Annotated in this window: 58 protein-coding genes, 4 pseudogenes and 1 riboswitch (1 of these 63 only partly in view); of the genes and pseudogenes, 33 read left to right on the top strand and 29 right to left on the bottom strand. The window is 32.4% G+C overall.

All coding sequences use genetic code 11. The annotated features are described in order from the left end of the window. Nucleotides 1–31 precede the first annotated feature (31 nt). Together LAV82_RS25845 and LAV82_RS25840 are read right to left on the bottom strand one after the other, a co-directional pair. On the bottom strand, nt 32–643 hold the full coding sequence (locus LAV82_RS25845; protein ID WP_499717223.1) for a hypothetical protein: 612 nt from the start codon (nt 641–643) through the stop codon (nt 32–34). Between the two features lie 156 nt (nt 644–799). After that, nucleotides 800–1,786 (bottom strand): ketoacyl-ACP synthase III, encoded by a 987-nt coding sequence (locus LAV82_RS25840; protein ID WP_499717222.1) that lies wholly within the window; start codon nt 1,784–1,786, stop codon nt 800–802. A gap of 262 nt (nt 1,787–2,048) precedes the next feature. Beyond that, nucleotides 2,049–2,127, top strand: a riboswitch (ZMP/ZTP riboswitch). Between the two features lie 49 nt (nt 2,128–2,176). Between LAV82_RS25840 and LAV82_RS25835 the strand changes: the two genes are divergently transcribed. Beyond that, nucleotides 2,177–3,343, top strand: a complete 1,167-nt coding sequence (locus LAV82_RS25835) for a phosphoribosylaminoimidazolecarboxamide formyltransferase (protein WP_499717221.1) — start codon at nt 2,177–2,179, stop codon at nt 3,341–3,343. A 279-nt stretch (nt 3,344–3,622) separates the two neighbouring features. On the opposite strand, the gene LAV82_RS25830 is transcribed toward LAV82_RS25835, so the two are convergent. Further along, nucleotides 3,623–3,904, bottom strand: a complete 282-nt coding sequence (locus LAV82_RS25830; protein WP_499717220.1) for a hypothetical protein — start codon at nt 3,902–3,904, stop codon at nt 3,623–3,625. Nucleotides 3,905–4,908: 1,004 nt separating this feature from the next. Further along, nucleotides 4,909–5,139, bottom strand: a complete 231-nt coding sequence (locus LAV82_RS25825; RefSeq protein WP_499717219.1) for a cold-shock protein — start codon at nt 5,137–5,139, stop codon at nt 4,909–4,911. Between the two features lie 347 nt (nt 5,140–5,486). Between LAV82_RS25825 and corA the strand changes: the two genes are divergently transcribed. The 3 genes from corA (at nt 5,487) to LAV82_RS25810 (ending at nt 8,311) form a co-directional block, all read left to right on the top strand. Then, nucleotides 5,487–6,446 (top strand): magnesium/cobalt transporter CorA, encoded by a 960-nt coding sequence (gene corA / locus LAV82_RS25820; RefSeq protein ID WP_176583633.1) that lies wholly within the window; start codon nt 5,487–5,489, stop codon nt 6,444–6,446. 279 nt (nt 6,447–6,725) lie between these two features. Then, complete coding sequence (locus tag LAV82_RS25815) at nt 6,726–7,130, top strand: DUF4430 domain-containing protein (RefSeq protein WP_176583634.1); 405 nt, start codon at nt 6,726–6,728, stop codon at nt 7,128–7,130. A 707-nt stretch (nt 7,131–7,837) separates the two neighbouring features. Next, nucleotides 7,838–8,311, top strand: coding sequence for a DUF3574 domain-containing protein (locus LAV82_RS25810; RefSeq protein WP_499717218.1), 474 nt, complete (start codon nt 7,838–7,840; stop codon nt 8,309–8,311). 100 nt (nt 8,312–8,411) lie between these two features. On the opposite strand, the gene LAV82_RS25805 is transcribed toward LAV82_RS25810, so the two are convergent. Next, nucleotides 8,412–9,332, bottom strand: coding sequence for a DMT family transporter (locus LAV82_RS25805; RefSeq protein ID WP_499717217.1), 921 nt, complete (start codon nt 9,330–9,332; stop codon nt 8,412–8,414). Nucleotides 9,333–9,452: 120 nt separating this feature from the next. Between LAV82_RS25805 and LAV82_RS25800 the strand changes: the two genes are divergently transcribed. After that, on the top strand, nt 9,453–10,793 hold the full coding sequence (locus LAV82_RS25800; RefSeq protein WP_499717216.1) for an aminotransferase-like domain-containing protein: 1,341 nt from the start codon (nt 9,453–9,455) through the stop codon (nt 10,791–10,793). 206 nt (nt 10,794–10,999) lie between these two features. Here LAV82_RS25800 and LAV82_RS25795 read toward each other — a convergent pair whose 3' ends face one another. Next, on the bottom strand, nt 11,000–11,506 hold the full coding sequence (locus LAV82_RS25795; RefSeq protein WP_176585792.1) for an RrF2 family transcriptional regulator: 507 nt from the start codon (nt 11,504–11,506) through the stop codon (nt 11,000–11,002). A gap of 210 nt (nt 11,507–11,716) precedes the next feature. On the opposite strand from LAV82_RS25795, the gene LAV82_RS25790 reads away from it, so the two are divergent. From LAV82_RS25790 to LAV82_RS25770, 5 genes are all read left to right on the top strand, one after another. Then, nucleotides 11,717–12,358 (top strand): FMN-dependent NADH-azoreductase, encoded by a 642-nt coding sequence (locus LAV82_RS25790; RefSeq protein ID WP_211079983.1) that lies wholly within the window; start codon nt 11,717–11,719, stop codon nt 12,356–12,358. A gap of 30 nt (nt 12,359–12,388) precedes the next feature. Continuing rightward, on the top strand, nt 12,389–13,249 hold the full coding sequence (locus tag LAV82_RS25785; protein WP_499717215.1) for an NAD-dependent epimerase/dehydratase family protein: 861 nt from the start codon (nt 12,389–12,391) through the stop codon (nt 13,247–13,249). Nucleotides 13,250–13,335: 86 nt separating this feature from the next. After that, nucleotides 13,336–13,974 carry an FMN-dependent NADH-azoreductase gene (locus LAV82_RS25780; RefSeq protein ID WP_211079981.1) on the top strand — a complete coding sequence of 213 codons (639 nt, stop codon included), beginning with the start codon at nt 13,336–13,338 and terminating at the stop codon, nt 13,972–13,974. A 359-nt stretch (nt 13,975–14,333) separates the two neighbouring features. Continuing rightward, complete coding sequence (locus tag LAV82_RS25775; RefSeq protein WP_499717214.1) at nt 14,334–14,885, top strand: sugar O-acetyltransferase; 552 nt, start codon at nt 14,334–14,336, stop codon at nt 14,883–14,885. 320 nt (nt 14,886–15,205) lie between these two features. Further along, nucleotides 15,206–15,499, top strand: a complete 294-nt coding sequence (locus LAV82_RS25770) for a hypothetical protein (protein WP_499717213.1) — start codon at nt 15,206–15,208, stop codon at nt 15,497–15,499. Nucleotides 15,500–16,075: 576 nt separating this feature from the next. On the opposite strand, the gene LAV82_RS25765 is transcribed toward LAV82_RS25770, so the two are convergent. Next, complete coding sequence (locus LAV82_RS25765; protein ID WP_043979275.1) at nt 16,076–16,291, bottom strand: hypothetical protein; 216 nt, start codon at nt 16,289–16,291, stop codon at nt 16,076–16,078. Between the two features lie 192 nt (nt 16,292–16,483). Here LAV82_RS25765 and LAV82_RS25760 point away from each other — a divergent pair, with 192 nt between their 5' ends. Together LAV82_RS25760 and LAV82_RS25755 are read left to right on the top strand one after the other, a co-directional pair. Further along, entirely contained in the window at nt 16,484–17,035 is a 552-nt protein-coding gene (locus LAV82_RS25760) for a YhcN/YlaJ family sporulation lipoprotein (RefSeq protein WP_052500317.1), read from the top strand. 217 nt (nt 17,036–17,252) lie between these two features. Beyond that, nucleotides 17,253–17,798 (top strand): annotated as a pseudogene (locus tag LAV82_RS25755) (phosphatase PAP2 family protein). Nucleotides 17,799–18,030: 232 nt separating this feature from the next. Here the strand turns inward: LAV82_RS25755 and LAV82_RS25750 are convergent. Then, nucleotides 18,031–18,831, bottom strand: coding sequence for an alpha/beta fold hydrolase (locus LAV82_RS25750; protein WP_499717212.1), 801 nt, complete (start codon nt 18,829–18,831; stop codon nt 18,031–18,033). A gap of 455 nt (nt 18,832–19,286) precedes the next feature. Between LAV82_RS25750 and LAV82_RS25745 the strand changes: the two genes are divergently transcribed. From LAV82_RS25745 to LAV82_RS25735, 3 genes are all read left to right on the top strand, one after another. Continuing rightward, complete coding sequence (locus LAV82_RS25745; RefSeq protein ID WP_499717211.1) at nt 19,287–19,871, top strand: YitT family protein; 585 nt, start codon at nt 19,287–19,289, stop codon at nt 19,869–19,871. Between the two features lie 283 nt (nt 19,872–20,154). Next, complete coding sequence (locus LAV82_RS25740; protein WP_499717210.1) at nt 20,155–20,448, top strand: hypothetical protein; 294 nt, start codon at nt 20,155–20,157, stop codon at nt 20,446–20,448. A gap of 591 nt (nt 20,449–21,039) precedes the next feature. After that, on the top strand, nt 21,040–21,474 hold the full coding sequence (locus LAV82_RS25735; protein ID WP_499717209.1) for a CBO0543 family protein: 435 nt from the start codon (nt 21,040–21,042) through the stop codon (nt 21,472–21,474). Between the two features lie 399 nt (nt 21,475–21,873). Here the strand turns inward: LAV82_RS25735 and LAV82_RS25730 are convergent, their stop codons facing one another. From LAV82_RS25730 to LAV82_RS25720, 3 genes are all read right to left on the bottom strand, one after another. Then, nucleotides 21,874–23,229, bottom strand: a complete 1,356-nt coding sequence (locus LAV82_RS25730; RefSeq protein WP_499717208.1) for a TrkH family potassium uptake protein — start codon at nt 23,227–23,229, stop codon at nt 21,874–21,876. Nucleotides 23,230–23,508: 279 nt separating this feature from the next. After that, entirely contained in the window at nt 23,509–24,933 is a 1,425-nt protein-coding gene (locus tag LAV82_RS25725) for a spore germination protein (protein ID WP_499717207.1), read from the bottom strand. 202 nt (nt 24,934–25,135) lie between these two features. Then, on the bottom strand, nt 25,136–26,029 hold the full coding sequence (locus tag LAV82_RS25720) for an EamA family transporter (RefSeq protein WP_211079791.1): 894 nt from the start codon (nt 26,027–26,029) through the stop codon (nt 25,136–25,138). A gap of 315 nt (nt 26,030–26,344) precedes the next feature. Here LAV82_RS25720 and LAV82_RS25715 point away from each other — a divergent pair, with 315 nt between their 5' ends. Together LAV82_RS25715 and LAV82_RS25710 are read left to right on the top strand one after the other, a co-directional pair. After that, nucleotides 26,345–26,761, top strand: coding sequence for a hypothetical protein (locus tag LAV82_RS25715; RefSeq protein ID WP_499717206.1), 417 nt, complete (start codon nt 26,345–26,347; stop codon nt 26,759–26,761). A 107-nt stretch (nt 26,762–26,868) separates the two neighbouring features. Next, nucleotides 26,869–27,315: pseudogene (locus LAV82_RS25710) on the top strand (GrpB family protein); the annotation flags it as partial. A 174-nt stretch (nt 27,316–27,489) separates the two neighbouring features. Here the strand turns inward: LAV82_RS25710 and LAV82_RS25705 are convergent. Then, nucleotides 27,490–27,960 carry a hypothetical protein gene (locus LAV82_RS25705; RefSeq protein WP_192998819.1) on the bottom strand — a complete coding sequence of 157 codons (471 nt, stop codon included), beginning with the start codon at nt 27,958–27,960 and terminating at the stop codon, nt 27,490–27,492. Nucleotides 27,961–28,066: 106 nt separating this feature from the next. Next, nucleotides 28,067–28,450, bottom strand: a pseudogene (locus LAV82_RS25700) (STAS domain-containing protein); the annotation flags it as partial. A 47-nt stretch (nt 28,451–28,497) separates the two neighbouring features. Between LAV82_RS25700 and LAV82_RS25695 the strand changes: the two are divergent. From LAV82_RS25695 to LAV82_RS25685, 3 genes are all read left to right on the top strand, one after another. Next, complete coding sequence (locus tag LAV82_RS25695; protein ID WP_499717256.1) at nt 28,498–28,815, top strand: phosphatase PAP2 family protein; 318 nt, start codon at nt 28,498–28,500, stop codon at nt 28,813–28,815. A 304-nt stretch (nt 28,816–29,119) separates the two neighbouring features. Continuing rightward, nucleotides 29,120–29,572, top strand: coding sequence for a YsnF/AvaK domain-containing protein (locus LAV82_RS25690; protein ID WP_499717205.1), 453 nt, complete (start codon nt 29,120–29,122; stop codon nt 29,570–29,572). 165 nt (nt 29,573–29,737) lie between these two features. Further along, nucleotides 29,738–30,205: a YsnF/AvaK domain-containing protein gene (locus tag LAV82_RS25685; RefSeq protein WP_499717204.1), complete on the top strand. Its 468-nt coding sequence runs from the start codon at nt 29,738–29,740 to the stop codon at nt 30,203–30,205. Nucleotides 30,206–30,545: 340 nt separating this feature from the next. Here LAV82_RS25685 and LAV82_RS25680 read toward each other — a convergent pair whose 3' ends face one another. After that, nucleotides 30,546–31,052 carry a DUF3189 family protein gene (locus LAV82_RS25680; RefSeq protein ID WP_499717255.1) on the bottom strand — a complete coding sequence of 169 codons (507 nt, stop codon included), beginning with the start codon at nt 31,050–31,052 and terminating at the stop codon, nt 30,546–30,548. A 417-nt stretch (nt 31,053–31,469) separates the two neighbouring features. On the opposite strand from LAV82_RS25680, the gene LAV82_RS25675 reads away from it, so the two are divergent. The 3 genes from LAV82_RS25675 (at nt 31,470) to LAV82_RS25665 (ending at nt 34,540) form a co-directional block, all read left to right on the top strand. Continuing rightward, nucleotides 31,470–32,456, top strand: coding sequence for a DUF3231 family protein (locus tag LAV82_RS25675; RefSeq protein WP_499717203.1), 987 nt, complete (start codon nt 31,470–31,472; stop codon nt 32,454–32,456). Nucleotides 32,457–32,943: 487 nt separating this feature from the next. Continuing rightward, nucleotides 32,944–33,804: an amidohydrolase family protein gene (locus tag LAV82_RS25670; protein WP_427670712.1), complete on the top strand. Its 861-nt coding sequence runs from the start codon at nt 32,944–32,946 to the stop codon at nt 33,802–33,804. Nucleotides 33,805–34,324: 520 nt separating this feature from the next. Further along, nucleotides 34,325–34,540: a hypothetical protein gene (locus LAV82_RS25665; protein WP_499717202.1), complete on the top strand. Its 216-nt coding sequence runs from the start codon at nt 34,325–34,327 to the stop codon at nt 34,538–34,540. Nucleotides 34,541–34,778: 238 nt separating this feature from the next. Here LAV82_RS25665 and LAV82_RS25660 read toward each other — a convergent pair whose 3' ends face one another. Beyond that, a complete protein-coding gene (locus LAV82_RS25660) occupies nt 34,779–35,273 on the bottom strand; it encodes a DinB family protein (protein ID WP_499717201.1) in 495 nt (164 codons plus the stop codon). Nucleotides 35,274–35,621: 348 nt separating this feature from the next. On the opposite strand from LAV82_RS25660, the gene LAV82_RS25655 reads away from it, so the two are divergent. After that, on the top strand, nt 35,622–36,218 hold the full coding sequence (locus LAV82_RS25655) for a hypothetical protein (protein WP_499717200.1): 597 nt from the start codon (nt 35,622–35,624) through the stop codon (nt 36,216–36,218). Nucleotides 36,219–36,490: 272 nt separating this feature from the next. After that, nucleotides 36,491–36,826 (top strand): YjdF family protein, encoded by a 336-nt coding sequence (locus LAV82_RS25650; protein WP_499717199.1) that lies wholly within the window; start codon nt 36,491–36,493, stop codon nt 36,824–36,826. Between the two features lie 111 nt (nt 36,827–36,937). Here the strand turns inward: LAV82_RS25650 and LAV82_RS25645 are convergent, their stop codons facing one another. After that, complete coding sequence (locus tag LAV82_RS25645) at nt 36,938–37,546, bottom strand: dienelactone hydrolase family protein (protein ID WP_499717198.1); 609 nt, start codon at nt 37,544–37,546, stop codon at nt 36,938–36,940. 253 nt (nt 37,547–37,799) lie between these two features. Here LAV82_RS25645 and LAV82_RS25640 point away from each other — a divergent pair, with 253 nt between their 5' ends. Beyond that, nucleotides 37,800–38,327 carry an NAD(P)H-dependent oxidoreductase gene (locus LAV82_RS25640; protein WP_499717197.1) on the top strand — a complete coding sequence of 176 codons (528 nt, stop codon included), beginning with the start codon at nt 37,800–37,802 and terminating at the stop codon, nt 38,325–38,327. Between the two features lie 37 nt (nt 38,328–38,364). On the opposite strand, the gene LAV82_RS25635 is transcribed toward LAV82_RS25640, so the two are convergent. Together LAV82_RS25635 and LAV82_RS25630 are read right to left on the bottom strand one after the other, a co-directional pair. Continuing rightward, nucleotides 38,365–38,700 carry a winged helix-turn-helix transcriptional regulator gene (locus LAV82_RS25635; RefSeq protein ID WP_499717196.1) on the bottom strand — a complete coding sequence of 112 codons (336 nt, stop codon included), beginning with the start codon at nt 38,698–38,700 and terminating at the stop codon, nt 38,365–38,367. Nucleotides 38,701–39,198: 498 nt separating this feature from the next. Then, complete coding sequence (locus LAV82_RS25630; RefSeq protein WP_499717194.1) at nt 39,199–39,483, bottom strand: AbrB/MazE/SpoVT family DNA-binding domain-containing protein; 285 nt, start codon at nt 39,481–39,483, stop codon at nt 39,199–39,201. 604 nt (nt 39,484–40,087) lie between these two features. On the opposite strand from LAV82_RS25630, the gene aimA reads away from it, so the two are divergent. From aimA to hbs, 4 genes are all read left to right on the top strand, one after another. After that, nucleotides 40,088–41,722, top strand: coding sequence for a glutamate/serine transporter AimA (gene aimA, locus LAV82_RS25625; RefSeq protein WP_499717193.1), 1,635 nt, complete (start codon nt 40,088–40,090; stop codon nt 41,720–41,722). A 49-nt stretch (nt 41,723–41,771) separates the two neighbouring features. Then, nucleotides 41,772–41,999: a hypothetical protein gene (locus LAV82_RS25620; protein ID WP_074683997.1), complete on the top strand. Its 228-nt coding sequence runs from the start codon at nt 41,772–41,774 to the stop codon at nt 41,997–41,999. A gap of 283 nt (nt 42,000–42,282) precedes the next feature. Next, on the top strand, nt 42,283–43,629 hold the full coding sequence (gene brnQ / locus LAV82_RS25615) for a branched-chain amino acid transport system II carrier protein (protein WP_499717192.1): 1,347 nt from the start codon (nt 42,283–42,285) through the stop codon (nt 43,627–43,629). A gap of 272 nt (nt 43,630–43,901) precedes the next feature. Further along, a complete protein-coding gene (gene hbs / locus LAV82_RS25610; protein WP_013083575.1) occupies nt 43,902–44,174 on the top strand; it encodes a non-specific DNA-binding protein Hbs in 273 nt (90 codons plus the stop codon). Nucleotides 44,175–44,269: 95 nt separating this feature from the next. Here the strand turns inward: hbs and LAV82_RS25605 are convergent, their stop codons facing one another. The 5 genes from LAV82_RS25605 to LAV82_RS25585 all read right to left on the bottom strand — a co-directional run bounded on the left by LAV82_RS25605 (nt 44,270) and on the right by LAV82_RS25585 (nt 49,494). Continuing rightward, complete coding sequence (locus LAV82_RS25605; RefSeq protein WP_499717191.1) at nt 44,270–45,481, bottom strand: Ger(x)C family spore germination protein; 1,212 nt, start codon at nt 45,479–45,481, stop codon at nt 44,270–44,272. Then, nucleotides 45,465–46,592: a spore germination protein gene (locus LAV82_RS25600; RefSeq protein ID WP_499717190.1), complete on the bottom strand. Its 1,128-nt coding sequence runs from the start codon at nt 46,590–46,592 to the stop codon at nt 45,465–45,467. Before LAV82_RS25600 ends, LAV82_RS25605 begins: the two co-directional genes overlap by 17 nt. 644 nt (nt 46,593–47,236) lie before the next feature. Continuing rightward, on the bottom strand, nt 47,237–47,434 hold the full coding sequence (locus LAV82_RS25595; protein WP_029325294.1) for an IDEAL domain-containing protein: 198 nt from the start codon (nt 47,432–47,434) through the stop codon (nt 47,237–47,239). A gap of 713 nt (nt 47,435–48,147) precedes the next feature. Then, on the bottom strand, nt 48,148–48,570 hold the full coding sequence (locus tag LAV82_RS25590; RefSeq protein ID WP_098580555.1) for a MerR family transcriptional regulator: 423 nt from the start codon (nt 48,568–48,570) through the stop codon (nt 48,148–48,150). Nucleotides 48,571–48,750: 180 nt separating this feature from the next. Beyond that, complete coding sequence (locus tag LAV82_RS25585; RefSeq protein WP_164798564.1) at nt 48,751–49,494, bottom strand: SDR family oxidoreductase; 744 nt, start codon at nt 49,492–49,494, stop codon at nt 48,751–48,753. Between the two features lie 299 nt (nt 49,495–49,793). Between LAV82_RS25585 and LAV82_RS25580 the strand changes: the two genes are divergently transcribed. After that, a complete protein-coding gene (locus tag LAV82_RS25580) occupies nt 49,794–50,282 on the top strand; it encodes a DinB family protein (RefSeq protein WP_274158112.1) in 489 nt (162 codons plus the stop codon). A gap of 596 nt (nt 50,283–50,878) precedes the next feature. On the opposite strand, the gene LAV82_RS25575 is transcribed toward LAV82_RS25580, so the two are convergent. The 6 genes from LAV82_RS25575 to LAV82_RS25550 all read right to left on the bottom strand — a co-directional run bounded on the left by LAV82_RS25575 (nt 50,879) and on the right by LAV82_RS25550 (nt 57,159). Further along, a complete protein-coding gene (locus LAV82_RS25575) occupies nt 50,879–51,751 on the bottom strand; it encodes an AbaSI family restriction endonuclease (protein ID WP_164798562.1) in 873 nt (290 codons plus the stop codon). Nucleotides 51,752–51,860: 109 nt separating this feature from the next. Beyond that, nucleotides 51,861–52,238, bottom strand: coding sequence for a hypothetical protein (locus tag LAV82_RS25570; RefSeq protein WP_164798561.1), 378 nt, complete (start codon nt 52,236–52,238; stop codon nt 51,861–51,863). A gap of 1,081 nt (nt 52,239–53,319) precedes the next feature. Beyond that, nucleotides 53,320–53,928 carry a response regulator transcription factor gene (locus LAV82_RS25565; protein ID WP_013060083.1) on the bottom strand — a complete coding sequence of 203 codons (609 nt, stop codon included), beginning with the start codon at nt 53,926–53,928 and terminating at the stop codon, nt 53,320–53,322. After that, nucleotides 53,900–56,050: a sensor histidine kinase gene (locus LAV82_RS25560; protein WP_013060082.1), complete on the bottom strand. Its 2,151-nt coding sequence runs from the start codon at nt 56,048–56,050 to the stop codon at nt 53,900–53,902. The genes LAV82_RS25565 and LAV82_RS25560 overlap by 29 nt, the downstream gene beginning before the upstream one ends. Then, complete coding sequence (locus tag LAV82_RS25555; protein ID WP_499717189.1) at nt 56,037–56,999, bottom strand: polyprenyl synthetase family protein; 963 nt, start codon at nt 56,997–56,999, stop codon at nt 56,037–56,039. Before LAV82_RS25555 ends, LAV82_RS25560 begins: the two co-directional genes overlap by 14 nt. Continuing rightward, nucleotides 56,986–57,159, bottom strand: coding sequence for a hypothetical protein (locus LAV82_RS25550; RefSeq protein ID WP_013060080.1), 174 nt, complete (start codon nt 57,157–57,159; stop codon nt 56,986–56,988). Before LAV82_RS25550 ends, LAV82_RS25555 begins: the two co-directional genes overlap by 14 nt. Nucleotides 57,160–57,382: 223 nt before the next feature. Here LAV82_RS25550 and LAV82_RS25545 point away from each other — a divergent pair, with 223 nt between their 5' ends. Next, nucleotides 57,383–57,523, top strand: coding sequence for a gallidermin family lantibiotic (locus tag LAV82_RS25545; protein ID WP_013060079.1), 141 nt, complete (start codon nt 57,383–57,385; stop codon nt 57,521–57,523). A 74-nt stretch (nt 57,524–57,597) separates the two neighbouring features. Then, nucleotides 57,598–57,671, top strand: a pseudogene (locus tag LAV82_RS25540) (gallidermin family lantibiotic) (it continues 154 nt past the right edge of the window).

The raw sequence follows: 57,671 nt of genomic DNA, 5'->3' as shown, positions 1-57,671 counted from the left end.
CTAGATTTGTAAAGCATATAAAATATAAGGATCACTCTTCATATTCAACCTCAGCCCCTTTAATATTTTTGGGAAAAGAATTAATAATTGAATTAGTTGAAGAAAATAAATCGTCATTAGATAGGGAAACAACAGATGCACCATCGTAAAAAATCCAAAACATTGTGCAATCTTTTCGTAATGTAACAATAGGCATTTGAACTTTTCTTCTTCCAAATAAGGTTTTCATATCCCGTTTTTCAAAGCTAAATAAATCTTCTGACAGAGACCAAGCAGCAAAGCAATTCATACTTCCTTGGCTATATAAAAAAGGCATAACGACTTTAAATTGTGTATAATTTTCAATTTTAGCTTTAATAAAAGTCTCTCTGTCTATTTTTAGTTTTACATATTCAATATTAGCAGATGAAAATACATCATCTATTTCTTCTGCATCATAGCTTATATATGTAAAAAGGGTATATACCGGAAACCTGTTTAACTCTTTCATCCAGTTATTGATAAAGGTTTCTATGTCTACATCATGACCTTCATACTCTACAATGTAAGGTGCATCCCCATCTATTCCGAAGGGAAACAAACCACCCCATGAGGGAATATCACTTATGTAGCTTTTGGAAAGAAACCCTACTTCAATATCCATTATATATTCTCCTCCAATACCTAAAGTGTATTTTAAGTATAATTATAATCGATATGTAAATAAGTTCCTATAAGCCGTTTTATGTTAACTTATAATGAATGCATATAAGAATGAAAAGCTCTTAATTGGTAAAAAAGAGCTTTTCATCAATTCTTACTACTTTGTTAAATCCCATTTAATAATATGTCCTGCATGTGTAAGACCTCCTCCAAATCCATAAAGTAAGAGGATATCTCCGTTTTTTAACTTACCTTCGCTTATACCTATTTGTAACGCTAATGGAATGGAAACAGATGAGGTATTTCCCATATACTCCACACTAGTTAACGTTTTGTCTAGTGAAAAGTCTGATCTTTCACATATCGACTCAATCATTCTTAAGTTGGCACTGTGTGGAACAAACCAATCCACTTCGTCCTTTTGTAGATTTGCTTGTTCTAATAACTCTGATATGCCTAAGGGGATTGTTCGAGATGCCCACTTATACACTTCTCTTCCGTTTTGAACCATCTTGCCACTAGAACTTAAAGATTGTCCATGCATAGTGGTAGATAAATTCGTACGATATACATGTTTACCTCCTTTTCCGTTTGTCCCAATGTGAGTAGCTATAAAGCTTGGATTCTCTGCGTCTCTTTCCACTAAAACAGCCGCAGCTCCATCCCCAAATAAGACGCAAGTAGTACGATCTGTATAATCTGTAACCTTTGATAAAGTTTCTGCTGTAACGACTAAAATTTTCTGATGAAGTCCAGATGAAATAAACCCGTTTGCCATATGTAATCCATAGGTAAAGCCAGCACAAGTGGCGTTGAAGTCTAGAGCACCTGTTTGAGGAATGTCGAAGTAGTCCTGTATCTGAGTGGCTACACTTGGAAACGCATAGTCAGGTGTTGTTGTTGAAACAACAATACAATCTACATCAATCAACTCTTTTTGATATTGCTCGACCAAGTTTTCAATTGCTTTAATAGCTAAGTTAGAAGAATATTCGTTTTCACCTGCAATTCTTCTTTCTCTCATGCCCGTTCGCTGTACAATCCATTCATCATTTGTATCAACAATTCTTTCTAAATCATCATTCGTAAGTCTTTTTTTAGGTACGTATGTACCTATTGCTGTAATACGTGCAGTTGATTTCATTAAAGTCACCTTTCTTCAATACCAAGATATATAAATTGATGTTAGTACTTGGTACCAATAAAGTCAATAATTTCATATGAAAAAAATGTAAAATGACATTTGAAGTTTTTTAGAGAACACATATGTATTGCTATTCTGACTACGGCTTATTTAATATTTATTTATAGAAACTAGCTCTGTATATGATATATTATAAAAAAAGAAAAATTTGGCTGAATGTATTGTTAAAATTGATATTATTATGTAAAATTTTCTTATAAAACAGACTATGTGTTACTGGCGTAAACATGGAGAACCATGAGGAAGCACATAGATAACGGCCGTACGCCTGGGCAAAGTATTTGAACATGAGTTCAAATACTTTTTTTATTTAGAAAGGGGATTTTTTAAGTGAAAGAGATTGGTTTACGGTACGGAATGAATCCAAATCAAGGTAAAGCTAAAGTTTATAAGGCAGAAAACACACCTATTAAAATCTTAAACGGAGAAGCAAGTTATATTAACTTTCTAGATGCATTAAATGCTTTTCAATTGGTTCGAGAGCTTCGACAAGCCACTAGTCAACCTGCAGCAGCATCTTTTAAACATGTAAGTCCAGCAGGTGCAGCAGTATATTCTCCACTAAATGAAACACTTGCTGAATCTTATTTTATTGAAGGTGCAGACCTTTCTCCTTTAGCTATTGCTTATGCAAGAGCGCGTGGAACAGATAGGATGTCTTCGTTTGGAGATTGTGCTGCTTTTAGTGATGAAGTGGATATAACTGCAGCTAATCTCCTCAAAACAGAGGTTTCTGATATGATTGTTGCACCAAGCTACACTCAAGAAGCACTAGAGATTCTAAAGCATAAAAAGAAAGGAAAATATTTAATCTTAGAGATTGATCCAAACTATGTGCCTGATCCGATTGAAAAAAGAACGGTATTTGGAATTACTTTAGAACAAGAAAGAAATGAGGTACAGATTGGGAAAGAAGTTTTTAATCATATTGTTACGACTCATTGTGATATTCCAGATCATGCAAAGAGGGACCTTCTTGTTGCTCTTATTACATTGAAATATACACAATCAAACTCTATTTGCTTTGCCTTAGATGGCCAAACGATTGGAATTGGTGCTGGACAACAGTCCCGTATTCATTGTACAAGGTTGGCAGCTGAAAAAGCTGATAAATGGTGGTTAAGACAACATCCAAGAGCCCTTAACATGAAGTTCAGAAAAGGCATTTCTCGTGTAGAAGTTAATAATGCAATTGATGGATGGCTGAATGATGATATTACTGAGGTAGAAAATGAACAATGGAAACGGTGTTTTGAAGAGATCCCTGCTAGGCTAAGTATGAGTGAAAAAGAAGAATGGCTAAAAAGATTAAAAGACGTTTCTTATGCATCCGATGCTTTTTTACCGTTCCGTGATAATATAGATCGTGCGGCCCAGAGTGGAGTTAAATATGTGGTTCAAACAGGAAATTCTTTACGAGATGAACAGGTTACACAGGCGGCAAATGAATATGGAATGATCATGGCACATTCAGGTATACGTGTATTCCATCATTGAGCTATGAGTTAAATATAATTAAACCAAAAGAGCCAAGACTTATAAAGGATTGGCTCTTTTATACTTTTTCCGATAAGTTACATTATGGTAACTAAGAATGGATACCTTATACAATCTAAAATCTGAAAAAGACCACCTCTTCCCAGTTAAAAGAGATGGTCTTCTTCTATTCGTTGAATCGTAGTCGTAAACGACCCTTTCACGGCGTCTTGATTAGTTTACTTATAATATGAAATTTTATTCGTTGCAGAAAACTCAGATAAAAATGTTGGGATTTATTTATAATATAATTTCCCCTGTGACAAGACCAATAAATATAGTCGCCAAAATGACAGCTATTATAGACAACAACGTTTTATATAACATACGAATAGGAAGTAAAGAATTATGTAACTTACTATTTAGATTGACAATAAGGATAACGCTAATAGCAAGTGCTCCTATTGCTATTAAGTCTATAGAAGTAAAGGGTTTGCTGATATATTTGTCAGAGAAAAAGCCAATAACAATTATTATGCTGAATAATATAAATTGGGAAATAAAATATTTAAGTTGGTTCACAAATGAATGCTCCATTCTATAGATGCTGTTATATAAAATTATAGGTCCTCAAGAGACAAAATAATATATCCAAATATCTCCTTTTTAAATTAATCTTACAGGATATATAAGTAAACTATTTGGAATAATTGAGTTTGTGTTAACCTAAACTATGTAGTTTAATAAATTAAAAAGATTTCATCAAAAAGGGGCATATTATGGGGGGTTACATCTAAGGGTTTTTTGCTGTTTATTTTATGGGGAGGAGTAAGTGCTTTTATCTTTCAATTAATCTCACCTTCAAACCTTGTTATTCAGTTTGTACTTATATTTTTCATTGGAGCTATTGGGGCATACCTTGGAAGTTATTTAAGAAAACCAGGTAAAAAATAAATGAAATGAAGATACTTAATTTAGAAGGAAAGCTCTTTGAATAAAAGAGCTTTTTATATTACCACAAATAAAATCCATTATGTTAATTAAAATTGATGAGTTATAATTTTATCCTAAAAAAGTTACGTAAAAGAGTGGTGATGTATCGTTGAGAGTAAAGGAAATAATCCCACTTGCAGTTGCAATTTTATTGATTCTGTTAGGAGTGTATCTATGGAGTAAGGGAAACTCAAAAGAATCATTTTGGGAGTCCGTATTTAACGTAATAGGAGATATATTAGTATGGAATCTACCCGTTTTTTTTACTTTCCGTGCTTGGTCTTTATTTTTATGGTTAATTGGAGTTGGCATGTTCATAATATTTATATGGGCAAAAATTAGCAATTGGTTTTGATAAATTCATAATCCTAAAACCTTGAACTAGATGCTGCTTAATTAATATTTGAAAAATAAGAAGGTGAAAGAATAGGTTAATTCTTTAATTATCTTAGGTTAATCAATAAAAGTCACCCTACTCCGAACCCTTGTCCTGCATGGGTTCATTTTTTTGCTTGGTTCCTTTAAGAGTGATTATGTTAACTAATTTTGCATATGATATACATTTTTTACTGTGTAATAATTCCCTTAGAATATTAGCCTAGGACCGGTACCATTTCTGCTTGCATACCTCTTTGGCCATTCACTACTACAAAAGTAACCTTTTGCCCTTCTTTTAAGCTTTTAATAACAACCCCTTCAGTCCCTTTAGTCCGTTCAATAGCTGTAAAATGGACAAAAAGATCAGGTCCACTTTCTGGTGTAATAAAGCCAAATCCTTTCTCATCATTGAACCACTTAACTGTTCCAACCTGTCTTTCTGCCATATAAATCTTCCCCCTAAAGTATCAGTATTTTTTTGTTTCAATAATGGTGATTATGTTTATTGAATTTCTATATTATATACATGCTTTATTGGTGAATATTCTTATTACCTTTTCCCTTTAAAGCTTCCACTACAGATCCTTTCTTTCATTTCTTAATACTGGATATCTTCCTTAGCTTCCTCCTCATCTGTTTTATTATTTTTATAGATAAATATTTTAGGAAAAATAAAGATACAAGTGAAGAAAATATCAGAAAGATTTTATTACCTTGTTAGCAGTCGGATTAATCGTTTATTTTATGTAACATACTATAAAATAAACGATTAATCACATGGAGGAGCAGCATTATGATTCGAACAATCGCTATTACACAAAACTTACACGTCAAAGAAGATGTACCCCTTGATCACTTATCTGACCCTTCCATTAAGTGGTTCTGGGTAGATCTTGCCTCTCCATCTGAAGAGGAAGCAAAAGTGTTAGAGACGTTTTTCCACTTTCACCCTTTAGCTATCGAAGATTGTCTTCATTTATTACAACGTCCTAAACTTGATTATTATGAAGGTTACAGCTTTTTAGTTCTCCATTATTTAAATAGCAACACGTTAGATGTTGAAGAAGTAGACTTATTTATTGGAGAGAATTATTTAGTGACCTTTCACTTTAAACCAGTACTCAGTATTGAAACAGTACGACAACGCCTTTTACAACATCCTAGTGGATTTAATAAAGGAGTGTCCTATATTGCTTATGCGGTTCTGGACCAATTAGTGGATGATTACTTCCCAATTGTGTATGAAATTGAAGATAAATTAAATGAAATTGAAAGCAGAGATGCAAAAAAATCAATTGCTTTACTGATGAATGATGTTTTTGATATCCGAAGTGATTTATTAAAGCTTAGAAAAACCATTCTTCCTATGCGTGATCTGCTATATCGAATTATTAATTCTGAACGTTTACATATACCTGCGGAGCAGAAAGCCTATTTCAATGACATCTATGACCACTTGATAAAATTAACAAGCATGGTGGAAGCCAATCGAGATATGACATCAGATATGAGAGATAATTACCTTTCACTTAACGCCAATCGGATGAACTCTATTATGATGACATTAACAATTATCTCCTCTATTTTCATCCCCCTTACATTTGTCGTAGGGTTATATGGGATGAACTTTGATCATATGCCCGAACTTCACTGGCACTACGGGTATTATATTGTTTTAGGAATTATGGCTTTAATGACCATCGGTATGATTCTATGGTTTAAACGAAAAGGCTGGTTTAATGTAAATAAATAATATCAGCAATATGCTGACTTATCTTCTAAAAAATGTGGCTGCTTTTTTAAGTAGTTGTTATGTCTTTTTGTTCATGTAATATGAGTTATTAGGAACCTTAAAAAAAAGCCCTTATTCTTTAAGATTTCCGATAATTTACATTGTGGTAACTAAGTTCGTATATGAGATTCATTAGAAAAACAGAAAAAACTCCCCTAACACAACAGGGAGTTTTTTCTGTTGCGTATCAAACACTGAACTATATTTAAAAATTATAATTATCACTAAAGTGCTCATAATATGAAAAATACGTTAAAAGGAGATTCAAAAATGCTTATTAAAAAGATACTAATATCTTTACCACTATTCCTTTTTGTTGTTTATTCCCCTACACACGCATTAGAGATGACGAGTACTTTTAGGATTGTAAATGATAAAAACGAGACGATTGCTTCGAAAGAAGTTTCATTTCAAGAAGGTGAGACATTATACGAAGTAACAAAAAGGGCCTTCAACATAGAAGAATCCCACGGGAATATTATATCTATAAATGGTATCCATTCAATTCCAAAGAAAAATATACATTGGGCTGTTTTTGTAAACAAAAATTTTATAGAGTTAGGTTTAGATGAAGTCACGCTCAATGAAAATGATGATGTAGTATGGGCTTTGAAAAATTGGGATAACCAAGAAATTTTAAAGTGAATAACATAGAAAATTAAAACATCCTACAAAAAGAAGTTAGTTATTATTCCAACTTCTTTTTTGTAAGTTATAATTTCCGATAATTCACATTATGTTAACTAAAGATGTATACGATATACAGCTTAAAAACAGAAAAAACTACCTCATGCGAGTAAGATAGTTTTTCTGGTGAATGTTCTAAATAGATGTATTTGACACCTTACAGTGTCTTGGATAGTTTGCCCAAATTTCAAATATAAATCCTTTGTTTCATATATTAAATTTAAGAAGGGGGAGGGATTTGAAATTTTTTATTATGAAGTAATTTGTATAAGTTGCAGAAAAAAATTCAAAGTATATGAAGGCACATTGAAATATAAACTGGTTAAAGAGAATATGAAAGGGAAATACACTTGTGAAGATTGTGGGCATAGGATACGTCTAGAAGCTATAAAAAATTTTTTTAATAGGTAAATAGATTTTTTTGAGAATCTCTGATAAACCTACATTCTTTAAGCTTAACTAAACAATTTTTTCAAAGGCCTTTGTAAATTATAATGGCCTTTTTATTTCCGATAATTGTGATTATGTTAACTATAAATGAATATTGTATAAAGATTAAAAATCGACAAAAAAAGTATATATGCGCTCATATATATTTTTGATATTATAAAGATAAATTTCCTATATTTGTTATTTTCGGTTAGGGATTAATTAAATAAGGGGAAGTGATAAAACTGAAGAATAAATTAGTAATTAAGTTATTAGCATTCCTTATGTTAATTGGGTTATTTGGCTATATAGTATATGCTGAACACCCATCTAAGCCAACATCAACAACTCAAGAACAACAATCAAATGTTTTGATAGGAAAATCTTACCTTGACGATGTTGTAAAAATTTACGTTCCATCTACTTACAATATTGATCAACCTATTGATAATAGCAAATATGTTGATCAATCTTTAGAGAAATTCTCTGATATGTTTGGGGGTGCCACTTCTGATGATGGAACAGGAGCTTGGATAGGAGACAATAAAAAATTAGTTAAGGAAAAGGTAACCATTGTTTATAGCTTCACTGAAAAATTAGATAAGAATAAAATTAATGAAGTTGTAGCGTATGCAAAAGATCTAAAAAAAGAAATGAAGCAATCTTCGATATCTATTGAAGTAAATGGAAGGATGTATTTCATTGAATAAAATGTCTCTTATCGGAAAGGCTCTTAGAATAAATTATTCTAAGAGCCTTTCCGATAAGAGACATTATGGTAATTAGACTTGTATATCTTATAAAAAGAAACTAGGCTTTTTCACTGTGTTTACCTTTTGTACCAAAGTAATTTGTCCCAATAACTCCTGCAATAATAATAATGGCCCCGACTAGATGATAAAGGTGAAATTGTTCTTTCAAAAAAATTACTCCTGTCAAGATTGTAATCAGTGTAGCAAAGTTACTGAAGACACTCATTTTAGATGCTTCTATTTTTGATAAGGCGTAATTAGAAAGATAGGAAGTAACTAAAGATGATAATAAACCTAGATAGGCAATTGCAATTACAAAATCTAGATGAACAAAAGGGGCCATAAATTGATGGATAGTGTTATTTATTAGATGATTTGTCAATGCCAAACCATTAAATGTAATAAAACCAAATAAAGTCATTATATATGTGATAGTGAATAAGGAATATCGTTGAGTTAAATTTCTAGCACATACATTGTATAGGGACGATACAAGTGCGGAAATTAAAATCAAACCACTTCCTAGTAGACTAGTATTTTTATTTTCTATATCGTTCATATACATAATATATATCACACCTACTACCGAGAAAATAATCGCTATCTTTTGACCAGGTGTAGATGTTTCTTTTAAAAATATGCTCGCAAAGATTAAGGTAAAAATCGGGATTGTTGCTTGAATAATTCCGGCTTCAGATGATGATACATTTACTAGTCCAAATACCTGAAAAGCAAAAAAGAGAGTAGGGTATAAAATAGCTAACAAAGCAATAATAGCTATATCCTTTTTAGTTACGTTTAACGATTTTTTCGTTAATACTTTTAAGGTTATAACCCCTATAAAAGCAATAGTAAATCGATGTGCCAATGCATCAAAAGGTGTAGCAATAGTTAATGCAACTTTGACAAACATAAATGACAATCCGATAATAATGGCATAAGTAAGTGCAGCTATATATGCTCTTTTCTTTTCAATCATGTGAATGACCTCCTTCAGATTTATCCGGCCGGTTATCACTATAGTAAGAGAAACTAACAATATCTACGATATGAAAAATACACATCTGTATCGGTACAGATGTGTATTTGGAGGAATACTATGCTTAAATATGAAACAATTTATCATTCTCTACTTCAAAAGATACAGTCTGGGGACTTTCAAGCAGGGGCAAAATTACCCTCAATTAGAGGCTTATCGCAACAATATATTTGTAGTAAAAGTACAATAATATCTGCCTTAAAACGTTTGGAAGAGCAACATATTATTTATTCTATTCCAAAAAGTGGTTATTACGTTGTGGAACATCAGGTTTTCGAAGAACCTACATCTACTGAAGGCGTTGATTTTGCAACATCATCTCCAACATGGCATGCATTTCCTTATAAAGACTTTCAACATTGTATTAATAAAGCGATTGATACATATCAAGAAGAATTGTTTCGTTATGGAACACCAAAAGGTTTATCTTTATTAATTGCAGAAGCTAAGAAGCTCTTAGAATCTTATCAAGTATTTACGAAATCTGAACATATCTTCATCACCTCAGGGGTTCAACAGGCACTCGCTTTACTGAGCATGATACCTTTTCCAAATAACGGATCTACTATTTTAGTCGAACAACCTAGTTACCATTTGTATATGGATATGCTGAAAACATATGGAATTCGTGCAATAGGCATCCAACGTACAGCGCAAGGCATTGATCTAAAGAAACTAGAAAAAATATTCAATGAAGAAGAGATTAAATTTTTTTATACAATGCCACGCTTCCAGAATCCTTTAGGAACGTCATATAGCAAAAAAGACAAAGAAGCTATTTTACAGTTAGCTTATAAATACAATGTGTATATTATAGAAGATGACTATCTAGCAGATTTTGAGTATAACACAAAGAATGATCCTATTTTTGCAGAGGATATTAAAGAACAGGTTATCTACTTAAAGAGCTTTTCAAAAATCATGTTTCCAGGTTTAAGAATAGGTCTAGCCGTTCTTCCTCCCTCTATTCTTAGCACCTTTCAAAAATTTAGAACGACCATAGATATAGATAGCGCTATGATTTCACAAGCTGCACTATATCTTTATATAAAAAGTGGTATGTTTGAACATAATAAATTAAAAGTAAGTAGTATTTACAATAAACGTGCACAAATTCTTCATCAATCGCTGCAAAATCATCTGGCTAATTACGAATCATCGTCAGAAATAGTTATGCATGGTCATATTTTGCTACCTAGACAAGTAAATATGAAGTCATTTATTCGTTATTTATATGAACAGGGTGTATATCTGGATTCAGTTGAAAGTAATTATCTAGCCAACTTTCACAAAGAACGGGTTTTAAAGTTAAATGTTTCAAATGTTGAAAATCACCGAGTTGAAGAAGGAGTCAGAAAAATTGCAGATGCTTTAAAAAAAAGAGGTAACTATTTTTCTTAATTACCTAATGTAATTAAGGTCTTTATCACTGTTTAAGACGAAGAGACTTAAAAGTATTATTCTTGTAATGATATATGTTTCTCTCGCATGTCTTCTATAATTTCTTCCTACCGGTAATACGTTTTATGTTAACTAAACCTATATAGCGTAACAGTTAATTTGTAGTCGAAATAATAAAAAGGCACTAACTAATTCGTCAAGGCGATTTAGTTAGTGCTTTTTTTTGCGAAGTATTCCCTTGTATCAGTTCTTTGCTTCTCAGGTAAAACATGGTTAAGTTCCTTATCTAACCATGCAAGAGTTTTATGACGAAGAAATTCACGCATCTGTTCTTCTGCCTCAAGCATGACCAAATTAATTGAACAAGTAGAATTGCTGGATTCACAGGAACTACAGTCCTTGTCTCGATATAATATACCGTTTTGTACAATATTTTTACATTGGAAAATAGGTTTGGGTCCTTCGACAGCTTGTATTACATCCCAAAAAGAAATCTCTTCTGGGGACTTAGCTAATCTATATCCTCCCTTTACACCAGGAACGGAACTTACAATACCAGCTTTAGATAATTTACCGAAAACTTTCGAAAGAAAGGTCTCCGAAAGTCCTTGGAATTCTGCTAAATCTTTTATTCCAACACTTTCTTTTGAAGGCGTATCAATTAAATAAACAAGACAATGTAATGCATATTCAACCCCGACGCTATACTGCATATAAACTCACCTGCTTTTGGTTTTAAGGGTTATCAAATTGTATCTTAGGAGTATTTTGAGTGTTTGTCAAATAGAAGAAATCTGTTTCAGTATATTATTTTTTTCATTTGACAAAAATAATCATAGGGTTTATATTAAAGACCGGATTAATCGACGATTAAATTAGTCCTTAATTAGAAATTAAAATGGCAGATTAAAGGAGAAAGACAAATGAATAAAACACTTATTATTAACGCACATCCAAAAGTAGACGATACTTCTTCATATAGCTTGAAGGTTTTTCATCACTTTTTGAAAGTTTATAAAGAATCAATACCTAATAGCGAAACAATTGAACAGATTGACCTGTACAGTGACGTAGTGCCAATGGTAGATAAAACAGTTTTAAGTGCATGGGAAAAACAACGAAATGGACAAGAGCTAACGAGCCAAGAAAAAGAAGTAACGGATCGTATGTCTGAGGTTTTACACCAATTTAAAAGTGCAGATACGTATGTCATGGTTTTACCTTTGCATAATTTTAATATTCCATCGAAGTTAAAAGATTATATGGATAATATTATGATCGCACGTGAGACGTTTAAATATACGGAAACTGGATCAGTGGGATTACTTAAAGACGGACGAAGATTGCTAGTTATCCAAGCAAGTGGCGGAATCTATACAAATAATGATTGGTATACAGAAGTTGAATACTCTCACAAATACCTGAAATCAATGTTTAATTTCCTTGGGATTGAAGATTATCAAATCGTTCGTGCACAAGGAACGAATGTATTAGATCCAAATGAGGTAGTAGAAAAAGCGTATAAAGAAGTGGAAGAAGCTGCTTCAAGATTAGCTACTAAATAAAGAAGATTCTACTAAGGGAGAGGAAAAGATATGAAAATTATTGTTGCAGGTGGAACAGGTGTAATTGGACGTTCTATGTTACCTAGATTAGTAAGAGAAGGTCATGAAGTATTTGCTATGACGAAGGATAGCAAATCCGATAAGTTTCTTAAAGGATTAGGAGTAACCCCTGTACAAGCAGATGCGTTAGATAATAACGCTGTGCTTGCTGCTTTTCAACAGGTTCAGCCTGAGGTTGTGATTCACCAGCTTACTTCATTAGGAAGTGTCAACCTAGAAGATAATGCTAAAATTAGAGTTGTTGGAACGAGAAACTTAGTAGATGCTAGTAAAGCTGTAGGCGTTAAAAAAATAATTGCGCAAAGCCTTGCCTTTACGTATGAACCAGGAGAAACTCCTGCGACGGAAGATGTTTCTTTAGATTTTGAAGCTCCAAACCCTCGAAAAATAAATGTCGATGGAGTAGCATCTCTCGAGTCAGCTGCTGCTGAATTACCCGAATACGTTATTCTTCGGTATGGACTGCTCTATGGACCAGGTACGTGGTATGAAAAAGATGGGATGATTGGTCAACAGGTATTAAAAGGTCAAGTAAAAGCAACTGATAGTGTAACCTCATTTTTACATGTAGAGGATGCAGCGCAAGCTGCAGTTGAGGCTTTAAAATGGCCAAGTGGTCCAATTAATGTTGTAGATGACGAACCGGCTTCAGGAAAAGAATGGCTTCCTGTCTTTGCTTCTGTGATTGGTGCACCTGAACCCGAAACAGAAGATGGAAGTGAACGAGGAGAGCGTGGAGCTTCCAACAAAAAAGCTAAAACAGAATATGGTTGGAAACCTTTCTATCCAACTTGGCGAACTGGCTTCAAACAATCCGTAAAAACTTCATAAGGTTAGAGTGAGTAAAAAAACTGTATCGTATATTCATTAGCCAATTAGTCTATATATTATTTACTAAAAGGAGCGTTTGATTTAACATGGCGAAAGTTCTGTATATCACTGCTAATCCAAAATCAGTTAACGAGTCTGTAGGTCTTAGAGTGGGGCAAGCTTTTATTAAGTCTTACCAAGAGTCTCACCCTAATGATGAGATTAAGGAACTTCATCTTTATCAAGAGGAGTTTCCAACAGTTGATCATGACATTATTAATGGTTGGGATAGAATGCGTAGAGAAGGAATTACATTTTCAGAACTGAGTGAAACAGAACAGAAAAAAATTAATGCCTTAAATGAATTTACAGACATGTTAATAGCTGCAGATAAATATGTATTTGTATCTCCCATGTGGAATTGGGGAACTCCTCCACCATTAAAAGCATTTATTGATTCCTTTGTGGTAGTAGGAAAAACCTTTCATTACGAGGAAGATGGACCAGTAGGTCATTTAAAAAATAAAAAAGCAATCCATATTCAAATCAGTGGGGGCATTTACTCTGAAGGGCCCTTTGCAAAAATGGATCATAGCCATCTTTACTTGAAACAGGTCTTAAATATTATTGGGATAAGTGATGTAGATGCGCTTTATGTAGAAGGGCATGAATTTGATCGAGAAAGAGCAGATGAAATTATCCATACAGGTATATCAGAAGCTAAGAAACGTGCAAAGACTTTTTAATTACTATCGTTCAAAAAAGAAGATTAATTAGAAATAGAAAAAGCCTTACATAGTAAGGCTTTTTCTACTTTCAATTAAAAGTCAGTAATCGTACATAATGAATAAAATACATCAGTTAAATAAAAATTTAGACTCTATATAGCTTTAAAAAAGAAAAAAACTGCTGGCCTAAAGGAGTTTCGAAAAGAATGTTCTACTAATAATGTATGCCATACGCAATAAGACTATTGTTTCCACAATTTATTCACGAACATTATAAATTTTACTATTATATAAACTTATATAAGTGATATCGTTCTATGTAAGATCTTTAAATTAAATTTTATCAACAACAAAAAATTGTGATGGAGGTAAAAGGTATGAATTTAAAAGAAAAGATGAGGTCAGGTAAAATATATTGCGATTTTGAACCTGAATTATTAAAGGAACGAGAAGCTGCAAAGAAATTAACAAGACTATATAATTTAAGCACCGATGATGATAAAGAGCTTAGGGATAAATTATTGGATGAATTATTGGAATCGCGAGGGGAAAATACATCTATTGAACCGAATTTTCGAGTTGAATATGGATTTAATATTAATATAGGAGACAATTTCTTTGCAAATTATGATGCAATCATCTTAGATTGTGCAAAAGTTATAATTGGTAATGATGTTTTATTTGGTCCACGAGTAGGAATCTATACAGCTAATCATGTTACAGACCCTGAAGCTAGAGCAGAAGGTGATACTTATGCTTTACCAGTAACAATTGGAGATAAAGTTTGGTTAGGAGCAAATGTAATTGTTAATCCTGGTGTGACTATTGGCGAAAATAGTATTATTGGGTCGGGAAGCGTAGTTACAAAGGACATTCCTCCTAATGCTATTGCTGTAGGAAATCCATGTAAAGTAATTAAGAAAATCTAGTTTTGTAAAAATAACATCTGTATGTTTAAACCCTTTTACTTTTTTACAAGGGTTTTTATATTTTTGTAGAACTAACAATCATATGAGTTTTTAAGTGAATAGCAAAGTATTTCATAAAAATAACCATTTACTCTTAGGTAAGATAAATGGTTCGTTTCACTCCTTATCATATACCACTCTATCTTCTACTTCTTTTTTAAGAAATTGTTTTTTTATTATAAACAAACATAAAATTTAAAAGTATTTAACTTTAGTATGATTTTAATAAAATGTATTCAATCAAAAAATATAAAAGTAACATCTTTTATATAAAGGAGTAAATGAATAAACTCTATTCTAAAAATAAAAGTTTTATTTTTTACACAGCAGTCGAAGAGAACTGCACAGTTTTCAAAACTTGCAGTCAGAAAAATAGCCTTGCTTACCTCGTTGCTACCCAGCCTCATACAGCTAAGATTGTATTAGCAGGATCGAAATATTCAATAAATAAAGTGTATCAAGCCATTCCTTGGCCTACTTATGAAATAGCACATGATGATCATCAGTTTAATTACAAAGGATCACCTTCATTACAAGCTTTAGAAGAGTATTTTAGTCAGCTTAAAGAACAGTAATTTATTTTATGGATAATATTATGCAAAAGACCTTCTAACTGAATAGAAGGTCTTTTACATAATATTGAATCTTACATTTTTAACCTATAGGTGCAATGCCTATTATTAATGAAAAATCATTGTAATGATTTGAATTCAATATGTGGTGGGTAACTAGACCAATATGAAATTGGTCCAAGTGCTTTAGAAATTTTCATCATATCCTTTTGGTCCCCCTACTTTTGAATTTACTGCAAGCATACTATTTATTCTATTAAAACCGTTCGTAAAAGTGTATATATTTAAGAGAACGTTCGTATTTTCCTTCGAAACTTAAACGGACGATAAAAATGATAGATTTCATATCCAAAAGAAAAGTCCGTAAAAGTATACTTTTACGGACGAGATATTTAAATCTATTAGAAAATTTTAGAATAATTATTATCGATAACAAAATAAAAAACCTTTATTTCCAATAATATTCGGTGTTTATTTTTTTGATTATTAAAAGCTTTATGCAGTTTTTACTGCATAAAGCTTTTAATAATCAACGATAACCCAATTGCTATACAAAACATACTATTGTAAATACAGTTTTTATTGCTTGGATAAACCGTTTTTCATCTGGTTTCTACTGCTCATTGTTTGCATAGTTGGTGCCCCTGTTTTATTTCCATTTCCTCTTATTATCCAAATCACTAAAGTCCCAATTCCTATGCTTAAAAGTGACAGTAGCATGCCTCTGTTATTATTTTTCTTTGCAAATAGGCCATTAACATTAAATAAAGAAGTTAGCTGCTGTACATTATTCATTATGCAAATCCCTCTTTGATAAGTGTTTGAAAGAAATCTCTCTTCCAACATCTTTATTTTTTACCGACGCTACATATATATACTGGGAAAATGATCTATCGTTACTTGGGTTTTCAAATTATTTCCTGTAATTATTTAAAAACCAATGTAAACCTTAATACATATATGACTATTAGAAGGAGTGGAAAAAGAATGAAGACAAAAAAATATGTACTGGGACTCTTATCAGCTATTTTATCAGTAGGATTTCTTTTTGGTTGTAATGATAAAAAAGATGAAGCTGAGCCTGATCCAACTGAAGAACCGTCCGAACAAAAAGCTCAAAATAATCGTGATAACAATGATCTACGAGACGTGGGATTTCAACCCGACGGTGTTCAAAATAACAATGTAGATAATAATAATCAGACACGATTAGAGGTAGCTGATAAAGCTGCGGATCGTATTGCTAAATTAAATGAAGTAGATACTGCGAATGTGATTGTTACAAACCGAAATGCATACGTGGCTGTTGTTTTAAAGAATGAAGCAAACGGGGAGGTAACCGACCGTTTAAAAAAGAAGATTTCAGATCAAGTAAAAGTTACAGATAAAGATATTCGAAATGTGTATGTGTCATCCGATCCTGATTTTGTGAATCGTATGGAAGGGTACGGAAATCGAATTAATGAAGGTTCGACAAGAAATGGCCTATTTGAAGATTTTACTGAAACCGTTAAAAGAGTATTCCCTAACAATCGTTAAACAGAAATGATGAGATATAAAAAAGTAATTTTTTATGTTTTAGAAAGAGAGGCCTCCTTATAGATTAAGGAGGTTTCATATATGCTTCTCTCTCTATTATACGAAATGACTTAATAGTTATTTTTGGTTCCTTTTTGCTATCATAGGAGCATTGATTATGTAATGGATGCTTCATTAGGAGAGAAGAGTCTATCTAAAATTGAAGGAGAAAATCAGGATGGATTATAAACTATTCAAGATAATTAATCAACTGGCTGGTCGTTATTCTATATTGGATATGCTGATGATATTGGTTTCAAATAAGATACGTTATCTATTCGCTTTTGTGTTAATGTCGATGTGATTTCGAGGCCATTCGTACAGAAAAGTGATCAGATATGCCTTAATATCTGCGGCCTTTACGTTGTTGATTGACATGTTAATTCAATGTTTTTATTTTAAGCCTCGTCCTTTTATAAAGCACCGTGTCGGCATCCTTATTCCTTCAAAGATGAACTCCGCATTCTTAAGTAAACATACGTTGCTTACAACTGCTGTAGCCACTTCTATTTTTCTGCGTGAACGTGTTCTTGGGTCAGTTATGTGGGGAATGTCCTTGTTAACAGGATTCTCAAGGATTTGGGTAGGGCATCATTATCCCTCTGATATTGTCCGAAGCCTCTTTATTGGTAGCTTGACAAGTATTATCGTTGAGAAAGTTTTTGGTTCTCTAAAAATAATGAATCCAAAATCAAAAAAGTATTATGCCCAAATACGTAAATGAAGCATTTTCACTAGCTAATAATGTCTCGATTCTGTACTTGCTTTAATAATTAGTTAAAGCAGTTACTATAGCGAAGGCTTCTACTAATAACGACAAGATAAAGCTCTTAAGGGGAAAAATCCCTAAGCGCCTCATTTTCAGTTGTAAAATTTGTATTTAGGCTGATGAGCTAAACAATCTTACCGATCTCCTGTAGTTTATCATCGAGTTTTATACATATGAGATTTTAAAATTATTTATTGCTTAAGTCTCTTTTTGTTTTATCACTGGATTTATTTAAGACAAATCCTGTAATTAGCTCATTAAATTGAACCCACTTTTTTGTAGGCAGTTGGTGACCCTGTTGTGGTAAAACAAAGAATTCAGCATGCTTACATTTATTTTTATACTCTTTCATATAGTGGGTAGTCCAATCCTTTTTCCCACCATATATAAACAACAAAGGCATAGTTAAGTGATGAAGTTTGTCTAAACAGTTATAGTGTAATGAATGATTATAATACTGATACCATGATTCTTGATCTGCTTTTTTCATATAACTAACTAGGCTCTTTCTTAGTGTCTTGTCCTGAGTATGGCTTATAGAAAGGCTTTTTATTAATATATTTAGGTGTTCTTTTACCATATACATTCCTATTTTATGTAATAGTTGTCCAGGTATATCTCTTACTATAGGGTAAGTTCCTGAGAAAACTAATAATTCGATTCTATGGGGATGATAAATAGCCAGCTCTTGAGCAATTAGACAGCCAGCAGAATAACCACATATAATAGCCTTGTCTAAATGCAGCGCATCCATAAAACGCAATACTTCGTTTGCATAGAAGGAAATTGATACAGTTTGTTCAGCTCTAGGACTTCGTCCATGACCACTTAAATCTGGAAAGATGACTCTCATATGCTTGGATAAATCGTATTGATAATGGAAGACTTTATTTCCCATGCCAGGTGGATGAATAAAGATGACTGGCATACCCTGTCCACGCTCTTCATAATACAAGTATTTATTAGTGTCTATTTCAATAAAAGGCATGATTATTTCTCACTCCAAAATCAATTAATAATTACTTTTTAGTTAAGGGTAATCTAGTTTATGAAAACCAAGATCTTTTTTCATCTTACATTTAACTCCATATAATTAACTATTTGTTCTATATTGTTTAAAATCAAAGATCCTTTTTATTATTTATTATGAGGTTATTATAGTGAGACTATACAGACTAAAAAGGAGGAGATTTTAAAATTGTTAATAGAATCTCTGATAATGCTGATTATGTGAACTAAACATGTATACAATACAAAGCTTAAAAAGCAGAAAAACTCCCATCGGTTGGAAGGGAGTTTTTCTGCTTTTTAGGAGTTTGCTATAGTATTATGATTTATCCATCTTGAGTAGTTTGCTTAAAAGATAAACTTTTATTCATTTACATAAAAAGAAAAAACATTCATGACAGGTAGCTAAAGCTTATACATATAGTAAGAGATAAATTGAATAAAAAGGTGATTATTATGTTTCGAAAAATACCGGTTGTTCTTGTCGGAAGCTTATTATTAAGTATAGGAATTAATGGATTTTTAGTTCCTCATTATTTGTTAGATGGAGGAACAATTGGAATTGCTCTCATCCTTCACTATTATTTTGAATTTCCTACAGGTGTAACGATGATTATTTTGGGCTTACCATTATGTTGGTTTGCTTGGGTTTATGAAAGAACTTATTTTTATAATAGTTTTTATGGGTTACTTATTTCTTCTTTATTGATTGATTGGCTAGAGCCTATTAAAGACCAGTTTCAACTTCCTGTTTTTCCTAGTGTAATCTTTGGAGGGATATTTATTGGGACGGGGGTTGGTCTTATGCTTCGATACGAGACAAGTACTGGAGGAACAGATTTACTAGCACAACTTGTATCAAAAGCTTTTTCCTTAAACATAGGGATGGTTATTTTAATTATAGATGGTTTTATCATAACAGCAGCTCTTCCTTTATTAGGACCTAAAACGTTTCTTTTTTCATGTTTGACAATTTTTATAGGTGGAATGACGACTTCGTTAATTACAAAAAAGGAATAATTAGGATTATAAAGTTAGTATTTTCTATCCTCCGTTTTTTGCCCCTCCCTTTCTACAACCTTCAATCGCTTTATAAGTTCATGTTAATTATTTTAACTTATAAACCTAAAGTCCTTCTAAAATGGCCTTCTTTTAGAGTGAACTAAAATACATAAACCTTTTCGTAAAAATTAAGGAATGCTACTATAACATTTGTTTGATTATAAATTGAATACCATATCTCTTTCTAAATCATACTATATAAGTACATTTGTATTTATATGAAAATCAGGAGGGTCTATTAATGAGCAATGTTAATACACCGGCAATTGGATTCATTTACAACGGTGAATTTTACGAGATACTTATAAATCAGAAGTCCACAACATTTAAGGAAAACATTAGCCCCCAGGAATCTAGATTACCTACGAAGTTAAACTTTCCTGGTGAAGACGAAAAAAAATTAGTTTTTGTTTCCTATAATTCCACCGGAAATGGTCAGACACCAATAATACTTGAGAAATCTAATCAATTACCAGAAAACGCTATAAAAATGCTATTAGAATACAGTATTGATTCGTCTAGACCTTTCTTATAAAGGAGACTTAATGTGGAATCTATTTTCAAAAAAATATAGCATAATTCTTCATAAGGACTATTTTTATAGGAACTAACATATTATATAATGCAGACTTTTTATGCATTCACCTTCCACTGGGGTATCGAGAAAACGTATTCATATCAAGGATGTATAAAAAGCTGCATACTCCGGAAAAAGAACCCTTGTCAGAGTCCTGGGACTGACCCCTTATAGTAGACAGTAAAAAGAAAGGTCATGAATCTATAAGATTCATGACCTTATTAGTGCCTATATTTATGATTGCGTTAAATAAACATGTATATCATATACGGCTTAAAAATAGAAAAACCACTGGCGTATATCAGTGATTTTTCTACGATGCATGTTGTCAGCTCTACAAACCATGAGGATTTCCAAATGGACGCTTCACAGCGTCTTAAGTAGTTTGCTCAAGATAGTAAGAACTTATGTGTAGAAAGGAGAAAAGACTTCTAGTGTCTAATCATTAGTTTTCTTCTTTATAAGATATACATTCCTAAGTTTTGGACAATCCTATTAAAAAGTTGTCTTAGTGAGAGGAGAAGAGAGAAAATACTAGTAAATATTATTATGGGATTTATTGTACCTTGGATTTTTGGATTTATTTTATACAAAAAGGAATCTACAATTGTCCTTTTAATTGCACCAATAGGAATGACAGTAGCCTTTATACTAAATGAGTGGGGAACTAATTATTTTTGGCAGTTTGAACCAATTTTTAGAAATCGAAGTTTATCTGCACTTCCTTTAAATATGGGTTTCTATCCGGTCCTAGCTTCTTATTTAGTTTATTTTAAAATAAAAAAGAGGGTTAATACCTTTCTGCTTTTAATTTGTTTTACTCTTTTTACTACAAGTTTTGAAGGCATTGGTTTAATCTTTGGAAAAGTAGAGTATTTTAATACTTGGAGTATTATTGGAACTTTTATTAGTTATCTAATAGCTTATATTATTATTTATGGTTATTATCGAATTTTAGTAAAACATCAACTTTTAAAAAATTAAGCCCTACTTTCTACAAGTTACTTGAATTAAATGATTTGTAAGAAAGAGAATAGCAAAGGGACCAATCAAAGCAATGATGTATACAATAAAGACCTTATATAATTTATGATTCATGTATATTAAATCCACCTTTATATACTAGAGTGAGTATTGAATGGTTTCTTAAATAGAATGTTCAACTAAAGAAAAACTCATTCGTGCCCATACCATAAAAGCGAAAAAGTTACTGTGACCTAATCAGTAGCTTTTTCTATACTCTATTACCGTAAGTAATGGAGGAACTTAATCTTATCCATCTTGAGTAGTTTGTTCATATTAGAAGAAGGCATTCATCATTTGGACTACTTGTGCCTATAATGGCGAATATGTTGACCAAAGTATATATTTAAAGTAGATTTTTTAACCAATAAGAATTTTTTCTTCTGCATACCGAATTTTAGATTGTTTATTTGAACGAATCGCAAGTACAAAACCAATGGTAAGAGGACCCACTCTGCCAATAAACATCATAATCGTAATGAGAACTCGGCCGATAGGACTTAAGTCGCCTGTAAAATTAGCACTTAATCCAACTGTTCCAGAAGCAGAGAACGTTTCAAACAAAAGGGTAGACATATCTACACCCTTTTCTGTGATTGTGAGTAGAAAGAAAATAATAGAAACAAAAATAATCCCAGAAGTAGCAATAGAAAAAGCTCTATAAACAAGCGATTTAGGAATTCGGCGTCGAAAAACATTAATCTCTTCTTTATTTGTCAATACTGACCATAAAGCAAACAATATTAAGACAAACGTAGTTATTTTAATTCCACCGCCTGTTGAACCTGGGGCTGCTCCAATAAACATAAGACTCATCATATACACTTTTGAAGGTAATGTGAGCGCTCCGATATCTAAGGTATTAAAACCAGCAGTACGAGGAACTACACCCTGAAAGTAAGCTGCCCACCATTTATCACTCATGCTTAATTCACCCAAAGTATGAGGGTTATGATATTCTAAGGCGAAAATACTGAGTGTGCTCATGACATTTAGTGCAATCGTTGAAACTAATACAATTTTAGTGTGAAGAGAAAACTTCCTTATGTTTCGCTTCTGAAAAATATCTGCAATGACAAAAAATCCAGTTCCTCCTATTATGAAAAGTAACGTAATCATAATATTTACGGTTGGATCTCCTACCCATTTACTTAAATTATCTGGTTCCAAACCAAATCCTGCATTGTTAAAAGCAGATATAGAATGAAATATCCCATAATAAATAGCCTTTCCCCAGCTCATTTCTTGAGACCAACGAATAGCTAGGATAAGAGCTCCAATACCTTCCACAGCTAATGTAATTAGCACAACACGTTGGACTAATACAATAACGCCTTGTAGCGAAAAAGCATTTAGAGATTCCTTAAGTATTAACCTTTGTTGTAATCCAATTTTTTTACCTAGTACAATAAACATGAGTATGCCAATAGTCATGAATCCCCAGCCACCAACTTGGATGAGCACAAGCAAAATAAGCTGGCCGAATAACGTAAATGTAGTCCCCGTATCTACAACAGCTAGTCCTGTTACACATACAGCAGAAGTGGCTTCAAAAAGAGCATCAATAAAGCTTAAATGATGTCTATCACTTGTAGCAGCAGGGATCATTAATAATCCGGTACCGAGTAATATTAACCCTAAAAACCCTACGAACAAGATACTTGCAGGTTCCAGATGCTTCACTTTATGTTTTTTACGTGGCTTAGAAATTATCATATTACATTTCCCTTCAAAATGTTTTGATTAAAGGCTTATTATACATCATACCCATTTATTCAAAAAGTTGGTCATTGCTTTTATTCTCTTCGTAGCTTCGAAGTATTTACATTATGGTAACTGCACGTGTATACCTGACAAAGCTAAAAAACAGAAAAAACTCCACAGGCGGTAGGGAGTTTTTTCTGTTTAGAACGACGTAATTCAAATAAGAACAGTGGCAAATGTTTCACGGCATCTTGTGTAGTTTGTTCAAATCGTTAAAAGCTTATATTTTGTTTACTCAACATTTGGAAATTCATGAGACTTTCTTTGGAGTTTACGCAAATTTCCACGAACGAATATGTCTTGAAATTCATCGAACCTAAATGGAATAAGTGGTGATAAATATGGTACACCTACTGATTTTAACTGCACAAGATATAGAATAACAATAGTTGAAACAAGCATAATACTTGGTAAATCAAAGTAATAGCAAGTGAAAAAATATAAAAATCGTAATGAACCTATTCCAGTTTGCCCTCGATAAATAACTAAAGTAGATAGATAAACACTCAATCCCGTTACTACTAGGCTTGCAGGGTGGATAAGTTTAGCTGAAACGGACATTTCACCAATAACAATAGTTGCTAACAAAGTGATGATGATAACCGTTCCTTTGGGAGCACGTGTGCCTATATCAATTAATATGCGAAATAAAATAAGTAAAATGGCTATTTCCCAAAACGTTGATAATAATTCTCCATGGTTAAATAGATCTTTTTGGATTTTTTTACTGTATGTATCACTATGGAATTTTTCTAGACCAACATAAATGCCGGGAATAAGAATCGAACTGATAAAGCCAAAATATCGAATAGATCGATTGACCACACGTCCAGTTTTTAAATGAAAGTCATCTGCAGATTGAAAGAAATCGACAAATAAACTCGGGGCTATAATCGAATAAGGGGATCCATCTACTAATACAATTACTTTACCTTCTAAGAGAGCTGAAGTCGTTGTGTCCACACGCTCTTTTGTCATAACTAGGTTAACAAAAGTTTTAGGTTTTCCTTCAATAGCATCCTCGACTATTCTTGAAGCTAGTATGTAGTCTACATCTATCTTAGAGATTCGATGCTGTACTTCTTGTAAAATAGATTGATCCACCAAGTGCTTCATATAAATGATAGATATATCTGTTTTTAAATGTGTGCCATATGGCTTTGTATCAATGATTAATTGGGGTGTCTGAATAATACGTCTTATTATATTTATATTGGTAGTTAGATTTTCTGTGAAACCTATTGCTGGTCCTCTTATCGCTCGTTCTCCTAATGTTTCCTCTAACCCTCGCTCTATCCATTTAGTTGTAGGTATAAGTAATCCACTTGTTTCCCCCTCTATAAGAAGAAAGGTATTTCCTTTAACCAAAGCATCTTGAATCTCTTCAACTGACTGAGTTTCTTTCAGAGAAGCAGAATTAACAATAGTCTTTATTTGCTGGATAGATGGATTATCTTCATTAACCGTTTCCCATGTTTGCTGTAAAGGTTCAATAATATATTTTTGTATCTGGTCTTTATCTACAATTGTGTTTAAATAAAAAATTGTAATCTTATCCTTTAAAATGGTCCTTTTCTCAAAATCGCTTGTGATTTGAAATTGTCTTTCAATTCTCTTTGAAATATTTTGAGAAGATTTATTTAATGAAGACGACATTATATTCACCTTTAAATTAGTTTTATTGTTTAATTTGTGCGTATTCAACCATTATTATGCGGTGTATATAATCGTTAAGAAAATAAAGCTCTTACCTAATATGAGCTAGAATTGAATATTATATATCATTAAGTATACCCTTTGCCAAAATAGATTGTTTGGTGGGGTAACTTTTCAATTATAGAAATAGGAAGTACAAATGTTATACGTTTTTCTTTATTAAACGAGTGGTCTTATAACTCTGAACATTTGGATACGCAATTCCACCTAGAATGATGATCACACCGATCCATTGATGGAAGGTGACGGTTTCATGAAGAACAAGTGTAGACATAATTACAGCCATTGGTAACTCTGATGCACTTAGAATGGTGCCTAAGCTTCCCCCTACTTTAGGCATGCCAATATTAAATAAAATAGGTGGAACAAGTGAGCCGAAGAATCCTATAAGAAGCCCATACATGAATAGCCCATCTGTAAGCGCACCGTTTATAAGAAATGCTGGTGGTAACGAAATAAATATAAGCAATGAAGCTCCGGTTGTCATAATAGCGCTTTTATAAATAGGATGCACAGGTATATTTGTGTTCCCACTTATAAAAATAAAGAAAGCAAAGGAGACAGCAGCAAGCATCCCCCAGCTGATTCCAGCAAAAGAAAAAATGATACCCGTTTGCAAAAATCCAGAAGCAAGGACAGAACCGAGAAGAATAATTATCGTTGAAATGAAGCTTTTTCGACTTGGTGCTTCCTTAGTAAAGACGTATTGCAAAACTATACTTATCCATGTGAATTGCAGTAGTAGAATGATAGCAAATGAAGCATTGATATAACCGAGTGCTTGATTGTAAAAGATACCGGTTAGTCCCATTGGTATGCCTCCTATTGCTAAAGTAAGCCATTGTTTACATTTCAAACGTTCTTTTGGAACAAAAATTGAAATAGTCCACAACATAATAGCACCAAAGAAATATTGACTTCCTGTTACTTCGCTTAGTCTAAATCCCTCACTGTACCCTAATTTAACAAACGTTGATACGACTCCATAAGAACAACCACCAAGAAAAACAAGTAAAGCATAGTTCAAAATTTTCATTGTTAAATCCTCCCTAAAACACAATAAAGCCACCCACCTCAAATATGAGATGGGTGGCGAAAAGTAAAAGAATAAATTCAAACGAAAAATCCACCTGCTGTAAACAGACTTTTACAGCTTTTAGTTATTTTAATAATTTATATTATAGAATTCCCACTCCTAAGTATCAAGCTGAAATTTAGAGGAGACGATGGAAGAATGATAATTTCCGGTAATATGTTTTATGTTAACTAAAGTTGCTTAGCAATATAGGAGTTTTCTTTTAGCTGAAGAAATAAGAATTTATGTAAATTGCGGCTACAGGGAGGCAAATAAATGAACAGAACACAAGAACAGCTAATTGTTAAGGCTTTTTTTGAAAAACGAATACAGGAAAGAGTCCTACACGAATTGGCTTCTCCAAAGAAGCGTTTAGATGCTCTAAGCCGACTTTGTCATAACTATACTACTACTCTAAGAAAGAAATACCTAATTGAACTTTCAAAAGCTAACTTTAATAAAGAAGATTTAGAAACCCTATTAAGGAAATATGGACCTATTAACCAGTGTTATGTAATTTCCTGGGATGAGGATATAGATGGGAAAGAGATGCCATTATCATCTGCTCTAGAGCATATAGTAGGTCTTGGTATGCCTTCGATCATTTCCTGTATTCCAGGAAAGCTTGCGTACTTTGAGTCCGAACAAGGGTATGGTGCACCGCCTAGATATATCTTAAAAAGAAATGCTTAGGTAATTTATCTTTCTGGCACTAAGGGGGAATTGTAATGTTAGGACTCGAACGTGGTTTAGTAAAACTCAAACCTTATAATGATAAATAGAGTAAGTTATTTAACGAAGAGAGGGAATTGTTATCTTCTCAATTAAAGGAACTTATCATCGCAATTGAACATGTGGGAAGTACGTCTATTAAGGGCCTCTTTGCTAAACCAATTATTGATATTGCAATTGGTGTTAGATCTTTGGATGTAATTATAGAATTAAAAGAAAAAGTAAAGGCACTTGGATATGTTGAAGTGCCAGTAAGTATAGATGGTAAACATGTTTTTACAAGGTACAGAGAAAAGAAAATCACTCATTTTTTACATGTAATGATATATAATCAGAATCTATGGATAGATCAAATTTCCTTTAGAGATTATTTACGATTAAATCTTAATGCAAAGATAGAGTATATAAAACTAAAAGAAAAACTTGCAAATAAATACCCAAATGATGTTATTTCATATACAAATGAAAAAAAGAAGTTTGTTGATGACATATTAAAAAGAGCAAAGAAATTGTAGTAGTGACGAATGCAAATAAAACCTTAAGAATCTGTCGATTCTTAAGGTTTTTGTCTTCCGATAATTTTGATTATGGTAACTAGATTTGTATATCATATACAGCATAAAAAGAGAAAAAACTTCTGTTGTTGGCCAGGAGTTTTTTCTGTAACGTATCAAGGTATTAAATTTTATTTATTTTGTAAGAAGTTTATTTTCTGCTTTAAGAACCCACTTATAATAACCTAATAAAATTAGAAATAAGATAGGATTGATAATAGCTGAATACCATAGTTCCCACCACCCATAATGAAAGTATCCCCATGGTTCAGGAAGCAATGTCATTAATTCATAAATTAAAATGGCAATGACCCATATAACTAGATAACCAATTTTGTGCCTTATATTTTTTTCAAACGGATACCAATTTAGAAACAACATATTGACAGGTGGGAGTAGTGCAAGGTGAGCAGGTATTGCTTTCCAGTCTACTCCTTTTGTAAAGTACCAGTAACCATGATATTTAATATTAATCATAAGGTCGAAAATCTGTTGAAAAGCTATAGTGAATGTCCAAAGGTGAAGGATTTGGTTTAAGGTTAATCTTGTGTTCGTTCTAAATGCAATAAGATTAAACAGGATAATAGCTATTATAAGTCCAATCATATTTTTTCCTTTTTGGTATTATTTTTCTCTTTGTAGCTTACCTTTATACTTCTAAGTAGAAGAAAAAGCAGGCTTAAGCCTGCTAGTACTGTCTCGATAAGAGCATTTATTCTAAGGAATCTATGGTTAAATTTAAACCAAGAAGCGCTTGTTCTAGATTTGCTTTTATAGTTATTTGACTAAAATCAATTCCAAGTTGAATCATTGTTTGAGCAACTTCAGGACGGATACCAATTAATATTGTTTTTACCCCAAGAAGCCCTAACGCCTCTACAATTTTAAAAATTTGATGGGCAACCATGGTATCTACAATCATTACGCCGGAGAGGTCGAATAGCATGTGTGATAATTTCAGTTCATTTGCTTTCTTTAATGTTTCTTCTAGTAGAAGCGTTGCTCTTTCCGTATCTATCTCCCCAATGAGAGGCAGAATAGCAATACCTTTGGTGATGGGAACTACAGGTACGGATAATTCGAGGAAAGCGCTCTTTATATGCTGTTATATCTGTGGCCTTTACGTTATTTATTCACACGTTGATGAAATGTTTTTATTTTAAGCCTCGTCCATTTATGAAGCGACGTGCTGGCATACTCATTCCTCCAAAGATGGATTCTTCATTTTTAAGTAAACATACGTTACTAACGTTTGCAGTATCCACTTCTATTTTTCTCCATAAACGTATTCTTGGATCAGTTATGTTGGGGCTGTCCTTATTAACCGGATTCTCAAGAATTTGGGTAGGACATCATTATCCTTCTGATATTGTTCGAAGTGCTTTCACTGGTAGCTTAACGAGCATTACCGTTGACAAAGCTGTATGTCTTTTAAAGAAGATGAATCAGAAAATAAAGTAGTATGATTTTCCCGGTATAGATAAGTAAGATTGTCACAGAATAAAGACGTTGGGAGATCATTTTGTTCCAAATAATTATCAATGGGGTATTCACATAATGAATAACTTACATTGATTAACGTCCTCATTTAATTTTGGACGTAATAATAGAGGCATGGTGTTTTCATTATTGGGTTTAGGAGTTGGGGCTGTTACGACTTATGGAATGACAAGAAGACATGGAAATAAGATGACACCCGCAACTGTACAAACAATGGTGAGTAGATTCAATAATAAATAAAACAAATAAAAATGGAGGGAAATGTATGAACAATTTTTTTGGACTCTTTGCAGATGAGAATGAGAAAGCACAAAATAATCATGAAAATGAAAAGCTTCGTCTTCATAAAGAGGAATTAGATATCACTAAAAATAAAATAGCTGCAGGGGAGGTAACCTTGCAAAAAGAAGTTATAGAAGAGCAACAAACGGTTGACGTTCCTGTTACTCATGAGGAAGTTGTTATTGAGAGAAGAGCTATCGACAACGAACTCAGCAATTCATCTATTAGTGATGAAGAAACCATTCACATTCCAGTCAGTGAGGAACAGGTTCAAGTAAGCAAACACACTGTAACAACAGGTGAAGTTTCAGCTTACAAGCGCAATGTAGAAGAAACGCAACATGTAGAAGAAACCTTAAAAAGGGAAGAAGCTCATGTTGATACAACTGGTCACGTTAATATAGCTTCCGACCATACAGCTTCTCCTATCGATTAAAAAAGATATAAATTAAACCGAAAAACACTTCCCAAATCGTAAGAACGATTTGGGAGGTATTTTTTGGGGAGTATTTTAAATGATGACTTTACACCCTCTTTTTATATTGTCTTAAATAGAAAAAAACTAACTTATATTTATTACAGTAACTATGGAGGCTAAAATATGTCAAAGAACAAAATTGCCAAATATGACTCCAATACGAATGATCGCAAAGTTTCAGAACAAGTTATTTATGATACTGGCAATAGTGCAAAGCTCCAACTTCATGAGGAGAAGTTAGACATCTCTAAAAAATGGATAAAAACAGGAGAGGTAGCCATACACAAAGAGATTTTTACGGAGGAAAAAACCATTACCATACCTGTGATCCATGAGGAACTGATAATTGAGAAAAAAGTTTTAGATGCAGAAAATACAGATCAAACGGGTGAACATACAGAAATTATTCGGATACCTATTAGTGAAGAGCGTATCGAAGTCATCAAACATCCAACAGTTCTAGAAGATGTTGCAATTTATAAACGTCAATTCCAAGAAACTAAGCCTATTACAGAGACCTTAAAAAAAGAAAAAGTGCATATAGAAACGACCGGAAACCCTGAAGTAGTAGATAGGAATACAGAAAAGTAATCAGCATACACTTAAAAAATATTCAAAACTGTTAATAAGATGATACCCAAAGAAAGTATACTTATACTTAGTTCTGGTTTAAAAAGGCTCAGACAGCCAAACTACTATGAACCTTACCTACTATACGGGCAATCTTTATTCAAAACTTCGTATCTTTTTTATAAACATCGTGGCTTTATTTCAAAGCTGTAGGAAATTACGTACACGTTTGAACGAATGAGCTATTCATATGTGCATTGAATGGATTAAGAATACCATCAAAGAAGGATGGAGCTACTTCATAAACCATCCTTCCTTCATTAAATATAGATAGGTTACATTATGTGTAGGAATTTCAGTGTTACTTAAACCGTTTATTTTCTAATACAATTACCTTTGTATTCGTTGATTTCCCTATTTGTTTCGTGTGTTCAACCAATCGAAGAATATCATGACAACATTGTTTGGCACCAATAACTAATAACGGTACACCGATGAAGTCAATTTTTAGCTCCCTGGACAAGAAACCTCCCATTGTCATGGCAAATGGAACAGTTGGTGAGGTATTAGAAAAAATGATTTTTTCATGAACTTTACATTTATCCTGCAACAGTATGCTTAAGTTTTTTAAAGCCGGAACAACTAGCTTTGAGGATTTCCGACCAATTGTATAAACTGAATTTCCGTCCTCATCTTCCCCATGAAAAATGATTTTCCCCATATCAGATTGAGTTAACTTATTAAAATAGTCAATATTCAATATTTCTTCTTTGGTTAGCTTTCGATCAGTAGGTAATTTTTTTAAATGATAAGCTGCTGCCATAGAAGTGGTATGTGTTCCACCATAATCATTATAGATAAAAATCATGGTATCATCCTTTAGTTTTTGATTTATATCCATTATTACCATTTATACAATTGCTAATTCAGGGATATATTAAAGGTGTTAAATTTCTTAATTTAACTTAATAGTATATAAATAAAAACTCTATTTTCAGGTAAATATCCTAGTTACCTAATATGTTTCATATTCTAGGAGCTTGATCTGTGAAAGCAACAAAATTGATAATATAACCGTTTTAGGATGCATTAATTTTATCTTATAAATAAGGAGAGAAATAGTAATGAAAAGCTTAATCATTATATTTATTATTTGTTTCGTGTTTGTTATTTTCTATCCATTCAAATCTTACGTTACTTAACAAATTTTCGAATCTCTATGGATTAAAAGAATATATATTATTCAAAAGGTAAAACTGAAAAAAATGGATACAGGAGATTGTACATGGAAAAATTAACATCTGCAGAAATGGGTAAACTTTGGGCTACATATATGGGTAACAGCATGTCTACATGTATTCTAAGTTACTTTCTTCAACATGTTGAAGACCAAGATATAAAAAAATTATTGAAAAATGCACTAAGCTTAAGTAAAGAATTTCAGAAAACCATAAAAGACATTTTTATAAAAGAGAACTTTCGTATTCCACATGGTTTTACAAAAGAAGATGTGAATCTTGATGCCCCAAGATTATTTGAAGACGAGTTCTATGTACATTATTTAAGGTATGTAACTAAAGTAGGACTTAGTCTTTACAGTGTAGGAATACCATTAATGTATAGAGAGGATATAAGGAATTTTTCCCTTCATTGTATGGAATCGACTATAAAATTTGGGGAACAGATCAAAGATATTTCAATAAATAAAGGATTGGTCATTAAATCGCCTATTATTCCGACGCCACAAAAAGTAAATATAGCACACAAAAATTATTTAAAAGGTTTTATTGGAGATGTTCGACCTTTACATGCATTAGAAATTGCCCATTTATACGATAATCTAGAGACTAACTTGGCAAGCAAAGCCTTAGTAATGGCGTTTAGTCAAGTTACAAAAACGAAAAAGATTCGAGAGCTATTTATAAAAGGAGAAGAAATTACTTATAAAGCGATTGAAGGTTATATAAAAAAACTTCACGATGATAACTTGCCTTCTCCGGAATTAATTGATCATTTAGTAACAACTTCAACATCTTCTCCTTTTTCTGATAAATTAATGGTATTTCATAAAATGGATATGTTTTCAATGAGAGTAAGAAATTTTGGAAATTCATTAGCTGTAAACGGAAGACGCGATTTAGCGCTAATGTATGCAAATTTTTTAAAGGATATATCAGGATTTGTTAATGATGCAGCAGATATCATGATAGAAAACGGATGGATGGAAACACCACCCGAAGCTGCGGATAGAGAAGACTTATCTTCAAAGTAGGGGCTATACAGTTGTCAATGGTAGGCGTACTGGGAGGCATTAAGGAAATGACAATGTCTTTATATGAAGACCCTCTTGGCACTCAAACAAACGTGTTTGTATGAGTGCCAACCGGCGAGAGAGCCCCCTCAAAAAAAGTCAGGGGGCTCTCTTTTTTGAGGGGTTCAGGAAAAAGACATTATGTCAACTAAAAATTTATAGCAACCCTTTAGTAATATAGAGTTTTTCTTTTGACTATTAAACTTCAGCTGTATTGTTCAATTAAAGGGCCATTTTCTGGAGTAAGGATTATTGAGAATATTGGAGAGTTATTAATAAGAATTCGAAATTATTTTGAATTTTATATGGTAAAATACGGAATACGTTAGATGTAGAAAGGAATCTTAATATGGGGTCCTACCACATAAATAAAGAAAGCATACTCTGGTAGAAGAAATTCAGTTAAGTAGTTTAATATTATAATAGTAATTGGAAAGGGAAGATTAAAATGATTGTTGATTGCCATTTTCATGTAGATGAAAAAATGTTGACTCTAGAAAAAATGATAGAGGGTATGGATAAAAATGATATAACTAAAACAGTGCTAATTGCCTCTATGAATGAAACAATGTTTGAAGTGGATAGCGCCTTTCAACATAATTTACAACACTTTTTCCGGTTTTTAATATTAAATGCACCTCAAATTGGACTTAAAATTTATGATGGTCTAGTAAAGGATGGCTTTTTGAAACTTTATGGCAATTCATATAAGATTTTCACTAAGCCAAGTAATGATATAGTTGCTAGTGCAATTGCTAGATTTCCGGAACGATTTCTAGGCTGGGTAGCAGTGAACCCACTGACTCATGAATCAATGGAAGAAGTAGAATTCTATCTTAATAACCCTAGTTTTATTGGAGTGAAAGCTCATCCGTTCATGCATGAATATAGTATTAAAGCACTTGATCCAATTGCGGCTTTGTGTGAATCAAAAGGCATACCTATGATTATTCATCTATCTTCAGAAGCTGACTCCTATAAATATTTACCTGAAAATTACCCTAAACTAAAATTAATCTATGCTCACGCAGGTCTTCCATTTTGGAAAAAACTATGGAAATACGTTAAGGATCAACCAAATGTATATGTTGACACATCAAGTGATTATCTTAACCAATCGATTGTAAAGAAGGCAGTTGAATCTTTAGGATTTCGTAAAGTTCTTTATGGTTGTGACGGACCTTATGGAATGAAAGAATTTAATGATTATGACTATTCGGCAAAGAAAAGCTGGATTGAATCACTTCATATTCCTGATAACCAAAAGGAATATATTCTTGGAAAAAACTTTTTAGGATTAATTGACTAATATAGTTATTGTTGACGAGAGAAGAGATATTTTAATAGAAAATAAAGTTGAATATATTATTATTTAGCTAAAGTGCGCTTTAATGGCATAAGAATCACAGAACTGATCAAACATTTTTATAAAAGAATAGTTCAGTTGAATATCTGTAGAGCGTATTTTGATCAATTTTTTTAAAAAACACGCTTTTTCTTTTTGTTCGTTTATCAAGGTTATAAGTATTAATTTGATCAAACTTTATTTCAAAGCAACAGATATAAATGATCCGGATAAAAATAGTTTGGAATTCATTTCTAAGTTGCCTGTCGAATTAGAAATTAGAGATAAAATGTATTTGAGTGAATGGAAAGGGCTTTTTGATTCCTGTAATAAAAGTTATGTTAAGTAAATGATAAAGTAAATAGTAAAATCATTAATTTTACTATTTACTTTAAGTGTAGACAAAGGAGAATTTTTCACAGCAGAACTCCTATGCTTAGTAGGCGGCTAATATCCATCTGTTTTAAAGGTTTTTTGTCCTTTAGTGTCGAACATAGCAAGTCATGGGGAAGGGGATGTTAATACGAATCATGAAAAAAGACTAACAATTACTAGAGAATTAATGGAGAATGCTAAGCAAAGAATCAAGTTATCTTCAGAGTTAGAGAAAGAATTGAATAATTTAGAACTTCAAAGAAGAATGAGGCAATTAGAACTCGAAAGTAAGGTACTAAAACAGCAAGAAAAAGAACTAGGTTAATTACTCTAGGACTTGGGTTCCGTAAAGAGACATTATGTTACGTTTACATAATGTCTCTTTACGGAACTAAGCAAGCAAACGAGCCCTTGATGCATAAGGGCTCGCCTAAATTCTAAATTTATCATTTATACATCGTTGATTTATTAACATTTCGAGCTTTTGCTAAATAATACGTTCTACATAAGAAAGGAGAACTTTATGCTCCATTTCATTCAGAGACATCAATTATCGACTTCGATTAATCCTCTTCACCACAATTTTCTTTCCAACTTTTTTGTAGTTTCCGAATATAAATGATTTGACCAATGTGATATGCGTTATGAGTAGTTAAATTTCCAAGTACCTCCCACCACTTCACATGTGCAGAAAAACCATTTACATCTCTTTCGACTTTTTCCTCAGTTAATAACTCTTGCCATTGTAACAGTACTTCTAATAGTCGATCTTTTAAATTATCAAATGTTTGATTTTCCGCAACTATAAAGCTTTTATTATTATTTCCTATAGAAGGTACTGCATTGACATGAGACTTTTGATACCTAGTTTGCCATGTTTCATTCCAGTAAAGTAGATGTTGCACAACCTCAGCTATACTATTACTATCCTTGTTAGGCTTCCAAAAAGCTTCTTCTTCTGACAAGTTTTCAATTGAAGCTGAAAATGGCTGGTACCAGCTAGGGTCATTAGCATTTGCTAACAGCTGATCGGCTAAAACATCCTTCGCGTGAAACATGATTTCCATCCCCTTTATAAAAAATTCCCGATCTATTCACAAGAAAAATCAAAATTATGTAAAGATGCCTTGTTGAAAATGTCATAAATCTATTTTCTTTCCACTGACATACATTCTCTTATATATAGTTATTTTCCTTTTTCATTCAACCACTCCCCTTCATTTGTTTAACAAATAAAAACTATATATTTTTACATTAGAAGAAAATATTGTTGTTTATTTAAAGGGATTTTTGGTTCCTGTAACTGTGATTATGGTAACTAACTTTATATGAAATATACATATATTCTTGTGAAGCTTTTGATATATACTTGAATTAAAAATGTATATAGCACCTCTGGAGGTCTTATGTTAAAGAATTTATTTAAGAAAAAAATCACTGAAAAAGAATTTTGGTCTTGGTTTGAAAAAAATAGCGAAGATTATTTCCAATTAGACGAAAAGAACTATGATCTTTTATTTAACAAATTGGGCTTACAATTATCCAAGTATCATAAAGATTTAACTTTTGAATTCAGTCTAGAAATGAAGCAAGGAAAAAGAGAATTTATTATCAGTGCAGAAGGAATGGTTTCAGCGTTTCCTGCTGTCATAAAGCTGGTAGAAGAAGCTCCAAGCCTCGAGAAATTTAACGTTGTAGCGTTTAGACAAAGACAGAATAGTGAACAAGAAATTTATTTTGAAGATATTGTTTTAAATACAGAAGATATCTTCTTTACGTATAGAGAAAATAAACAAATGGATTGTTTAGATATTGTTATTTACATTAAAGGATATAGCGAAGAAAATGATCAGTTTATTGTTGCAACGTTTATTATGCTTGATAGTTTAATTGGTGAATATGATGTAGGTGTAAAACTTGGTGAAATAAATTTTGAGCCATATCAAGAAGAGAAAGAGGCACAACCTATTCTAAACTTAGTTTCTCTAGTTGATAAAGTGTGAGTAAAAAGAGCGTAAGTTTTTTGATAAACTTAACGCTCTTTTATTTCCGATAATACCTGTTATGTTAACTAAGGATCCATAGGATATATATTTTAAATAGTGTTTTAAAGGAAACCATTTATAATGAATGTTTTTATGTTAAAGTTTGTATGTGGAATGTAAAAACACACTTCATTTGGTAGTCCTGAGGCATTAATATGTATTAATGTCAGTGAACTTCCCCTTCTCGGGATGTCCATTATTTCATAGTATGTTTAAAGGAGGGAATCGTTATGTCACTAACGATTTACCATGATGGTCAGTTTTGGGGAGGAATTATTGAAGTTGTAGAAGACGTTAAATTAAGAGCATTTCGTTATGTATTTGGAGTAGAACCTAAAGATACAGAGATATTAGAATTTATTTATTACAGACTTCTAGACATTATCAATCAATCGGTTCATTCAGATCTTGATGTAAAAAGAAAATCTGATAAAAAGATAAATCCTAAACGTTTACAACGCCAAGTAGCAAAGGAAAGAAATAAAGTTGGTGTTTCGCCTAAAGCTGAAGAAGCTATGAAACAAGAATATGAAGAGAAGAAAAGTAGAATCATAATGCTGCTCTGATGCGCCCCGCACCTTGCCCGGAGTAAAGAACCTACTTACCCCTATCGCATCTGTAGGAAGTGAAACTCTAGGAGCGTGAGCTACAACTTGTTGTCTTATCACAATGTCATTTTATAGGAAGTTTTCACTTAATTGTTTCTGTACAAATTCATTTATATGTCGCAAAGCCTGATGAGCTGATAGTTTCTTGTAATTATCTGAGAATGGATCCATAAATCCATGAGATCCTTCAAAACTTTTCACTTCCAAAAATGAATATCTTTTTTTCTCTAACACGTCCACTAGTTCATGAATATCAAATGCTTTTTCTTTATTTGCAAATACAAGTAATGTAGGACATGTAGGCTCAACATCTACATAATTCCGTATGCGTGATCCGTAACAACCTATTACAAAGTCACATATCTGATTTTCACTACATAACCATGCTATTGTTGCCCCAACACTAAATCCAATGACTCCGACTCTCCTATATTGTTGTTTTAGTTTGTTTATAACTTTATTAATTTGTTGCACTCCCTTTTCAAATCCAACATTTTGAGTGAAATTTTCATAAGCAAATTCTTCTTCTCTATACGAATAAGGAATTTTTTTATGTAATAAATTAGGACATACTATATCTACCCCTAATTTTGATAATATCTCCTCCATATATTTCATATGTTCGTTAACTCCGTATATTTCATGAACTAGTATAATCGCCATATTATGATTCTCCATCATAATCCTCCTATCAAGCCACTTTATATTTAGTTTATATACAATTCAGTTTTATTTCTACTTTCCATACAGTGCATTATTCGGGGTATGGCATAACAACCCAAGAGTTACTAACTCTTGGGTTGTTATTGTAATGATTACTTAGTAAAAAACACTTACCTAAAGGTAAGTACCTGTACTAAAAGTGCGTACTTACCTATCTGAAGTAGGAGTTTTATAATCGAAATATAATTAATATTAAGGAGGAATAATTTTGAAAACTCTTGTTATCGTAACACACCCACGCTTAGAAACATCAGTTGTTAATAAGAGATGGGTAGAAGAACTCAAAAAACATTCAGGAAAATATACAATTCATGAATTATATAAAGTTTACCCTAGTGGCAACATAGACGTGGAAAAAGAACAAAAATTGGTTGAATCTCATGGGACTCTAATTTTTCAGTTCCCTGTATACTGGTTTAATTGTCCACCTCTTTTAAAAAAATGGATAGATGATATTTTAACCCATGGATGGGCCTATGGTTCAACAGGAAATAACTTAAAGAATCGTAAAGTTGCTTTTGCTGTATCTGCAGGAATTAAAAAAGAAGACTATAGTAATAATGGAAGATATCACTATACACTTGAAGAAGTATTAGTTCCATTTAAAACCACAGCTCTGTATTGCAACGCAGACTATCGTTCGTTCTTTGCTTTTTATGGAGCAGAATATGAACCTTCTGCAAGTGAAGTGAAAAAAAGTGCCCAAGATTATTTCAATTTTATTGAAAACCTGTAAGAAGTAGTTTTATCTATTGTTGTGCAGCCTCCAAGGCTTACAAACTGTTTTTCTCTCCCCACTCACACATCATATCTAACAAGGGAATAAGGGAAAGACCTCGTTCAGATAATGAATACTCAACTTTTGGAGGTATTTGTGGAAATTCCTTACGTATAATAAGACCATCTCTCTCAAGATCTTTTAACATAACGCTTAACGTTTTATAGGAAATGATGCCGATACATCGTTTCAACTCATTATGTCGCATAACCTTATTCTCAGCTAGCCAATACATAATAATCATTTTATATTTACCACCTATTAAAGACAACGTATATCCAAAACCAGTGTTTTTTAGTTCTACACCAGTTGGAACACAGGTTTCACTCATAGGTTCCCCTCTCCTTCTAATAAGTCAGTATGTAATATAAAGATAAAGATCCATACTTTATAATTACATTTTAACAGGAATGATGCCTTTATCCAGCTTGTATACTCTATGCATTTTTAGTTATCGTAATCATCTTAATCACGGTTATAGGAATAAAAAACAGTCTTCTAACGACCGTTTTTTATTCCTATAAAAGTTTTTAATTGGTTGAAAAAATAATTTCTCTTGCTTCTTTTAACGTAATAAATCTGTTACCTGGCATATTATTATGGTGTTCTACTCCGAGATAGCTTTTTTTATTGAATACGGATAAGCAACATTATGGTACCTTAAAAATAAACCCTGAAATTGTATAGAGTGATATGTAAGTCTACATCTGAAGCCTTAGCGTATTAATGTGTGAAGATAATATAGCAAAAAGTGGCATTGCAACGTAAGAGCCAATCAAGTATATTTTGAAAGGAATGTAGCTCCTAGGTGGTAAAAATGAAAGAATGGTCACTCAATCTGTTTTTCTATATCAATTAATTGTTGTAATAAAATCTTTTCTCCTTCTGAGCTTAGCACGATATTCCCTATATACACTTTATTTTTATCACTTACCTTACCAGTGATAACACAGGGTTTACTTTCACCACATTTTTCGATAATTATTGCTTCATTTTCTATAGACATCTCTACATAGCTCTCACTGCCTTTTATCCCTAAGGTTCGTCGTAATTCACTTGGGAATGTGACACGTCCAAACTTACCCAACCCCTTAATCAGCCCTATTTTTTTCATTTTCTCACTCCTAATTTAAATTACCTTTTAACAAAAGTAATATATTAATTTAAACTAATACAAAGATTTATTAAGCCTCATTTTATGATACAAACTACAGAATTAAACAAAAATCTACATAAAATCCTCCAATAATATCCATTAAATTATTTATATGTAAAAAAGTATTTAAATCCATATATGATAACATTAAATGTTTCTATATTTAAATAATGGAGAATACGCACTTCTTTCTTATCAAATCATTCACAAAAAAATTTATAAAATTTATAATTTTTGTCGTTTTCTGTATGATTATATAGTTCCTATTATAAATTAAAGATACGATTTCGTTGAGGAAAAATGAAAGCGTTTAATAAAATTCTACTTTAATGGAGTGAAGATATTTATAAACTAACTACAGAGAAAAATTGCTCTCATTGTATCCTTATTAATGACTTAAAGGAGTATCACTATCTCTTCAAGTTACGCTGATATATCAACTCCTTTTGAAGCTAAGCAGACTACGATATCTACTATAATCCTTCCCTTACTAAGAAAGGGACTATGGAGGGTGTAATAGTGTTTCTATAATTACTACAACTTATATGAGAGAGGTTAAAAAATGAATCATTTACAGCGTAGGATGGGAACTTTTTCTTTAACAATGGTTGGACTAGGTTCAATCATTGGTTCAGGTTGGTTATTCGGAGCATGGAGAGCAGCTCAAATTGCTGGACCTGCTGCTATTATTTCCTGGATTATCGGTATGATTGTTATTTTATTTATTGGACTTTCTTACAGCGAGCTTGGATCTATGTTTCCGGAAGCAGGAGGTATGGTTAAATATACACAATATTCTCATGGATCGTTTCTTGGATTTATTGCTGCTTGGGCAAACTGGATTGCTATTGTATCTGTTATCCCAGTTGAAGCTGTTGCCTCTGTACAATATATGAGTTCTTGGCCCTGGGAATGGGCAAAGTGGACAAGTAGTTTAGTGAAAAATGGCACGCTTACTTTACCTGGATTAGGCATTGCTTCTGTTTTATTACTTATTTATTTCTTACTAAATTATTGGACAGTAAGTCTTTTTTCCAAAGCAAATTCACTCATCACAATCTTTAAGATCGTGATTCCTGGCTTAACAATTGGATCACTTTTATTTGCCGGTTTTCATAGTGGGAATTTTACGTCTGAAGAAGGCATCGCGCCAAATGGTTGGGCAAGCGTACTGACGGCGGTAGCAACGTCCGGTATTGTATTTGCATTTAATGGTTTTCAAAGCCCTATTAATATGGCTGGAGAAGCAAAGAATCCTGGGCGTTCTATTCCATTAGCTGTAGTAGGATCGATTCTAATTGCTACCGTTATTTATATCTTATTACAGGTTGCGTTTATTGGAGCAGTTGACCCTTCTATGGTTGTTCATGGATGGAGTCACCTTAACTTCAACTCTCCATTTGCTGATTTGGCTATTGCTTTAAGTATTAACTGGCTTGTTATTGTATTGTACGCTGATGCATTTGTTTCTCCTTCTGGAACGGGAATAACCTATACTGCTACCACATCTCGTATGATATACGGTATGGAAAAGAATAAATATTTACCTGGTGTTTTAGGGAAATTGCACCCTATTTATGGTGTGCCACGTCAAGCAATGTTTTTCAATTTAGCCGTATCATTCATTTTCTTATTTCTATTTAGAGGTTGGGGTGTATTAGCTGAAATTATTTCAGTTGCGACATTAATCTCTTATATTACCGGGCCTGTTACAGCTATGACGTTAAGAAGAACGGGGAAAGAGTTGTACAGACCATTACGTCTAAAGGGATTAAGTATTATTGCGCCACTGGGTTTTATATTTGCGTCATTAACTCTGTACTGGGCGAGGTGGCCACTTACAGGACAGGTGTTATTCATTATTATGATGGGTCTTCCTATTTACTTCTATTATCAAGCAAAGTTGAAATGGAAGGGGTTCCAGAAGAACTTCCTAGCTGGACTTTGGATGGTTACTTACTTATTATGTATGATGGTTATTTCATATTTAGGAAGTGAAAAGTTTGGGGGAATAAATGTTATTCCATACGGTTGGGACATGCTTATCATTACATGTTTGTCTCTTGTTTTTTATGTTTGGGCTGTAAAGAGTGGATTTAAAACAGAATACCTCAAGGAAGCCACCAAAGTAAATGAAGAAATGAGATTAAGGGAGAGAACAATAAAATCTCAATTAGATAAAGAAAAAGCTGTATAAAAATTGGTTTCTATTACAAGTATTTTATAAGTATGTGGAGATAGTTGTTATGTTGAAAAATAAGGTAGGAAAGTTAAAAATCTTTACGGTAGACTATTCTATATTAAAAAATAATAAAATAATTAATAATTCCATAGTCATGCAATCCATTAATGATCCAGATGAAATTGTAAGGTTAGCTAAATTGGATATATCTACAAAGGAAAGAGTGTTCATTCAAAATGTAAAGATTTTAAGATTTAAGTCCATCCCATCTCATGGACATAATTTAGAATAGAAGAAACTCTTCCAAAAGGGAATTTGCCTACAATAGCAAAAGCTTCTTTTGACGATGTTATTGAGATATTTTACTTGTCTTATTAGATGCCTAGGGCATCTTTTTCTCTTTTCTCATATGTTCGCGGGCTATAGGAAGAGTCGAATTCCTATCTATCGTAATGCCACGAGAAGTCAAAACATGAAAAGGCCGAAAAGTTTTCTAAAAAACACTGTACATTCTTTCGGTCTCTTGTTTCATTTATATAACAATAGTGAAAATTGTTATTTTATGGAGGTTTTATATGTCGGATAAAGTGCCATTTTCATTTATAGTAGTTATTGGTTTAATGTTATTTGCTCTATTCTTCGGTGCAGGAAATTTAATTTTCCCACCAATGCTTGGTCAATCAGCAGGAATAAATATTTGGTCAGCTAATGCCGGATTTTTAGTAACCGGAGTTGGGTTACCGTTACTTGGTGTGTTAGCATTTGGTTTTTCGGGGAAAGATGATGTCCAGTCACTAGCGAGTCGCGTACACCCTGTGTTTGCTCTTGTGTTTACAACCGTACTTTATTTAGCGATTGGTCCTTTATTTTCCATACCAAGAGCAGGAACCGTTTCTTTTGAGATAGGCGTCAAACCTTTTTTGGCGGAAGATCTAGACCACATACCTTTATTTATTTTCACCATCATCTTTTTTAGCATCACATGCTTTTTCTCACTAAATCCTGTTAAAACTATCAATATTATCGGAAAATTCCTAACGCCTATTAAGTTAACATTTATTGGAATGCTTGTAGTGATGGCTTTTATTCATCCGATTGGCGATTTCCAGGCACCTACGAAGAACTATAAAATTCACTCATTTTTCAAGGGATTTCAGGAAGGTTATTTAACAATGGATGCTCTTGCAGCTTTTGTTTTTGGAATTATTATTATTAATGCTATTAAAGAAAAAGGCGCAAAAACAAAAAAACACATTATGACTATTTGTGCAAAAGCAACAGGAATTGCTGCTATTATCCTAATAACCATTTATACGGCTCTTTCTTACATGGGTGCTTCAAGTGTAGAAAAACTTGGACACTTAGATAACGGAGGTACTGTTTTGGTAAAAGTCTCGAATTATTATTTTGGAGCTTACGGTGGAATATTATTAGGATTAATGATTACGGTAGCTTGTTTAACAACTAGTGTAGGACTTGTTGCTTCTTGTTCTTCGTTCTTTCATAAACTATTTCCACAGGTACCTTATAAAATACTTGCTATTAGTCTATGTGGTTTTAGTGCAATCGTTGCTAACATCGGGTTAACACAGTTAATTGCTATTTCTATACCTCTATTAACAGCTATTTATCCATTAGCTATTGTATTGATATTATTAACTTTTTTTCATCCTTTATTTAAAGGAAAAACTGAAGTTTATCAAGGGAGCTTACTTTTGACATTTATTATTAGTCTATTTGATGGATTAAATACGGGTGGTATTCACATTTCATTTATTAATAGTTTCTTTATTAGAGTTCTCCCTATGTACAAAGTAGGACTAGGTTGGATTGTTCCAGCTATTATTGGAGGATTAATAGGTTTTAGCATAGTACAAGGAAAAATCCTTCTTAATTACAGGTCATCTAGACTGAATAAATAATAAATATTCTGATGCAAAGGTTACATCCATTTGAAAATAGGAGAAACTCGTCAAAAAGGAAGCTTTGTTCTTATTGAGCAAAGCTCCCTTTTTGACGAGTTTCTTCTGTCTTGAATGGGGTTCATTTTGTCTTAAAGCAAATCTCAGCATCTAGTTTATTAGATAACTTTTTAAATCCTCAAATGAATGCTTATATTTGAACATTTTATAAAGACTGTGATATGTTCTATATATACATACTATATATGCAGTAAGAAATGAGGTATTTACATATGAAAAAAGCTGAATTAATCGATGCAGTCGCAACAAAATCAGAACTAACGAAACAAGATACTAAAAAAGCTGTAGATGCATTGTTTGAAACGATTTCTAATACACTTGCTAATGAAGAAAAAATTCAATTGATTGGATTCGGCACATTTGAAGTACGTGAACGTGCAGCTCGTACCGGGCGTAATCCCCAAACTGGTGAAGAAATGACGATTCCAGCTTCAAAAGTTCCTGCGTTCAAACCCGGAAAAGAATTAAAAGAAGCTCTTAAATAAGTATAGGATGAATACTTTTCAGAAAGCCTCAAGGTTATTCCTTGGAGCTTTCTTTCATTTTTGACATCAAAATAAGCAAAGTTAAACTTGAAAGCTTACTTCGTTGATCCTGACGCTCCATAATCTTTAATCATTAATTTCACATCGTAGTTAATCGGAACTTCACTAAATGTTTGATCCCAATTCTCTTTAACCCTCATCCATACTCTAGGATGCTTAATTCTCAATCGATTTCCGAAACCCGCAACATCGACTTGATATTCTTTTTGCATTTTTTCTAGTACGTTTCTTACCAGATGCTTTACTTTTTTTTCTGAAGTTTTTTGTACGTTCTGCAAAAATTGATTGTTAAAAGTGCCCCCTGAGGTCATCCAACTTTCAGATAGCCTTCCCACTGATTCAATGTGTACATCAAAAGAGATATTATTTCCTTTCACATGGGGTTGAATGTGACTTTTCATAGACTCTATTTCATATACGATCAGCTGACCGGTATTTTCATCAAATTCTTTTACTAGGCCACCTTTTCCTTTACCTATGATCCAAGTCAGACCATCCAGTTCTTCCTCATTCAAAAAACCAATCATTTTGTTTGTTTTTCCTTTAATTATACCTGCACCCGCAAATTTGATTTCTCCATTTGCTGATACTACATTTTGCAACAGAAAACTAGACCGTGATTGGATCTGACTCTCTAGTTTAATAAGCGACATAGGAGGTAAAATTCTCGTTGTTCGATAGGCATTTTCCACCATTGCAGACAAACGAAATGCTGGGATCACTCCTGCTGTTTTTGATTCGAGTGTGTCGCTTGCTCTCCCTTTACTAATAAACATCAGACAACTTGGTCTAAAATCATTGTCACGAAGACTTTGATCCACTAATTGTTCCAAACTATACGATCGTGCAAGGGCCTCACCGATAACCATCACTTTCATATGGGGACTAGTTAAAGGAGTATCACTTCTTAAAGATAATTCACGAAGCATTTGAAAAGCAGAATCTCCTGTTTCAGACACATTCACATAAGATTTCTGTTGAGGACCTCCTTGTTTAGTGGTTGAACTTGCCACTTGTGGGGTGATAAGTTGATAGGTTGACGTAATTAGGTTCTTTCTCGCATATCCCCCTCCTTGTTCATCAAATTCTTTTTCAATCATGGACTCCTTCCCCTTATCAAGCGCCACACCTACCCCTAAACTTCTTTCTTCAATTTCATGACTACTCCAGCAGCCCGCCAGAGGAACGAGCAAAAAAACAGAAAGTAAAACCAATAAGAACTGTACGTGATTAGAGGTTTGTTTCATACTTTCTCCCCTTTACTTTTGAAATGATGAGAAGAAGCAACGGCAAAAAGCCAAATAAAACCAAGGCAGCGTTGCCAACCATATCCCCTACTTTAAATACATCATTGATGTTTTTGGGGATCATGGAAATAAGATAAATAACGGGAAGCACGCCATACATAAATGGATGAATGTTCTTTTGGAAAAGTTGAGATAGTCCTAATGAAGCAGCGTAATGGTTAACAGTAAAAGAAGTAAACATTTGCATAATCCATACCACCAGCAGCAAGGAATCAAAGCGTTCAAATATTAACCCAGTTAATTCATAACTTCTTATTAAATCAAGCGTAGGCCACGTTCTCGTAACCACTCCATCCACTGAGAACGCTCCGATCACCATTACAACAGTAATCACATAAATAAATAAAGGAATAGTAATTCCAACTAGTACAGCTTTTCCTGCTTTGTGTGGTTCTTTCATAAAAGCTAAAATGATTAACATGATTTCAGGACCCGTGAATGCAAGAGCAGTTGTTTTTATGCCTTTTAGCACCGGTGTGACACCTGAACCTAGTACTGGGCGCAGATTGTCTACTTCAAATATTTTGATACTCATAAAGGCAACAAGTAAAAAAAGAATAACCGTAATAGGTAATATAATCTCAAATAGACGAGCAATTGGATTTATCCCTCCTCTGATTAGGTAGAGACTTGCCCACATAAAGGGCATAATAATAGCCCATTTAGGGGTTCCTTCCAGCAATAGATATCCTGTTACTTCTGCCAATGAACGAGCATGAAACCCACCAAGTACTAAAAAATAACCTATTATGAAGAAACTAAATAACTTGCCCATCCATTTCCCTACAATTTCTTGGCTGTATTGATAAAAGTTTTTTTCAGGGAAGTGTTGACTTAATTTCACCATAATTACTCCTGCTATCATGGCAATTATTCCGCCTAAAATAACACTTAACCAAACATCTGGTGTTTTTACTTGTTCCGCAACTGTTCGGGGCAAGGTAAGAATTCCTGTTCCAAGTATAAAATTGATAACAACCACAGTTGCTTGAGGTGTCGTAATACGATCGTTTGAATTGATCATTACCCACAGTTCACTTCCTTTCATCATAAGCTACCCTTTTCGTAAGGCTGTTTCAATTGGGATTCTGCTGAAGAATCAGTCATCAATGATGACAAAATATGTTTATCAATAAGATCTTTATCTGATAGTCCTTCAACTAAGACAATGATGCTCGAATGCCGATACGTCCTATAATAAACTCCCTAAAATGAACGTCAGAGTTATGACCAATTTCTTTTCTAACTTCCTTTACATTTGAATTGAAATCACGTGTAAATGGATTAGCTAAATTTTTAGATATAGATTCTTGTTTGTTTTCATTTTCATCACTCTTCCTCTGAAGTACGAGTCCAATTAAACAATCTGGAGATTATATATGGGATGAAAAATGCCATTAACGCTTGCACAAAAATTTGCCACTCTGGAAGATAGGAAACCATTGATTTCCACATACTAATCACCCTATTTATCTTTATATTAAGGAGGGTCTAGACACAAACACCCTTAAAATATCGTTATTTACTCCATGGGAAATTCTTTTATTTACCAGGTAGTATTATTCTTCTCTTTATTTCTTATGCAAAGGGAAGTTAATCTGATTTGAATATAGGAGAAATTTATGAAAAGAAGCCTTTGCTCATGTTGAGCAAAGGCTTCTTTTGACGAGTTTCTTCTATATTATATTGTTTTTATTAAGATACAGATTTTAATTTCTCTGTTAAATGTAAAAAAGCTTCTTTATCTTTATTCTTTAAGGAATGATCAATTTCCTCGAGGATTTTACTTCTTTTGAAGTCATTCATCATTTCGTCCAAAAACAATTCAGCCAGCATTTCATCACGTAAATTTGGATCAACTCGCTCCATTCCGTTAAGTACATTATTTTCCATAAAACGTCAACCCCTTTATCTTTTCTCTTTTGCAAACAGTATTCCCTTTTGCCGTTTTTTTATGCAAGGTTGATAGATGAAGTGAGATATAGAGTAATATGCATGATTACGTTCCTATATTCCTTTTAGATATTTTTCATATTTTTTCAATTAGATAAAAAAGATATGACCACATAATTAATAACTAATTGATTAATGAGAAATAATGGTGATTAACAATTAATTTTATTTATTAGAGAAAGGATAAAAATTAGCTTTTAAAGATTAATGTTTTATTAATTACACTTATTTACGGAAAATAGAGACTTCCGCCTTTTATCATATACCAATCTATCTTCTACTTTCCTTTTAGGAAATCGATTTATCCCTTTAAACTTGCACATAAAATCCAAAAATACTTAATGTTTATATATTTTTAGTGAAATATTTTTAACTTTAAATACATAATCATTGTATTTTATATAAAGAAGTAAATGTATAAACTCTTTTATAAAAATTAAAGTTTCAATATTTACTCTAGTTGACGACAAATAAGAAGTTTTTCTACAAGGTATGTAATATTTAATGTTATTTTTAATAAAATACGTTAACTATTACTTCCATTGACAACATTAAATTAAATTTACTTAAAAATCTATATACCTTTTAATCTCGTATTATTTTCTATAAGATTATACAATTTATATTTAGAGAGAGAATAACTCTAATTTTAATCAATATTTCCACTCTGAATTCAGTCGATTCTCAATGCTTTCTTCTCTAGGACAGACTTTACTATGACCTATTTCATTACTATACCAATTAATTTTATGGTCAATCATTGCTTGATAAGACATCAATTGATTTATGTTTGACTGTATATATTCACTTTGATTTTTAAGCATTAATATGCGTTGTTCAATTGTTTCATCACCCTGCATTACGAGGGCCACAAATTCCTTTAGATCAGCAATAGTCATACCCGTAGCTCGAAAACAGCAAATATATTTAAGCCATTCAATATCTTTGGTTTCATAAATACGTCTGCCACTTTCATTTCGCTTAATAATTGGAGTAATACCTTCCTTTTCGTAATAGCGCAAAGTATGAATTGATAAGCCTGTTTGGTCTGATACTTGACTAATTGTGTAGCTCATAGTTAATACCTCCTGGCTCTTTATTATTTATTCTATCATTACCCGGAAGGTACGATCGGTTTAAAATGGTTGGCTTTTTCAAATTTTCAAATCAGTATAGAGTCAATTAACTATTAAATTTCTTGCAATTAAAGGCCCACTTACAAAAAAGTGAGCCACAAATATCAATATCCTTTTTTATTATATTTCTTGTTTAGTTGGTCTTACAATTATTTCATTGACAGCTATATTATCTGGTTGAGAAATTGCATATAAAATCGAATTAGCGATAGCCTCTGCAGGAAGTCCAAATTCCATAATTTGTTCTTCAATACCTTTTTTAATTTCTTGATTAGAAATGTAATTGACCAATTCTGTATCTACTGCTCCAGGTGAAATAATTGTTGTACGAACATTATTTTCTACTTCTTCTTGCCTTAACCCTTCAGTAATAGCCCTTACAGCAAATTTTGTACCTGAATATACAGCACTTGATGGAAAAGCTATGTGCCCTGCCACAGAAGAAACATTAATAATATGTCCTTGCTTTCTTGTTCTCATATAAGGAAGAACTGCAGCAATTCCATAAAGGACGCCTTTAATATTTACATCAATCATTTGTTCCCATTCTGTCACTCTTTTTTCATATAAATAAGAAAGTGGCATGAAACCAGCATTGTTGACCAAAACATCAATTTTCCCAAAGGTATCTAAGGTAAAGCTTGCAAGTTCTTCTACTTCTTGTTGAGAAGCAACATCCGTTACTTTATATTCAACTGTACCACCTTGTTTTTCAATTTCTGACTTGAGTTTTTGTAATCTTTCCTCGCGTCTTGCTGATAGTACAACTTTAGCTCCTTTATTAGCAAGTACTTTAGCAGTTGCTTCACCGATTCCACTTGATGCTCCAGTTAAAATAACTACCTTCTCTTCAACATTTAACATGTCTGATCAACCCTTTCTATTCTTAAGATGTTTCTAAGTATAATACCTAGAGCACGCTCTAGCTCAAGAGTTTTATAAAAAAATTTAGTTGCCCTAAAAAATAAAATTGTCCCAAAAGGTACGAGTTTTGGAACAAATAATAAAATGTGTGCTTTTTTAACGTTGCTCAGCAATTGGGTAAGGGAGGTAATCAGATGGTTCATCTCGAAATTGTAAGTTATGCCAGAACAACATGCCTCAAATGAATATTGACCAAAGGGATTATCTATTAAAAGGGATAAGATTGGAGGGAATAGAAAATGGATGTAAGGACACTTTTGTTACAACAATGGGCAATCTGCTTAGATAAAGAAGACTGGTTTCCACCACTTGAAAAAGTACTAGAGAATATTACTTTGGAACAGGCAATTTGGAAACCAGTTGAAGGGGCACATTCCATTTGGGAATTAGTTTGTCATTTACTTTTCTATGAAAAGAGAATTCTGTTACGCTTTCTAGGTGAAACAGCAAATGAACCAAAGGCAGAAAATAATGACGCTACATATCGATTACCAACTGAGACCTTTCAAAATTGGAAGGAAACAAAACAAGAATACTTTTCTGTTCATCGTGAACTTGAAAAAATACTAGCAAAATCAAAACTAGAAGATTTGTATAGACCGATTCCTGATGACAATCCATTAGTGCTTGAACTGAAGAGTTTAGTAATGCACGACGCATATCATATTGGGCAAATTGTATTCCTTAGTAAAATGCAAGGAGCTTGGGCAGGGAAACGCAGCTTTTAAAAAGTTTTATTAGCTTTACAGTTATTCCACTATAGAGCACTATTCCGAAGTGAGGATAAAAGTCCAATTTCTTAATTTTAATATTGAGAAATTGGACTTTTTATATTTATTTATAGTGCAAAATATCGCTTGAAAAAGGTGCAAAATAACTCCTAAAGTGACAATTTAGTTTATAAAATAAAGCTTTATGAACGCATAAAAAGTAATCCACCTTTATAGACGATATGTTATATTCAATTTTAGATCATTGCGTATTTGCAATAATGAATAACATTCTATATGCTGAGCAAACTACAAAAGAGCGTGGAAACTCCATCCATGTACAATTCTTTTTCTTTTTGCAAAAAAACTATCCTACTCGCATAGGATAGTTTTTTCATTTGCTGTTAGTATATTTTTTATGCGATTGAAACAAAATGCAATTAGAATGCCTTTCGACCTTTAGTATTCGAAACCTATTTTTTGGATGAAAAGCAAATTTTAAATTTGAGTCTATTCATTTCTTTTTTTAGACTGTATATCGTATCCTCTTATTAAGTAGGGGATTACTATATTTAAACTACTAGTCTCTTTTAATTTAGAGAAAGGGCTAGGCGTTATCTTGAAGGATAAGTTTTTATCCTTTCAGATATTCTTTCCCAAACTATGCAACCAGTCTTAAAGGATTCGTTAATATTTAATTGATAATTGCCCTTAAATCGATACATAATATCTCCTAATGGCCCTTTTACTTTTGCAAAAACAATGCGTTTATGAGGTCTTACTCTAGTGCCAATTCGTCCATCTACAATTCCTTTTAAATATCTCTGGTTTTCAACCTCATCTAGATTTCTTTCCAAAATGATAATTCCATCTTTAGAAATGGAATTATCCCAAGTGCCATTCGGGAATAACTTCGGAAACCATAACTCCGTATCTTTCTCATAGACATGGGATGCAGCTCCTTTTTGCCAGACTTTATAACGATGGCCAAAGCAGTTACATGCGTCAGCAATTGTGCGAAATGCAACATTATCATGTAACGAAATAAAGCCTCTTTCAATGTATGTCTGGGGACTTAGCTCTTTTTCTATATCCCAAGGCACAAACTTATCTTTCTCTTTTAATAATCTTTCTTTAATTTCCTGTACAATACCTTCTATTTGCTGATGAATACTAATTAACCCTTTTGTGACATCTATTCTTTTAACTTCGTGGTCAGTTACTCTGACTATATCTTCTTCTCTTGCCTTATCTGATTCGATATTTGTTTTGTGATGCCCCTCATCAATTTCTATATGTATACCTAACTGTGGAAAGTACATGTCGGTCAAAGCATATTTGCCGTCAGGTCGAATCACATATTGTTGTGTAATAAATTTAATATCTAAATTATCAAGACGATTCCAAATACGTGTAATAACATAATTTTCATCGTTTTTTTTGTTTGTTTTCGCCAACTGTGCTTTTATAAATTGATATTTATCCATTTTTTTATCCTTATAATCTAATATTCTCTCTATAATGGAGAAAATCTTCCATGCAAATATTTTTTATTTGGTTTTGATGATTGATCCTTAGGTTCATTCTGACCGTCTTTTATTTATCTTCCATTTGAAAAAGCATAGGGTTTACTGTCCTACTGTATTCGGTAAAGAATTCAGTCTTGAATTGTTCCCAACTTTCCCCAATACTTTCATAATACTTCCTCATAGTGTTATGTACACTAGTATCGGCTCCTATAACACGAAATGTTAAAGGGTTAGAAGGGTACATGTGTACACATCCCTCTGAACGAAGTTCAAGGGGCATTTCTAAAGAGAAAGTTATGTCTAGGTATTTGTCAATCACAATAAACTTCTTATTCGCTTTTTTTTCACTCTTTTTAAGTAACGTCGTATAAGATAAAGCACGTTCATTTTCAAAGACAATGTTATTAGAATGGCAACTAATATTTTTATAAAAAGTGTTACTCATTGGTGATTATTCCTCCATATGTATAGTTAAGTTGATATTATTCTATTTTAACTAAAAATAATACCTTATAATATTTGAAAAATTTTACACACCTTATACTAATTTCTAATTCGGATACATACTGGTACTATTAAACTGAAAAGATGTAGTTTTAAATATCTTAAATTAAAGGATAAGATATTTAGCAAAAAATAAAAATTATTAGGTATTAGTAAAATTAAAAGTAATATCTAATTTATTTAATTTATAAATGCTTTATCATTTGCTCATATTGTAGAAAAATTGGTTATTTGTCGTCATTAGGTGTAAATGTTGAAACTATAATTTACATAAAGAAGTTTAATTATTTACTTTTTGTATAGAATACATTTCTTTTATATTTTCAGTTAAATATATATTTTTAAAAAGATAATAACATTGAATGTTTATAAATCTTATGTTTGAATGTCTTTAATAAAACAATTTCTTAAAAGGTAAGTAGAGGATAGGCCTGTATACCATAAGAAGTAAAAGACACCGTTTGTCATTATTAAATAAAACAAACAGTGTAGGACTTATAAGTGCATGTTCTACACATTTTAATAAGTTATCCCCATCTATATTTTCCTATGTATGAAATAGGGTCAGGATGGATCCTTCCTGCTATTGTGGGTAGACTTGCAAGAGTTGGTATTAGTAAAGTTAATTATGGAGAAAAATTTTTTAGTGTAACAAGAGTTAAAAAATAACTAAATCTAAATTTTCAAGAAGTATGTAGACAAGAGATGGCATCAATAAATAAATTATTATTAATTGGAACAAACTCCTCAAGATGACTTGAGGAGTTTGTTCTTTAAATAAGATATGTGTAACAGAAAAGCTCACCCTAACGCACCAGGGATTTTTTCTATTTTTCTAATGAATTATTTATCTTCTTCTTTTAGTTAGGCAAGGCAATTGTCATCTACTATATCTTCATTAAGCTCACCTTTAACTGTATTCCATCTGATAAATCTTTCATCGTGCACACTTACGATATAGAAATATCTAGTTTTGAATTTATTTATATATCTTTTTCTGCTATTTTATCTATTTCTAAATTTTAAAAATCTTCAATCAACCCTTTTTTAATGCCTTTTACTACTGCTCCTACTCGTGAATCTACATCTAACTTTCTAATAATAGAAGAGATATGATATTCTACTGTTCTTTTACTAATTGAAAGATCCATACTAATTTCATAATTCGTCTTATCTTTGGAAATTAAAAGAAGTATCTTTTGCTCCGCAGAAGTAAGGGTTTCAAAGTCCTTCGTGCTAATCTGGTTTTTAGAGAATAGTATATAGCCCATATTACTTTGACGGATAGCATTTGCTAAATCGAAAGCAGATCTTTCTTTTGTAATATACGCACTAGCTCCTGCTTTAAATGCTGCATTGTAGTATTCCTCGTGATCATAGCCTGATAAAATGACAACTTTTATTTCTGGAAATTTAGACAAAAGTTCTTTTGTTAACTCAATTCCGTTAAATTCTTTCATACGAACATCTGTAACGACTACATCAGGGGATGTAGTTGCTACGACTTCTATTAAAGACGAGGGATCACTGACTGTATCTATAATCTCAATGTCTTCTTCGCTTTCGAGTAATCTTCTGATTCCTAACATTACGAGTAAATGATCATCCACTAGTAGCGTACGTATACTCATTTTTATCCTCCCAGTCCAATGGAATAGTAAATGTAACAAAAGTACCTTGTCCTTTATCAGAAGAAATTCTCATACTCCCATTTAATTCAGCAATTTGACGATGAATAGTTAGTAAACCAAGGTGGTTACCTTTACTAAAATCAAAGAAATTGTCTGGGACATCAAATCCTATGCCATCATCTTTTACGCTGCACTGGTAGAAACCATTCTCTTCTAAAATAAGAACCTTAATGTTTTTACCTTTTGAATGTTTAACAGCATTATTTAACAGCTCTTTTATTATTCGATAAACTTGTATTTCATGATTTTTAGAAATGATTTTGAACTCACAATTAAATTGAACATGAATTAAGATACTATAATTTAGTTCAAATTCTCGTTTTAAAGACTGTAAACTTGGCTCTAGACCCAAATCCTCCACGATGATAGGGTGGAGGTCATGACACATCTTTCGAATGTTATAAATCATTCCTTCAAGCTGATCATCCATTTCGTCTAGTAATGTTACTGAGAAATTCCTTTTTGTTTGCATTATTCTAACTTCATTCAATTGCAAAATAAGACTTTGAAGGATTTCATCGTGTAAGAAAATGGACAATCTTTTCCTCTCTTTTTCTAGAGACTGAATGACTTGGTGATTAAATTGGTTCCAGTTCTGAACTCTTGTCTTTGTTCGACGTATTTGTTTGTCATTAATATTGAGAATAGCTGCACTTGAAAGTATATCTGCTGATTCACATATTAGTTCTTTAAGCTCAATGAACTCTTTCCCTTGGAAGAGAGTATGGTTGTTTTTTTCACCTATAACAATAACACCTTGAACTAATTGGTTTATTGCGATTGGAAAACAGATTAAGTGATATTTTTCAAAATGCATATGTATGCTAGGGGTTTGATCTTCAACAAGAAGTATATCTTTTTCAAGTTTGTTTATTTCATTAAGAAAGTTAAATTGATTCATGGTTTGAAAAATGCCCGTCTCATGTAATGAATGATATATATTATTAGAATTCCACACAATGCATAAACCATTGATATCGAACTTCTGATGAATGACTTTTCCTATAATTTTTGCAAGATTTTTAGCATGTTTTTCTTTAGACAATGTTTGGAAAAGTTCAATTTCATTCAGGTCCGTGTTCTCTCTATTTTTTGTCTTCTTTTGTATAAAAGTGTTAATACCTATTTTATAAAGGAAAATAGATGCCCATGCAGATAAAAGGCCAACGCTACATATGACAAATAATTCTCTATTAGAAAGGTGCATAAATTGTTTAATTAAAATACTAAAAAGCAAAAAGTTAAGTATGTAATAAATCAATATATTAATCCACTTAGAAATTTCCAATTCAACTTCAATAATTTCATGCTTTACTAATAAGTAAGAAGTTGTCAGTGGGAAGACTATAATGCTGGGTAAACAATAGACAAAAGGTATTTGAGATTCTCCAAAAATCATTCCAGGTATTAAATTGAATAAAAAAAGTGGACCAAAGCTAAAAACAATTCCAAAGATCAAGATATATAACTGATTTCTTACTTTTAATGAATTAGTTTTTAGATGTAAAGAGATAAGAAAAATACAGCCCACAATACTAAAGAACAAGTTACCGATTAATAAAACTCTGTATATGTAAAAAAATTTAGAATGCTCTACATAACCAAGGTAATTGCAAATTAAGTACACTACAGATGACAGGGTTGAGAAAAGTAATGATGAAAAAATTATAATTTTCACATAATTAGGTTTAGTCGAAACTGGGAAGTGGGCGAAGAAACTTAGTAATAGGTAAGAGAGCATAAATACACTAATGATCTCTATAGTTTTAAAAACTGGTATATCCTGACTGGACAAAACAGAAGTAGAAATAGCAATACCAGAGACAGATGTTAATAAGAAGAAATTTTTTATCACGATGGATTTTTGTTTCTTAAAAAAGCTAAATAATCCGATGCTAAAAAATATCAAACTAATAACACTTGTTACATAAAAAGAATTTAAAGTTGCCGAATCCACAAATCTTCTAAAATCGCTTAGATATAAATAATAACCATTCGCCATAAAAATGATGATGTACAAAGTGCCTAAAGGCAAACAAATTAATAAATTATGCTTGTTCATGCTGTTGACTCCTTTGTAGAAATAAAGATTTGAAGTAGTTCATTTCTTTCTTTGAAGGCTTAAAATGTTCCTCTAAAAGCTTAAATGCCCTCATATAGTAAAACCTGGATAAGATATGACAATAATCGATAGAGCCAGATTGTTCTATGTATTCTCTTATCAACTGTCTTTTTAAAGGAGAGGTCATGATTTCTTCATCTTTTAACTTATGAAAGAATTCATCTTGTACTTCACAACTGTACTCATAAGCTTTTAAAAAAGGCAGATACGCTTTTAAATCTCGAAGATCACTTTTTTTGTCATTTAGCACGTCTGCAGCATCATTTCTCAATTGTCCAGCTATGCCTATATAATAAGTGATTTTTTTAAATATAAGTTGTGAAGGATCGATAGCTTGAGAAATTATCTCTGTTAATTTACCGGATTTTTGTTTAATCAGTTTAAAATACTCCTCTTCAGTAGGTATAACTCTTTTATTTATAGAGAAACGAAAGTGGAGGTCTTTCCATTCTCCACATCCTGAATCCATTATGAGGCTAAAGAGGCAATTGTCTTCATAAGAGTCTGATACAGGTCTGAGATAGAAGAAGCCTTTTGCCAGTAGATATTGAGAAATGAGTATAAGATATCGATCTTCATTTTGAAAGGTTGGAAGATTCGGATCATCAAGATCACATATATCATCTACTATGTCGGCAGATAAGAATATACATTCAATACCAAAAGCTTTTTCAAAATCTTCTTCTGTCATTTTTCTTCTTTTTAAAAAATAAGAGAGAGTAAGGTATAGTTCTCCCCATGAGAATCCTGAAAGTTCTTGGTTTAATAATTTTCCTCTTTTAGAGAGGTGCTTTAGAGCAAGAAGGTCTACTTCTGCTCTTCCACTTTGCTTATAGCTAGAAAGATGCTGGTTAATATGATCAATTAAATCGCTTCTAAACCCATTCATTTCCAACCTCGTTTTCTAAAACTAAACTTCTTGCATATTCATTTAATACAACTTTTTCTTCAGGTGACAGGGCATTCAAAGATGGACATAACTCATAATTTTCAAAGGTAAGATTATTTTTTTTCATCTCCATTAAAAAATTCCATAGTGTTTTAGTCATAAGAAAAACCCTCTTTCTAGAAAATGGTTATTAAACTACTATAAGTAAAAATGTACATTAGAACTATTTATTTTTCAATACTATACTTTTATGTATTTTTTTGCATATGCGGAAATTCACAAAATCTTATTGCGGTATATACGGATTCTTTATAAAAAAGCGTCTGGTAAATTAAATGTATAAGACATAGCGTCTTAATAAAAACTTTCTGGGGGAATGAAAAATGAATAACGTAAAAAACCTTTTTGATTTAGATGTACAAGTAACAACTGCTTCAAGTGATGTAGATCCACAAATTACAAGTGTATCTTTATGTACACCAGGTTGTGGAGATACAGGTAGCTGGAACAGCTTCTGCTGTTAATTAGTAATAGAGCTTTATAAGAAGGAAATGGAAAAGATGTAATTCTTAATAAAAACTTTCTGGGGGAATGAAAAATGAATAACGTAAAAAACCTTTTTGATTTAGATGTACAAGTAACAACTGCTTCAAGTGATGTAGATCCACAAAT

Source organism: Bacillus sp. ILBB4, from assembly GCF_035064545.1.
GTDB lineage: Bacteria > Bacillota > Bacilli > Bacillales > Bacillaceae_H > Priestia.
This window is presented reverse-complemented; position numbering and strand designations above follow the sequence as displayed.

What these genes read in the sequence shown, in the direction of transcription:
- LAV82_RS25845 (WP_499717223.1), bottom strand. Translation starts at nt 643, where the DNA reads ATGGATATTGAAGTAGGGTTTCTTTCCAAAAGCTACATAAGTGATATT.
- LAV82_RS25840 (WP_499717222.1), bottom strand. Translation starts at nt 1,786, where the DNA reads ATGAAATCAACTGCACGTATTACAGCAATAGGTACATACGTACCTAAA.
- LAV82_RS25825 (WP_499717219.1), bottom strand. Translation starts at nt 5,139, where the DNA reads ATGGCAGAAAGACAGGTTGGAACAGTTAAGTGGTTCAATGATGAGAAA.
- corA (WP_176583633.1), top strand. Translation starts at nt 5,487, where the DNA reads ATGATTCGAACAATCGCTATTACACAAAACTTACACGTCAAAGAAGAT.
- LAV82_RS25815 (WP_176583634.1), top strand. Translation starts at nt 6,726, where the DNA reads ATGAAAAATACGTTAAAAGGAGATTCAAAAATGCTTATTAAAAAGATA.
- LAV82_RS25805 (WP_499717217.1), bottom strand. Translation starts at nt 9,332, where the DNA reads ATGATTGAAAAGAAAAGAGCATATATAGCTGCACTTACTTATGCCATT.
- LAV82_RS25800 (WP_499717216.1), top strand. Translation starts at nt 9,453, where the DNA reads ATGCTTAAATATGAAACAATTTATCATTCTCTACTTCAAAAGATACAG.
- LAV82_RS25795 (WP_176585792.1), bottom strand. Translation starts at nt 11,506, where the DNA reads ATGCAGTATAGCGTCGGGGTTGAATATGCATTACATTGTCTTGTTTAT.
- LAV82_RS25790 (WP_211079983.1), top strand. Translation starts at nt 11,717, where the DNA reads ATGAATAAAACACTTATTATTAACGCACATCCAAAAGTAGACGATACT.
- LAV82_RS25785 (WP_499717215.1), top strand. Translation starts at nt 12,389, where the DNA reads ATGAAAATTATTGTTGCAGGTGGAACAGGTGTAATTGGACGTTCTATG.
- LAV82_RS25780 (WP_211079981.1), top strand. Translation starts at nt 13,336, where the DNA reads ATGGCGAAAGTTCTGTATATCACTGCTAATCCAAAATCAGTTAACGAG.
- LAV82_RS25775 (WP_499717214.1), top strand. Translation starts at nt 14,334, where the DNA reads ATGAATTTAAAAGAAAAGATGAGGTCAGGTAAAATATATTGCGATTTT.
- LAV82_RS25770 (WP_499717213.1), top strand. Translation starts at nt 15,206, where the DNA reads ATGAATAAACTCTATTCTAAAAATAAAAGTTTTATTTTTTACACAGCA.
- LAV82_RS25765 (WP_043979275.1), bottom strand. Translation starts at nt 16,291, where the DNA reads ATGAATAATGTACAGCAGCTAACTTCTTTATTTAATGTTAATGGCCTA.
- LAV82_RS25760 (WP_052500317.1), top strand. Translation starts at nt 16,484, where the DNA reads ATGAAGACAAAAAAATATGTACTGGGACTCTTATCAGCTATTTTATCA.
- LAV82_RS25750 (WP_499717212.1), bottom strand. Translation starts at nt 18,831, where the DNA reads ATGCCTTTTATTGAAATAGACACTAATAAATACTTGTATTATGAAGAG.
- LAV82_RS25740 (WP_499717210.1), top strand. Translation starts at nt 20,155, where the DNA reads ATGAGCAATGTTAATACACCGGCAATTGGATTCATTTACAACGGTGAA.
- LAV82_RS25735 (WP_499717209.1), top strand. Translation starts at nt 21,040, where the DNA reads ATGGGATTTATTGTACCTTGGATTTTTGGATTTATTTTATACAAAAAG.
- LAV82_RS25730 (WP_499717208.1), bottom strand. Translation starts at nt 23,229, where the DNA reads ATGATAATTTCTAAGCCACGTAAAAAACATAAAGTGAAGCATCTGGAA.
- LAV82_RS25725 (WP_499717207.1), bottom strand. Translation starts at nt 24,933, where the DNA reads ATGTCGTCTTCATTAAATAAATCTTCTCAAAATATTTCAAAGAGAATT.
- LAV82_RS25720 (WP_211079791.1), bottom strand. Translation starts at nt 26,029, where the DNA reads ATGAAAATTTTGAACTATGCTTTACTTGTTTTTCTTGGTGGTTGTTCT.
- LAV82_RS25715 (WP_499717206.1), top strand. Translation starts at nt 26,345, where the DNA reads ATGAACAGAACACAAGAACAGCTAATTGTTAAGGCTTTTTTTGAAAAA.
- LAV82_RS25705 (WP_192998819.1), bottom strand. Translation starts at nt 27,960, where the DNA reads ATGATTGGACTTATAATAGCTATTATCCTGTTTAATCTTATTGCATTT.
- LAV82_RS25695 (WP_499717256.1), top strand. Translation starts at nt 28,498, where the DNA reads ATGAAATGTTTTTATTTTAAGCCTCGTCCATTTATGAAGCGACGTGCT.
- LAV82_RS25690 (WP_499717205.1), top strand. Translation starts at nt 29,120, where the DNA reads ATGAACAATTTTTTTGGACTCTTTGCAGATGAGAATGAGAAAGCACAA.
- LAV82_RS25685 (WP_499717204.1), top strand. Translation starts at nt 29,738, where the DNA reads ATGTCAAAGAACAAAATTGCCAAATATGACTCCAATACGAATGATCGC.
- LAV82_RS25680 (WP_499717255.1), bottom strand. Translation starts at nt 31,052, where the DNA reads ATGATTTTTATCTATAATGATTATGGTGGAACACATACCACTTCTATG.
- LAV82_RS25675 (WP_499717203.1), top strand. Translation starts at nt 31,470, where the DNA reads ATGGAAAAATTAACATCTGCAGAAATGGGTAAACTTTGGGCTACATAT.
- LAV82_RS25670 (WP_427670712.1), top strand. Translation starts at nt 32,944, where the DNA reads ATGATTGTTGATTGCCATTTTCATGTAGATGAAAAAATGTTGACTCTA.
- LAV82_RS25660 (WP_499717201.1), bottom strand. Translation starts at nt 35,273, where the DNA reads ATGTTTCACGCGAAGGATGTTTTAGCCGATCAGCTGTTAGCAAATGCT.
- LAV82_RS25655 (WP_499717200.1), top strand. Translation starts at nt 35,622, where the DNA reads ATGTTAAAGAATTTATTTAAGAAAAAAATCACTGAAAAAGAATTTTGG.
- LAV82_RS25650 (WP_499717199.1), top strand. Translation starts at nt 36,491, where the DNA reads ATGTCACTAACGATTTACCATGATGGTCAGTTTTGGGGAGGAATTATT.
- LAV82_RS25645 (WP_499717198.1), bottom strand. Translation starts at nt 37,546, where the DNA reads ATGGAGAATCATAATATGGCGATTATACTAGTTCATGAAATATACGGA.
- LAV82_RS25635 (WP_499717196.1), bottom strand. Translation starts at nt 38,700, where the DNA reads ATGAGTGAAACCTGTGTTCCAACTGGTGTAGAACTAAAAAACACTGGT.
- LAV82_RS25630 (WP_499717194.1), bottom strand. Translation starts at nt 39,483, where the DNA reads ATGAAAAAAATAGGGCTGATTAAGGGGTTGGGTAAGTTTGGACGTGTC.
- aimA (WP_499717193.1), top strand. Translation starts at nt 40,088, where the DNA reads ATGAATCATTTACAGCGTAGGATGGGAACTTTTTCTTTAACAATGGTT.
- LAV82_RS25620 (WP_074683997.1), top strand. Translation starts at nt 41,772, where the DNA reads ATGTTGAAAAATAAGGTAGGAAAGTTAAAAATCTTTACGGTAGACTAT.
- brnQ (WP_499717192.1), top strand. Translation starts at nt 42,283, where the DNA reads ATGTCGGATAAAGTGCCATTTTCATTTATAGTAGTTATTGGTTTAATG.
- hbs (WP_013083575.1), top strand. Translation starts at nt 43,902, where the DNA reads ATGAAAAAAGCTGAATTAATCGATGCAGTCGCAACAAAATCAGAACTA.
- LAV82_RS25605 (WP_499717191.1), bottom strand. Translation starts at nt 45,481, where the DNA reads ATGAAACAAACCTCTAATCACGTACAGTTCTTATTGGTTTTACTTTCT.
- LAV82_RS25600 (WP_499717190.1), bottom strand. Translation starts at nt 46,592, where the DNA reads ATGATGAAAGGAAGTGAACTGTGGGTAATGATCAATTCAAACGATCGT.
- LAV82_RS25595 (WP_029325294.1), bottom strand. Translation starts at nt 47,434, where the DNA reads ATGGAAAATAATGTACTTAACGGAATGGAGCGAGTTGATCCAAATTTA.
- LAV82_RS25590 (WP_098580555.1), bottom strand. Translation starts at nt 48,570, where the DNA reads ATGAGCTACACAATTAGTCAAGTATCAGACCAAACAGGCTTATCAATT.
- LAV82_RS25585 (WP_164798564.1), bottom strand. Translation starts at nt 49,494, where the DNA reads ATGTTAAATGTTGAAGAGAAGGTAGTTATTTTAACTGGAGCATCAAGT.
- LAV82_RS25580 (WP_274158112.1), top strand. Translation starts at nt 49,794, where the DNA reads ATGGATGTAAGGACACTTTTGTTACAACAATGGGCAATCTGCTTAGAT.
- LAV82_RS25575 (WP_164798562.1), bottom strand. Translation starts at nt 51,751, where the DNA reads ATGGATAAATATCAATTTATAAAAGCACAGTTGGCGAAAACAAACAAA.
- LAV82_RS25570 (WP_164798561.1), bottom strand. Translation starts at nt 52,238, where the DNA reads ATGAGTAACACTTTTTATAAAAATATTAGTTGCCATTCTAATAACATT.
- LAV82_RS25565 (WP_013060083.1), bottom strand. Translation starts at nt 53,928, where the DNA reads ATGAGTATACGTACGCTACTAGTGGATGATCATTTACTCGTAATGTTA.
- LAV82_RS25560 (WP_013060082.1), bottom strand. Translation starts at nt 56,050, where the DNA reads ATGAACAAGCATAATTTATTAATTTGTTTGCCTTTAGGCACTTTGTAC.
- LAV82_RS25555 (WP_499717189.1), bottom strand. Translation starts at nt 56,999, where the DNA reads ATGAATGGGTTTAGAAGCGATTTAATTGATCATATTAACCAGCATCTT.
- LAV82_RS25550 (WP_013060080.1), bottom strand. Translation starts at nt 57,159, where the DNA reads ATGACTAAAACACTATGGAATTTTTTAATGGAGATGAAAAAAAATAAT.
- LAV82_RS25545 (WP_013060079.1), top strand. Translation starts at nt 57,383, where the DNA reads ATGAATAACGTAAAAAACCTTTTTGATTTAGATGTACAAGTAACAACT.